56 protein-coding genes (1 of these 56 only partly in view) are annotated in these 54267 nt (G+C 70.0%); 29 read left to right on the top strand and 27 right to left on the bottom strand.

The annotated features are described in order from the left end of the window. The first annotated feature begins 199 nt into the window (after positions 1 to 199). Positions 200 to 376: a hypothetical protein gene (locus MKL11_RS09520; RefSeq protein WP_243942526.1), complete on the top strand. Its 177-nt coding sequence runs from the start codon at positions 200 to 202 to the stop codon at positions 374 to 376. Positions 377 to 407: 31 nt separating this feature from the next. Here the strand turns inward: MKL11_RS09520 and MKL11_RS09515 are convergent, their stop codons facing one another. Next, positions 408 to 1733: an O-antigen ligase family protein gene (locus MKL11_RS09515; protein WP_243942524.1), complete on the bottom strand. Its 1326-nt coding sequence runs from the start codon at positions 1731 to 1733 to the stop codon at positions 408 to 410. A gap of 434 nt (positions 1734 to 2167) precedes the next feature. On the opposite strand from MKL11_RS09515, the gene MKL11_RS09510 reads away from it, so the two are divergent. Both MKL11_RS09510 and MKL11_RS09505 read left to right on the top strand, forming a co-directional pair. Then, complete coding sequence (locus MKL11_RS09510) at positions 2168 to 3187, top strand: zinc-dependent alcohol dehydrogenase family protein (protein WP_243942522.1); 1020 nt, start codon at positions 2168 to 2170, stop codon at positions 3185 to 3187. Between the two features lie 53 nt (positions 3188 to 3240). Beyond that, positions 3241 to 3861 (top strand): GNAT family N-acetyltransferase, encoded by a 621-nt coding sequence (locus MKL11_RS09505; RefSeq protein ID WP_243942520.1) that lies wholly within the window; start codon positions 3241 to 3243, stop codon positions 3859 to 3861. 22 nt (positions 3862 to 3883) lie between these two features. Here the strand turns inward: MKL11_RS09505 and MKL11_RS09500 are convergent, their stop codons facing one another. Both MKL11_RS09500 and MKL11_RS09495 read right to left on the bottom strand, forming a co-directional pair. Continuing rightward, a complete protein-coding gene (locus tag MKL11_RS09500) occupies positions 3884 to 4786 on the bottom strand; it encodes an alpha/beta hydrolase (protein ID WP_243942518.1) in 903 nt (300 codons plus the stop codon). Positions 4787 to 4869: 83 nt separating this feature from the next. Continuing rightward, positions 4870 to 5766, bottom strand: coding sequence for a lytic transglycosylase domain-containing protein (locus MKL11_RS09495; protein ID WP_243942517.1), 897 nt, complete (start codon positions 5764 to 5766; stop codon positions 4870 to 4872). A 423-nt stretch (positions 5767 to 6189) separates the two neighbouring features. On the opposite strand from MKL11_RS09495, the gene MKL11_RS09490 reads away from it, so the two are divergent. The 5 genes from MKL11_RS09490 (at position 6190) to MKL11_RS09470 (ending at position 11958) form a co-directional block, all read left to right on the top strand. Then, entirely contained in the window at positions 6190 to 7785 is a 1596-nt protein-coding gene (locus MKL11_RS09490) for a flavin monoamine oxidase family protein (protein WP_243942515.1), read from the top strand. Next, positions 7782 to 8207: a c-type cytochrome gene (locus MKL11_RS09485; protein WP_243942513.1), complete on the top strand. Its 426-nt coding sequence runs from the start codon at positions 7782 to 7784 to the stop codon at positions 8205 to 8207. Before MKL11_RS09490 ends, MKL11_RS09485 begins: the two co-directional genes overlap by 4 nt. Next, positions 8204 to 8701, top strand: coding sequence for a RidA family protein (locus MKL11_RS09480; protein ID WP_243942511.1), 498 nt, complete (start codon positions 8204 to 8206; stop codon positions 8699 to 8701). Before MKL11_RS09485 ends, MKL11_RS09480 begins: the two co-directional genes overlap by 4 nt. 460 nt (positions 8702 to 9161) lie before the next feature. Further along, positions 9162 to 9968, top strand: a complete 807-nt coding sequence (locus MKL11_RS09475; RefSeq protein ID WP_243942509.1) for an alpha/beta fold hydrolase — start codon at positions 9162 to 9164, stop codon at positions 9966 to 9968. A 28-nt stretch (positions 9969 to 9996) separates the two neighbouring features. Beyond that, positions 9997 to 11958 carry an ATP-binding protein gene (locus MKL11_RS09470; RefSeq protein WP_243942507.1) on the top strand — a complete coding sequence of 654 codons (1962 nt, stop codon included), beginning with the start codon at positions 9997 to 9999 and terminating at the stop codon, positions 11956 to 11958. A gap of 165 nt (positions 11959 to 12123) precedes the next feature. Here MKL11_RS09470 and MKL11_RS09465 read toward each other — a convergent pair whose 3' ends face one another. Next, the gene (locus tag MKL11_RS09465; RefSeq protein WP_243942505.1) at positions 12124 to 13509 is read right to left on the bottom strand and encodes a CoA transferase; all 1386 of its coding nucleotides are present in this window, start codon (positions 13507 to 13509) and stop codon (positions 12124 to 12126) included. Positions 13510 to 13595: 86 nt separating this feature from the next. Between MKL11_RS09465 and MKL11_RS09460 the strand changes: the two genes are divergently transcribed. From MKL11_RS09460 to MKL11_RS09440, 5 genes are all read left to right on the top strand, one after another. Next, positions 13596 to 15233 (top strand): ABC transporter ATP-binding protein, encoded by a 1638-nt coding sequence (locus MKL11_RS09460; RefSeq protein WP_243942503.1) that lies wholly within the window; start codon positions 13596 to 13598, stop codon positions 15231 to 15233. Between the two features lies 1 nt (position 15234). Further along, entirely contained in the window at positions 15235 to 16455 is a 1221-nt protein-coding gene (locus tag MKL11_RS09455) for a phosphopentomutase (protein WP_243942501.1), read from the top strand. A gap of 11 nt (positions 16456 to 16466) precedes the next feature. Next, positions 16467 to 16658, top strand: coding sequence for a DUF1192 domain-containing protein (locus MKL11_RS09450; RefSeq protein ID WP_243942499.1), 192 nt, complete (start codon positions 16467 to 16469; stop codon positions 16656 to 16658). Positions 16659 to 16662: 4 nt separating this feature from the next. Continuing rightward, the gene (locus MKL11_RS09445) at positions 16663 to 17955 is read left to right on the top strand and encodes a leucine-rich repeat-containing protein kinase family protein (protein ID WP_243942496.1); all 1293 of its coding nucleotides are present in this window, start codon (positions 16663 to 16665) and stop codon (positions 17953 to 17955) included. Positions 17956 to 18208: 253 nt separating this feature from the next. Further along, on the top strand, positions 18209 to 19372 hold the full coding sequence (locus MKL11_RS09440) for an acyltransferase family protein (protein ID WP_243942494.1): 1164 nt from the start codon (positions 18209 to 18211) through the stop codon (positions 19370 to 19372). A gap of 140 nt (positions 19373 to 19512) precedes the next feature. Here MKL11_RS09440 and MKL11_RS09435 read toward each other — a convergent pair whose 3' ends face one another. From MKL11_RS09435 to fliL, 4 genes are read right to left on the bottom strand one after another with little or no spacing between them, the layout of a single operon-like run. Continuing rightward, positions 19513 to 20367: a MotE family protein gene (locus MKL11_RS09435; protein ID WP_243942492.1), complete on the bottom strand. Its 855-nt coding sequence runs from the start codon at positions 20365 to 20367 to the stop codon at positions 19513 to 19515. Further along, positions 20364 to 20861 (bottom strand): DUF6468 domain-containing protein, encoded by a 498-nt coding sequence (locus MKL11_RS09430; protein ID WP_243942490.1) that lies wholly within the window; start codon positions 20859 to 20861, stop codon positions 20364 to 20366. The genes MKL11_RS09435 and MKL11_RS09430 overlap by 4 nt, the downstream gene beginning before the upstream one ends. A 19-nt stretch (positions 20862 to 20880) precedes the next feature. Beyond that, on the bottom strand, positions 20881 to 22095 hold the full coding sequence (gene fliM, locus MKL11_RS09425) for a flagellar motor switch protein FliM (RefSeq protein WP_409565835.1): 1215 nt from the start codon (positions 22093 to 22095) through the stop codon (positions 20881 to 20883). Positions 22096 to 22150: 55 nt separating this feature from the next. Continuing rightward, positions 22151 to 22705 (bottom strand): flagellar basal body-associated protein FliL, encoded by a 555-nt coding sequence (fliL, locus tag MKL11_RS09420; protein WP_243942487.1) that lies wholly within the window; start codon positions 22703 to 22705, stop codon positions 22151 to 22153. 257 nt (positions 22706 to 22962) lie between these two features. Here fliL and flgF point away from each other — a divergent pair, with 257 nt between their 5' ends. The 4 genes from flgF to flgH are packed head-to-tail and all read left to right on the top strand — an operon-like array spanning position 22963 to position 26482. Next, complete coding sequence (gene flgF / locus MKL11_RS09415) at positions 22963 to 23703, top strand: flagellar basal-body rod protein FlgF (protein WP_243942485.1); 741 nt, start codon at positions 22963 to 22965, stop codon at positions 23701 to 23703. Between the two features lie 13 nt (positions 23704 to 23716). Next, complete coding sequence (gene flgG, locus MKL11_RS09410) at positions 23717 to 24508, top strand: flagellar basal-body rod protein FlgG (RefSeq protein ID WP_243942483.1); 792 nt, start codon at positions 23717 to 23719, stop codon at positions 24506 to 24508. A 34-nt stretch (positions 24509 to 24542) separates the two neighbouring features. Next, positions 24543 to 25700 (top strand): flagellar basal body P-ring formation chaperone FlgA, encoded by a 1158-nt coding sequence (gene flgA / locus MKL11_RS09405; RefSeq protein ID WP_243942482.1) that lies wholly within the window; start codon positions 24543 to 24545, stop codon positions 25698 to 25700. 32 nt (positions 25701 to 25732) lie between these two features. Next, positions 25733 to 26482: a flagellar basal body L-ring protein FlgH gene (flgH, locus tag MKL11_RS09400; RefSeq protein WP_243942480.1), complete on the top strand. Its 750-nt coding sequence runs from the start codon at positions 25733 to 25735 to the stop codon at positions 26480 to 26482. Positions 26483 to 26488: 6 nt separating this feature from the next. Here the strand turns inward: flgH and MKL11_RS09395 are convergent, their stop codons facing one another. The 5 genes from MKL11_RS09395 to MKL11_RS09375 form a co-directional block, all read right to left on the bottom strand. After that, a complete protein-coding gene (locus MKL11_RS09395) occupies positions 26489 to 27787 on the bottom strand; it encodes a Gfo/Idh/MocA family protein (RefSeq protein WP_243942477.1) in 1299 nt (432 codons plus the stop codon). Between the two features lie 83 nt (positions 27788 to 27870). Then, a complete protein-coding gene (locus tag MKL11_RS09390) occupies positions 27871 to 28239 on the bottom strand; it encodes a PilZ domain-containing protein (RefSeq protein ID WP_243942475.1) in 369 nt (122 codons plus the stop codon). A 100-nt stretch (positions 28240 to 28339) separates the two neighbouring features. Next, the gene (locus tag MKL11_RS09385; protein WP_243942473.1) at positions 28340 to 29098 is read right to left on the bottom strand and encodes a phosphatase PAP2 family protein; all 759 of its coding nucleotides are present in this window, start codon (positions 29096 to 29098) and stop codon (positions 28340 to 28342) included. Between the two features lie 31 nt (positions 29099 to 29129). After that, positions 29130 to 29648 (bottom strand): 2'-5' RNA ligase family protein, encoded by a 519-nt coding sequence (locus MKL11_RS09380; RefSeq protein ID WP_243942624.1) that lies wholly within the window; start codon positions 29646 to 29648, stop codon positions 29130 to 29132. Between the two features lie 27 nt (positions 29649 to 29675). After that, positions 29676 to 30779, bottom strand: a complete 1104-nt coding sequence (locus tag MKL11_RS09375; RefSeq protein WP_243942622.1) for an SPL family radical SAM protein — start codon at positions 30777 to 30779, stop codon at positions 29676 to 29678. Between the two features lie 195 nt (positions 30780 to 30974). On the opposite strand from MKL11_RS09375, the gene MKL11_RS09370 reads away from it, so the two are divergent. After that, positions 30975 to 31916: an alginate O-acetyltransferase AlgX-related protein gene (locus MKL11_RS09370; protein WP_243942472.1), complete on the top strand. Its 942-nt coding sequence runs from the start codon at positions 30975 to 30977 to the stop codon at positions 31914 to 31916. Here MKL11_RS09370 and MKL11_RS09365 read toward each other — a convergent pair. Next, positions 31910 to 32134, bottom strand: a complete 225-nt coding sequence (locus MKL11_RS09365; RefSeq protein WP_243942471.1) for a hypothetical protein — start codon at positions 32132 to 32134, stop codon at positions 31910 to 31912. The two genes, MKL11_RS09370 and MKL11_RS09365, sit on opposite strands and share 7 nt — an antisense overlap. 238 nt (positions 32135 to 32372) lie before the next feature. Here MKL11_RS09365 and MKL11_RS09360 point away from each other — a divergent pair, with 238 nt between their 5' ends. The 6 genes from MKL11_RS09360 (at position 32373) to MKL11_RS09335 (ending at position 36814) form a co-directional block, all read left to right on the top strand. After that, positions 32373 to 33347, top strand: coding sequence for a glutathione S-transferase family protein (locus MKL11_RS09360; protein ID WP_243942470.1), 975 nt, complete (start codon positions 32373 to 32375; stop codon positions 33345 to 33347). A 90-nt stretch (positions 33348 to 33437) separates the two neighbouring features. Continuing rightward, positions 33438 to 33905, top strand: coding sequence for a hypothetical protein (locus MKL11_RS09355; protein ID WP_243942469.1), 468 nt, complete (start codon positions 33438 to 33440; stop codon positions 33903 to 33905). A gap of 72 nt (positions 33906 to 33977) precedes the next feature. Next, entirely contained in the window at positions 33978 to 34892 is a 915-nt protein-coding gene (gene trxA, locus MKL11_RS09350) for a thioredoxin (RefSeq protein WP_243942468.1), read from the top strand. A gap of 58 nt (positions 34893 to 34950) precedes the next feature. Further along, positions 34951 to 35616 (top strand): LON peptidase substrate-binding domain-containing protein, encoded by a 666-nt coding sequence (locus MKL11_RS09345; RefSeq protein WP_243942467.1) that lies wholly within the window; start codon positions 34951 to 34953, stop codon positions 35614 to 35616. A gap of 12 nt (positions 35617 to 35628) precedes the next feature. Then, complete coding sequence (locus MKL11_RS09340) at positions 35629 to 35835, top strand: Trm112 family protein (protein ID WP_243942466.1); 207 nt, start codon at positions 35629 to 35631, stop codon at positions 35833 to 35835. 589 nt (positions 35836 to 36424) lie between these two features. Next, entirely contained in the window at positions 36425 to 36814 is a 390-nt protein-coding gene (locus MKL11_RS09335) for a hypothetical protein (RefSeq protein WP_243942465.1), read from the top strand. Positions 36815 to 36820: 6 nt separating this feature from the next. Here MKL11_RS09335 and MKL11_RS09330 read toward each other — a convergent pair whose 3' ends face one another. The 7 genes from MKL11_RS09330 to MKL11_RS09300 all read right to left on the bottom strand — a co-directional run bounded on the left by MKL11_RS09330 (position 36821) and on the right by MKL11_RS09300 (position 44237). Further along, positions 36821 to 37183, bottom strand: a complete 363-nt coding sequence (locus tag MKL11_RS09330; RefSeq protein WP_058193000.1) for an STAS/SEC14 domain-containing protein — start codon at positions 37181 to 37183, stop codon at positions 36821 to 36823. 77 nt (positions 37184 to 37260) lie between these two features. After that, complete coding sequence (locus MKL11_RS09325; RefSeq protein WP_243942464.1) at positions 37261 to 39447, bottom strand: primosomal protein N'; 2187 nt, start codon at positions 39445 to 39447, stop codon at positions 37261 to 37263. Between the two features lie 65 nt (positions 39448 to 39512). Beyond that, positions 39513 to 40679 carry an MFS transporter gene (locus MKL11_RS09320; RefSeq protein ID WP_243942463.1) on the bottom strand — a complete coding sequence of 389 codons (1167 nt, stop codon included), beginning with the start codon at positions 40677 to 40679 and terminating at the stop codon, positions 39513 to 39515. A gap of 55 nt (positions 40680 to 40734) precedes the next feature. Continuing rightward, a complete protein-coding gene (locus MKL11_RS09315; RefSeq protein WP_243942462.1) occupies positions 40735 to 40992 on the bottom strand; it encodes a hypothetical protein in 258 nt (85 codons plus the stop codon). 151 nt (positions 40993 to 41143) lie between these two features. Further along, complete coding sequence (locus tag MKL11_RS09310) at positions 41144 to 42244, bottom strand: alpha/beta hydrolase (RefSeq protein WP_243942461.1); 1101 nt, start codon at positions 42242 to 42244, stop codon at positions 41144 to 41146. Between the two features lie 274 nt (positions 42245 to 42518). Beyond that, positions 42519 to 43814, bottom strand: a complete 1296-nt coding sequence (locus MKL11_RS09305; protein ID WP_243942460.1) for an App1 family protein — start codon at positions 43812 to 43814, stop codon at positions 42519 to 42521. Positions 43815 to 43838: 24 nt separating this feature from the next. Further along, positions 43839 to 44237 (bottom strand): DUF3775 domain-containing protein, encoded by a 399-nt coding sequence (locus tag MKL11_RS09300; protein ID WP_243942459.1) that lies wholly within the window; start codon positions 44235 to 44237, stop codon positions 43839 to 43841. A gap of 218 nt (positions 44238 to 44455) precedes the next feature. Here MKL11_RS09300 and MKL11_RS09295 point away from each other — a divergent pair, with 218 nt between their 5' ends. Both MKL11_RS09295 and MKL11_RS09290 read left to right on the top strand, forming a co-directional pair. Next, a complete protein-coding gene (locus tag MKL11_RS09295; protein ID WP_243942620.1) occupies positions 44456 to 45991 on the top strand; it encodes a hypothetical protein in 1536 nt (511 codons plus the stop codon). A 60-nt stretch (positions 45992 to 46051) separates the two neighbouring features. Further along, positions 46052 to 47347, top strand: coding sequence for an HlyC/CorC family transporter (locus MKL11_RS09290; protein ID WP_243942458.1), 1296 nt, complete (start codon positions 46052 to 46054; stop codon positions 47345 to 47347). 48 nt (positions 47348 to 47395) lie between these two features. On the opposite strand, the gene MKL11_RS09285 is transcribed toward MKL11_RS09290, so the two are convergent. Continuing rightward, positions 47396 to 48784, bottom strand: a complete 1389-nt coding sequence (locus MKL11_RS09285) for an aminotransferase (protein WP_243942457.1) — start codon at positions 48782 to 48784, stop codon at positions 47396 to 47398. Between the two features lie 133 nt (positions 48785 to 48917). Here MKL11_RS09285 and MKL11_RS09280 point away from each other — a divergent pair, with 133 nt between their 5' ends. Together MKL11_RS09280 and MKL11_RS09275 are read left to right on the top strand one after the other, a co-directional pair. Then, positions 48918 to 49454 carry a hypothetical protein gene (locus tag MKL11_RS09280; protein WP_243942456.1) on the top strand — a complete coding sequence of 179 codons (537 nt, stop codon included), beginning with the start codon at positions 48918 to 48920 and terminating at the stop codon, positions 49452 to 49454. A gap of 40 nt (positions 49455 to 49494) precedes the next feature. Continuing rightward, complete coding sequence (locus MKL11_RS09275; RefSeq protein ID WP_243942455.1) at positions 49495 to 49989, top strand: glutathione peroxidase; 495 nt, start codon at positions 49495 to 49497, stop codon at positions 49987 to 49989. Between the two features lie 126 nt (positions 49990 to 50115). Here the strand turns inward: MKL11_RS09275 and MKL11_RS09270 are convergent, their stop codons facing one another. The 4 genes from MKL11_RS09270 to MKL11_RS09255 form a co-directional block, all read right to left on the bottom strand. After that, positions 50116 to 50415, bottom strand: coding sequence for a hypothetical protein (locus MKL11_RS09270; protein ID WP_243942454.1), 300 nt, complete (start codon positions 50413 to 50415; stop codon positions 50116 to 50118). Between the two features lie 131 nt (positions 50416 to 50546). Further along, entirely contained in the window at positions 50547 to 51338 is a 792-nt protein-coding gene (locus MKL11_RS09265; protein WP_243942618.1) for an ATP12 family chaperone protein, read from the bottom strand. A gap of 201 nt (positions 51339 to 51539) precedes the next feature. Further along, positions 51540 to 52211 (bottom strand): HAD-IA family hydrolase, encoded by a 672-nt coding sequence (locus MKL11_RS09260; protein WP_243942453.1) that lies wholly within the window; start codon positions 52209 to 52211, stop codon positions 51540 to 51542. Positions 52212 to 52242: 31 nt separating this feature from the next. Continuing rightward, positions 52243 to 52629: a hypothetical protein gene (locus tag MKL11_RS09255; protein WP_243942452.1), complete on the bottom strand. Its 387-nt coding sequence runs from the start codon at positions 52627 to 52629 to the stop codon at positions 52243 to 52245. A gap of 176 nt (positions 52630 to 52805) precedes the next feature. Here MKL11_RS09255 and MKL11_RS09250 point away from each other — a divergent pair, with 176 nt between their 5' ends. Further along, positions 52806 to 53519, top strand: coding sequence for an alpha/beta fold hydrolase (locus tag MKL11_RS09250; protein ID WP_243942451.1), 714 nt, complete (start codon positions 52806 to 52808; stop codon positions 53517 to 53519). On the opposite strand, the gene MKL11_RS09245 is transcribed toward MKL11_RS09250, so the two are convergent. Continuing rightward, on the bottom strand, positions 53486 to 54267 hold the 3' portion of the coding sequence (locus MKL11_RS09245) for an RluA family pseudouridine synthase (protein WP_243942450.1). 655 nt of this gene lie beyond the right edge of the window; the window shows 782 of its 1437 coding nt (coding positions 656-1437); its start codon lies off the right edge, out of view — the gene reads right to left on this strand; its stop codon occupies positions 53486 to 53488. The two genes, MKL11_RS09250 and MKL11_RS09245, sit on opposite strands and share 34 nt — an antisense overlap.

Raw genomic sequence — 54267 nt, 5'->3', positions numbered from 1 at the left:
ATCCAGATTTTACTGCAGGACGACAGTTCCAGCATTCGCATTTAGCGAAAACTGGGATCGACTTGTATTTATTTTCATGAAGTGGTATTCCTCAATTACTCGATAAATATGTTGCCGGCAATTACATTCGCAGCTCGAGAACGTCGGCCGATGCATTTGCCTCGCATCCGATCATATTATGGACGAGGTAAGTCAGGCCATGCCCGACGAAGACCCGCTCACGCACAACGAAAATCCACTCTGGTATGACGGCGTCGAACTCAGTGACGCTGTACTTTTAAAGATCCTGATCGGCATCGCCATAGTCGGGCTGCTGATATGTGCTGCCATCGTGGTGATCGTGATGTACTGGCTCCCAAGCCTGCTTCCGACATGAGCGGTTGGCGGAAAGCGGGATCCGATCCGCCTCACCCCCGCGCGATCGCGTAGCGCGTCCGCAACCGCAGGCCGAACACCGCCATCATGAACATGCAGCAGGTGGCGTTGTTGCCGTTGTACAGCACGGTCTCGAACGAGGCCGAGACCAGGCCGAGGAACCACAGGCGCAGGAACAGCAGCGTCTCGGCGTCGAGGCCACGGCCGCCGGCGACGCGCTGCAGGTCGCGCACCGGGGCCAGCACGAAGGCGACCACGGTGAGCGCCAGGAGCGGGAAGCCACCGATCAGCGCCGTGTCGAGATAGGCGTTGTGCGCGTGATCGACGGTGTTGACCCAGGTCACCTCCTCGGAGCCGCCATACATGGTCCGCTCGGTCATCCAGAAGGCGCCGATGCCCCAGCCCCGCCAGGGTCGGACCAGGATGTTGTCGAGGGCAAATTGCCAGATCTCGCTGCGCCCCGTGAAGGTCGCGTCGGTCAGAAGCGCGCCGACCGCGTCCTGGATCGCCGGGATCAGGACCGAGCCGATCGAGACCAGCGAGAACCCGGCGATCGGCCCGAGCAGCAGCAGCGCCCGCAGGGCTCCGCCGGTCAGGATCCGGCACAGGCCGGTGATCGCCAGGATCACCGGCAGCAGCAGGATCGCGGTCTTGGAGCCGCTCGCCACCAGCAGGCCGAGGGCCAGGAGCACGATGCCCCAGCCGAGCCAGCGGCTCGCAGCGGCGGCGACGTAGAGCCCGACGATCACCAGGATCACCATGGCGGCCCCGGCCTCGTTCTTCTGCGGGAAGATGCCCCGCCACAGGCCCGGATGGCTCGGATCGGAATTCACATCGAAGGCCGAGTGGATCGCCAGATCCGGCACCAGGGCCACCGCGAGGTAGGATGACACCAGGATCACCAGGGCCGACCCGGCCAGGGTCAGGGCGAGCTGCCGCGGCGACCGGGCGACCAGCAGCACGCCCGCCGAGAGCATCGCGGCGATGCCGAACAGGGTGAGCCGCCGCAGCGACAGGCTCGGCTCCACCGACAGGAGCGCGGTCAGCCCCAGCCAGGCGCCGCACAGCATCAGCGGCCAGGTCGCGAGCGGGCGCAGATGGCGGAATCCGATCCGGTGGAGCGCCGCCGCCATGCCGAGTCCCGCCGCAGCGAACAGCACCTGGGTCAGCAGGCTGCCGTCCTCGGAGGCCGCCAGCGACGACCGGTCGGACAGGTCCTTGAGCCAGACGTGGTTCCACAGCAGGACGAACACTGCCCCGTTCAGGAGCACGCGCAGGACATCCGGCACGTCGCGGCCGGCCGCGCCGTTCTGGGCCCTCCCGGCCGGGATCCCGATCGCCGCGTCCGCCGAAGCCATGCCGTTCCTCCGCAGAGGCCGCGCGATGCGGCACAGCTCATTGTAGCGGCTGCGGTCGCCGGGGCGATGGGGCGACCGGCGGTTGCACCGGGGGATTTGGCGATAACCTTAGCGGGCTGGGCGGATTGGGGCATGCGGTGCACGCCGCAGGTTTGGGCGCTGTGGCGGAGGCCGACCTTTTCGTTCCGTCATCGCGAGCGCAGCGAAGCAACCCAGGGCAACGTCCGTTCTCAAACCGTAGCGTATCCCTAGGTTGCTTCGCTGCGCTCGCAATGACGACGAGTCCCCGGCCTTCCTGCAACCATCACGGCGGCGTCGCGTCTACAGACGGCGCCTGCCGGCAGCGGATGCAGGCTGTCTTTGTCGCAGCCCTTGACGGCCGCGCTCGCGAAACTCCGGGGCATACCCGTTCCCGCGCAAAACACAGGTGCACCATGACTCAATCGGCATCCCGGGCGGTCATCGTCCAGCCCGGCGGCGGCTTCGATACGGTAGGGTTCGGCGAGCGGGCGGTCCCGGCGCCGGGGCCCGGCGCGATCACCGTGCGGCTGCGGGCGAGCTCGCTCAACTATCACGACTACGCCGTGGTCAGCGGCCTGTGGGGACCGAGCCAGCCGCGCGTGCCGATGTCCGATGGCGCCGGAGAAGTCGAGGCCTTGGGCGAGGGGGTGGACGAATTCGCGATCGGTGACCGGGTGGTCAGCACGTTCTTCCCGACCTGGCTCGACGGCGCGCCGCTGGTCGAGGGTTTCTCCACCGTGCCGGGGGACGGGATCGACGGCTATGCCCGCGAGCGGGTCACGGCACCGGCCACCGCCTTCACCCACGCGCCCCGGGGCTGGGACCATGCCGAGGCCGCGACCCTGACCACCGCCGCCTTGACCGCGTGGCGGGCGCTCCACGCCGATGCCGGGCTGAAGAGCGGCGACGTGGTGCTGGTGCAGGGCACCGGCGGCGTATCGCTGTTCGCCCTGCAATTCGCCAAGGCGGCGGGCGCGACGGTGATCGCGACCTCGTCGAGCGACGCGAAGCTCGAGCGCCTGCGCGGCCTCGGGGCCGATCACCTGATCAACTACCGCGCCGATCCGGCCTGGGGCGCGACCGCAAAGCGGCTGACGGATGGGCGCGGCGTCGACCACGTGCTCGATGTCGGCGGCCCGGGCACCCTGGAACAGTCGATGGAGGCCGTGCGCGTCGCCGGCCACATCTCGGTGATCGGCATCCTCACCGGCGTGGCCGGGCCGCTGCCGCTGGTCCCGGCGCTGATCCGCCAGATCCGGCTCCAGGGCGTCCTGGTCGGCAGCCGCCGCCACCAGATCGCGATGATCCGCGGCATCGAGGCCTGCGGGCTGCGGCCGATCGTGGACAGCGTCTACCCGCTGGACGAGCTCGTGGCGGCGTTCCGGCACCAGGAGAGCAACCGCCATTTCGGCAAGATCTGCATCCAGATCTGACGCTCGATTCCGGGTAGGCTGGCGGCCTTCGCGGTCGCCACGGTTCCGAGCCGATGTTCTCAAACCCGCCCGCCCCGGTGCTGGCTCCCGGCTTCTCGGCGGTCCCGCCGGGCCACATCGCCGCCATCGTCACCAGCCTCGAAATGTTCGAGCCGCCGGCCCCGCGTGCGGCCAAACACGTCCCCGCCGGGACGGCATTGCACCACCTCGTCCGGCCGGAATGCGAGACCTATCGCGGGCTGTACCGGGCGGTCGGCGCCGACTGGCTGTGGTTCTCGCGCCTGACGCTGTCGGACCCGGAGCTGACGGCGATCCTCGACGATCCGCGGGTGGAAATCCGGGCGCTCCGCCGCGACGGCACGGATCTCGGCCTGCTGGAGCTGGACTTTCGCCAGCCGGACACCTGCGAGCTGGCCTTCCTCGGCCTCGTCCCGGAGGCGGTCGGGCAGGGGCTCGGCCGCACCCTGATCGATGCGGCGATCGAAAGAGCCTGGTCACGGCCGATCCGGCGGTTCTGGGTGCATACCTGCACGTTCGACCATCCCGGCGCGCTCGGTCTCTACCGGCGCTCCGGCTTCACGCCCTGCGCCGTCGCGGTCGAGGTGGCGCCAGACCCGCGGCTCACCGGCATCCTGCCCCGGGATTGCGCGCCGCACGTGCCGCTGCTGGCGTGACCGCCGCGCGGCGGGCCGTGCCTTACCGCCGCATCGTGTACTGCGACCGCCCGGCCGCCTGGCGCATCAGGAACGAGGCCATCTCGGCGAGTTCCGGCGCCTTGGAGCGGAAGGTCACCGAAAGGGCGAGCAGCGTGTCCTTGTGGTCGAGCCCGGGATAGACCCGCTCCTGCACCGGCACGTGGGCCGCGCGCAGCTTGGCGGCGAGGCTCACCGTGTTCCTGGGCTTCACCACCGTGTCGGCCTCGCCGGTGGCCAGGAAGGTCGGCGGCGAGAGCGGGCCCGCGAAGGTCATCGGCTGGGTCAGCGGCAGGTCCGGCGCCTGGCCGAACACCTTGACCGTGGTGTCCTGATCGAGCGGCAGGAAGTCGTAGGGGCCGGACAGGCCGGCCACCGCCTTGATCACCTTGGGATCGACCCCGGCCGCATTGAGGTAGCGCGGATCGAGCCCGAGCATCACGGCGTTGTAGGCCCCGGCCGAGTGGCCGGCGAGCACGATGCGGTGCGGGTCGCCGCCATAGGCCGCGATGTTGTCGCGCACCCAGGCGACCGCCGCGGCGCCGTCCTCGAGGAAGCCCGGGAAGGCCGTCTCCGGGTAGAGCCGGTAATCCGGCAGCACGGTCACGAAGCCCTGGGCGGCGAGCGCGTGGCCGACGAAGGCGTAATCGTCCTTCGAGCCGCTCTGCCAGGAGCCGCCGTAGAAGAACACCAGCACCGGCGCCCGCTCGGCCGTCACCGTGGGGACGTAGACGTCGAGCCGCCGCCGCTTCCCTTCGCCAAAAACCTGGTCCCGGGCCGCCAGGCGGCCGCCGGCATCGCGCGGGCCGATCGCGTCGAACAGGGTCAGCGGCGAGGCGGCGCTGAAGCCGTAGGCCGCGAGCCCGAGGCCCAGAAGGCTGGCAAACGCGATGAGGAGCCGTGTCATATCCCGTCCGGTTGCCCTGATCGGCCCATTCAGGGCTTCGCTCGGGGCGGATTGATGACGGAAGCGGGGCGACAGGTAAAAAATCAGGTCCGCAGCACGATGCAGGCGCCCCCGACCTTGCGGATCCGGCCGCACAGGTCGTCGGCGGCCTGCCGGCTCTGGGCCGGGAGGCGGATCCGGTAGAACGCCCGGGTGCCGCGGTTGCGCAGGCGGGTGCCGATGATCATCGGCCGCGCCTCGCCGATCACCCCGGCATAGGCGTTGCGGGCGCGGTTGAAGCTCTGGAGGGCCAGCGCCTTGGAAAAGTTGCCGGCGAGTTGGATGCCCCAGGGCGCCGCCGGCCCTTCGTTGGGCCCGATCGCGAAGCGGTCGCCGCGGGACGGGATGCGCAGGCTGGCGGTGACCTGCAGGCAGGTGACCGGCGCCTCCGGCTTGGCGTCCTTCTTCTCGGGCGCCCCGCCCTCCGGATCGGTGATCGCGGCGCCGCCGCGCCAATCCTCGGCCGGCGCCCCCGTGATGGCGGCGACGTAGGCCCGGGTCTCGGCGGGCAGGCCGCCCTCGCCGGAGAGCCATTTGCTCACCCGGGCGGCACCGCCGTTATAGGCGGCGGCCGCGAGCCCGAGATTGCCGAACTGGCTCTTCAGGTCCGCCAGCAGGTGGGCGGCGTGCGGGATCGCCTGCTCGGGATCGAACGGGTCGAGCAGCCCGCGCTCGCGCGCCGTGCCCGGCATGAACTGCGCCACCCCCTGCGCCCCGGCCGAGCTCACGACGCCCACGCGAAAGCTGCTCTCGCGCCAGATCAGCCGGGTCAGGAACGGTATCGGCAGCCCGCGCGCCTTGGCGGAGTCGTCGATGAGGCGGCAGAGCGCCTGCTCGACGGTCTCGGTCGCGCCCTCGGACGGGGCCGACGCGGCGGGGCCGGCGAGGAGGAGCGGGAGGAGGGCGAGGAGCGCGCCAAGGCGCAGGCGGGGGGCGATCACGCAACCGCTTGTAGCGGCGCGCACCGGGGGATCAATCCGTACGGTTGGGGGGTGACGACGCGGCGCAAGTCTTTCGGAGATCCCACCCACGGCCTCAACCTCAGGGGCGAGCGAAGGAGGCTTCCGGTCGGCCCCGCGATCCCGCAAGGGCTCCTTCGCGGGCGCCGCTCCGCATCGCCGCCGCAGGATGATGGCGCAGTTGGGCAAGACTAGTTCTGACCGGTCTCGCGTGATCCGAAGCAAGACCACCGGCAGTGATGATCTTTTCGCGTCTCCTGTCCGTTTAAGTTGCGAAATCGAGAGCGCATTCCCTCGCTTCGACGCGGCGACGCGAGCGCTTCATTTGCATGAGCCCAAACTTGGCCCCTGGCTTGCTTGGCCCGCACCGTCCTGGACGCATCGAGATCGGGAGACGGGCACGAGATGGCAGAAGCATCGGGGTTCAGTCGGCGCAAGCTGATCGCCATGGTCGGCGCCGCGGCCGGGAGCGCGCCGGCCTATCAGGTCATGACCAGCCTCGGCTTCGCCGAGGACTCGCCCTATCGCGGGCCGATCCGGCTCGACGGCGATCCTAAGGGCGCCTCGGTGCTGGTCCTCGGAGCCGGGCTCGCCGGCATGACCGCGGCGCTGGAGCTGCATCGGGCCGGCTACACGGTCCAGATCCTCGAATACAACACCCGCGCCGGCGGCCGGAACTGGTCGCTGCGCGGCGGCGACACCTACACGGAACTGGGCGGCGCCACGCAAAGCTGCGCGTTCGACGCCGGCCTCTACCTCAATCCCGGCCCCTGGCGGATCCCCTACCACCACCACGGCGTGCTCGATTACTGCCGCCGCCTCGGCGTGGCCCTGGAGCCGTTCATCCAGCTCAACCACAACGCCTTCGTGCACAGCACCGCGGGCTTCGGCGGCACGCCGCAGCGGATCCGCACGGTCAAGACCGATTTCGACGGCGCCACCGCCGAGCTCCTGGCCAAGGCCACCCGCAAGGGCGCGCTGGACGCGCAGGTCTCCAAGGAGGACCAGGAGATCCTGATCGAGGCGCTGCGGTCGCTGGGCGGCCTCGACAAGGACCTCGCCTACCGCGCCGGCCCGGACTCCTCGGAGTTCCGCGGCTACGCCCACGATCCCGGCGGCGGCCTCGCGGCGCGCCCGATGGACGGCGAGCCGATGGCGCTGCACGACATCCTGACCTCGCGGCTCTGGCGCGGCCTGCAGAACTTCCTGCTGTACGAGTTCCAGACCACCATGTTCCAGCCGGTCGGCGGCATGGGCCGGATCGGTGAGGCCTTCGCCCGCGCCCTGCCGCCCGATACGATCCGGTACGGCGCCAAGGTCACGCAGATCGCCCAGGATGGCCACGGCGTCACGGTGACCTACCAGGATCTCGGCCAGGGCGGCGCGGTGCGGCAGGCCCAGGCGGATTGGTGCGTGTGCGCCCTGCCGCTGACGGTGCTGAGCCAGATCCCCACCCAGGTCGGCTCCAAGATGAAGGCCGCCATCGACGCGGTGCCCTACGCCTCCTCGGTGAAGGTCGGCCTGCAGTTCAAGCGCCGCTTCTGGGAGGAGGACGAGCACATCTTCGGCGGCATCTCCTACACCGACCTGCCGATCCGCCAGATCTCGTATCCGTCGACCGGCTACAATGCGGGCGGCAAGGGCGTGCTGCTCGGCGCCTATACCTGGAACGGGCCGAATTCCTACGAATTCACCGCGCTCAGCCCCGCCGAGCGGGTGCGCCGGGCGGTGGCCTATGGCAGCCAGATCCACCCGCAATACCGCACCGAGTTCGAGACCGGGATCGCGGTGGCCTGGCACCGGGTGCCGTTCACGCTGGGCTGCGCCGGCGACTGGACCGACGAGGCAAGGGCCGAGCACTACGACAATCTCTGCGCGCTCGACGGGCGGATCATGCTGGCCGGCGAGCACGCCTCGTACATCCCCGCCTGGCAGGAGGGCGCGATCCTCTCGGCGCTCGACGCGGTCACGCGGCTTCACAAGAGGGTCCTGGCAGCATGAGCGTGTTTTCGATGTTCCGAACCCTGGCACTGCTCCTCGCTACCGGCGCCGGCGCCGCCGCGCAGGAGCACGCCACCCATGCGGCGATCCCGTCGGCCGGCCCCGCGATGAGCGAGGGCAAGAGCTTCGCCGAGGGCGGGGGCGAGGCGCTCTACGCCCAGGTCTGCGCCGCCTGCCATCAGGCCGGGGGGGAGGGCGCGGTCGGCGCGGCCGCCTATCCGGCCCTCCGGCACAACCCAAAGCTCGCCAGCGCCGGCTATCCCGTCACGGTGCTGCTGTACGGCCTGCGCGGTATGCCCCCGCTCGGGAGCATGATGACCGACACCCAGGTCGCGGAGGTGGTGAACTACGTCCGCAGCCATTTCGACAACCCGTACGGCGACGCGGTCGCCCCCGAGGATGTGAAGGCGGCACGGCCATGAGCGAACGGACCCTGATTCCGGTATCCCTGGCGCTGGCCCTGTGGGCCGGGCCGGCGCTGGCCGAGGACATCACCCGCCACCCGATCCCGGGCTCGGACTTCCCGATCTCGGAGGCGGTGGAGGTGCCGGCCGGGCACGCGACCGTCTATCTCAGCGGCTTCGGGCCTTCGGTGACCAACCCCAACGCCGAGAAGAATTCCGTCGCCGCCGTCGGGGATACCCGCGCCCAGACCGCCTCGACCCTGGCCTCGATCGAGGCGGCCCTGAAGCGCCGGAACCTGTCCCTGCGCGACGTGGTGAAGATGACGGTGTTTCTGGTCGGCGACCCGGCCAAGGGCGGCCGGATGGATTTCGCCGGTCTGATGGAGGCCTACCGCGAGCAGTTCGGCACGGCGGCCCAGCCGAACCTGCCGACCCGCTCGGCCGTCCAGGTCGCGGCGCTCGCCAATCCCGGCTGGCTGGTGGAGATCGAGGTCACCGCCGTGCGGCCGTGATCGGGCGGATCACCCTCCGCATGGGCACCCCGTCATACCGTAGCCGCGACGCGGCCCCGGGATTTGCCCGCCGACGGATCAAGGGCTCGCACCGAGGGTGGCACCATCGGTTCCCGGGTCCGATGGTCCGCGCTCGGAGCGCGCGCCTGCCGCCGTGCGCCGAGTGACGGTCACGACATCCCTGCGGCACCGTCGCGTGCGGAGGATACATCCCGATGACCGGGCATTGTGTGAGGGAGTCTGAACCGTGAAAGCCGGTCGCGAGACCATCGCGACTCATCTTCGATAGGGATAGGTCGAACCGTAAGCCCGTATGACCGCGCGGCCTGCGGTCGGGCGACGGCCGCGTCTCCGTTGCCCCCCCGGCGCGTCGGCATGCTCGTCCGCCGGGAGCCTGACAGGCTGGGCAAGCGTGGCCCGAAGATGCATGCTAGACCATTGGCTTCCAGGGAGTATCGGCTTGTCCGTCGTTCGGCGACACAATGTGAAGCAGGGCGGCACCAGCGGGACCGCCATGGTCTTCGCGCACGGGTTCGGCTGCGACCAGAACATGTGGCGCTTCGTGGCGCCGGCCTTCGAGGACCGCTACCGCACGATCCTGTTCGACCATATCGGAGCCGGCGGATCGGATCTGGCCGCCTATGACGTCGAGAGGTACGCCACGCTCGACGGCTATGCCGACGACGTGGTCGAGCTCTGCCGCGGCCTGTCGGTGACCGGCGGCGTGTTCGTGGGCCATTCGGTCAGCGCCATGATCGGCGTGCTCGCCGCGAAGAAGGCCCCGGAGCTGTTCGCGAGCCTCGTCCTGGTCTGTCCCTCGCCGCGCTATCTCGACGACGACGGCTATGTCGGCGGCTTCACGCGCCCGCAGGTGGAGGAGCTGCTCGAATTCCTCGACACTAACCACATGGGGTGGTCCCAGGCGATGGCGCCGACCATCATGGGAAACGCGGACCGTCCGGAGCTCAGCGAGGAGTTGACCAACAGCTTCTGCCGCATGGACCCGGACATCGCCAAGCGCTTCGCCCGCGCGACCTTCCTCGCCGACAATCGTGCCGACCTCGCGGATGTGAAGGCCCGCTGCCTCGTCATCCAGAGCTCGGAGGACGTGATCGCACCGCAGGAAGTCGGCGCGTACGTGCACCGCCACTTGGCCGACAGCGCGTTCGCGCTGCTCGACGCGACCGGCCATTGCCCGAACCTGAGCGCGCCTGCGGAGACGATCGCGGCCATCGCCGAATTCCTTCGGGAACCGAGCGGTGGGTGACACGTCCGGCGCCCCGTGAACGCCGGACGTGGAGGATCTGGAGGACCTGTTCGAGAACGCACCCTGCGGCTACGCCTCGGCCCTGCCGAACGGACGCATCTCCAAGGTCAACCACACCCTCGCGACCTGGCTGGATTACCCGGCCGGACAGATCGTCGGGCGCCGCTTCCTCGACCTGCTCAACATCGCCGGCAAAGTCTATTACGAGACCCATTTCGCGCCACTGCTGAGGATGCAGGGCTTCTTCTACGAAGTCGCTCTCGACCTGGTGCGCGCGGACGGCACGACCCTGCCGGTCCTGGTCAACGCCGTCGTGCGCAAGGACGCGACGGGCGGCGTGCGCTTCATCCGCATCACCATCTTCAACGCCTCGGACCGCAGGCGCTACGAGCACGAGATGCTGGAGGCACGCCGGATCGCGGAGGCGGCCACGGTCGCCCTGCGGGATCTCAACCTGAACCTCGAAGCCCGGGTCGCCGACCGTGCGCGTGCCCTGGAGCGGGCCTGGCGGCTTTCCCCGGACCTCCTCGCCATCGCCGATGCGCAGGGGACGCTCCTGGCGGTGAACGGGGCCTGGACGGATCTGCTCGGCTGGCAGGCGTCCGACCTCGTCGGGCAAAGCCTTGCCGGGTTTACCCACCCGGATGACCTGGAGCCGACGCGGACCGCCCTGAGCTGCATCACGACGGAGCCGTTGATCGAGCCCTCCGAATACCGGCTCCGGCACGCGGACGGGAGCTTTCGCCGGTTCGCCTGGACCGGCGCGTTCGAGGAGGGCCAGATCTACGTGACCGGCCGGCATACGACCGTCGAACACGAGCAGGCCGCCGCGCTGGCTCGGGCCGAGGAGGCGTTGCGCCAATCGCAGAAGCTGGAGGCCGTCGGGCAATTGACCGGCGGCGTCGCGCACGACTTCAACAACCTGCTGACCATCATCCGCTCCTCGGTCGACTTCCTGCGCCGGCCGGACCTGCCCGAGGATCGCCGGGTCCGCTACATGGACGCGGTCTCCGACACGGTCGACCGGGCCGCCAAGCTCACGGGCCAGCTCCTCGCCTTCGCGCGTCGCCAGGTCCTGAAGCCGACGGTGTTCAATGTCGGCGACCGGCTTCGCGGGGTCGCCGACATGCTCGACACCGTCACCGGCGCTCGGATCCACGTGGTGAGCGAGATCCCGGACGAGCCCTGCTTCGTGATGGCCGACGTGAGCCAGTTCGAGACCGCGCTGGTCAACATGGCGGTGAACGCCCGGGACGCCATGAACGGCGCGGGCACGCTGACCCTGCGCCTGGATAACGCCGGCAACCTGCCGGCCATCCGCGGGCATTCCGCCGCCCCCGGACGGTTCGCGTGCGTCTCCCTCACCGACACCGGAAGCGGGATCGCGCCGGACCAGGTCTCCCGCATCTTCGAGCCGTTCTTCACGACCAAGGAAGTCGGCAAGGGGACCGGCCTTGGCCTCAGCCAGGTCTTCGGCTTCGCCAAGCAATCGGGCGGCGATGTCGAGGTCGAGAGCGAGCCCGGCCGGGGCACCACCTTCACGCTCTACCTGCCGATGATCGATGGCGAGGCATCCGAGCTACCGGCAACCACACGCGACTCGGAGGGCTTCCCGACCGGCGAGGGGCAATGCGTGCTCATCGTCGAGGACAACCTCGAGGTCGGCCGGTTCGCCACCCAGATCCTGGAAGATATCGGCTACCGGACGACCTGGGCCGCCAACGCCGAGGAGGCACTGGAGAAGCTTGGAGCCGATGGCGCCGGCTTCGACGTGGTGTTCTCCGACGTGGTCATGCCCGGCATGGGCGGCCTCGCGCTGGCCAAGATCCTGCAACGCCGGATGCCGGACCTGCCGGTCCTGTTGGCGTCGGGCTACAGCCACGTGCTGGCGCAGGACGGGCAGCACGATTTCGAGCTGGTGCACAAGCCGTACTCGGCCCATCAGCTCGGGCGCATCCTCGGCCGGATGGTGCCGCGGCGGCGGACGTGAGCGCCCGTCGGCCGAGGCGGACAGGGGCGCGGTGCCAGCGCGCAGGCGGCGGGACGAACGTCCGCTGACAGGCCCGGTGTGGAGCGGTCTTTCGGCGGCGACGTCCGGTCGCAACGACACCCAAGACGGCGTTCGCCCGATCGCGCCGCGTGGCAAACCCGCCTCCTACCGCCCCGCCGCCCCCGGTTCCGCCGCCCAGGCCGGCGCATCGTCCCCCAGCCGGCGCGCAGCCCGGTCCCAGCGCATCGCCGTGCCCGCCACCGTGAGCGGCGGGCGCAGGCGGCGGGCCGGGCCCCAGGAGGTCGCCTCGATCTCCGGGGCGAGATCCTCCGGCGTCTCGGGGGCGAGCGCCGGTTCCGGTTCGGCCGGGCCGGCCGCGATCAGGAGCGCCGCGGTCCGGGCCAGCGACAGCCGGGCCTGGCCGCCGGTGCCGTCCTGGAGCCGCTCGGCCAGCAGCCGGAGCACGGCCGCCGCCATGAGGTAACCGGTGGCGTGGTCGAGGGCCTGGACCGGGAGCGGCACCGGTGTCTCGGCCTGCCGCCAGACCTGCCCGGCCTCGGCGAGGCCGCAGCTCATCTGCACCAGGCTGTCGAAGCCGCGCCGTCCGGCCCAGGGGCCGGTCCAGCCATAGGCGTCGAGCGACACGTCGATCAGGCCCGGGGCCAGGGCGCGCCGTGCCTCCGGGCCGTAGCCGAGCCCGTCGAGGGCGCCGGGGCGGTAGCCGTGGACCAGCACGTCCGCCCCCGCCAGCAGCGCCTCGAAGGTTGCCCGGTCGGCCGCCCGGCGCAGGTCGAGGCGGGAACAGGTTTTTCCGAGGGTCACCTCGGGCTCGATCGCCGGCTCGGTCCAATCGGGCGCATCGATCCGCAGCACGTCCGCCCCGAACCCGGCCAGGAACCGGGTCGCTACCGGGCCTGCCAGCACCCGGGTCAGGTCGAGCACCCGAAGCCCCGCCAGCGGCCGCTCCGGCCGGGGCCGCCAGCGCGATGCGGTCCGATCGGAAGTCGGGGTGAACGCCACCAGGGGTTCGGCCGCCACCGCGAGTCCCTGGGGATGGGCCGCCCAGGCGTCGAGCCCGCGCATCTCGGCCGCGCAGCCGCCGTCTTCCAAAACTGCCGCCTCCAGCTCGGCCTTGGCCCAGCCGGAAACCGCCCGTTCCATGCCGGCCCGATCGGCTTGCGCGCCGAGCACTCGCTCGGCCGCCGCCCGGTGGTGCGGGGCGTTGGTGTGGAGCCGGATCCAGCCGTCCCGGGCCCGGTAGTCGCCGGCCACCGGGTCCCAGGGCGCCGGCACCCGCCAGCCGACCGGCCGCAGCGAGGTCGCGAACCAGAACGACGCGAGGCGCCGGTCGACCGTGACGGGTCCGGCGAGGCCCGCAACCTCCGCGAGTGCTAAGCCAGCCGCCGCAACCGAGGCCGCGGCGAGGTCGGTGGCCCGGAACGCGGAGGACAGGGCGCCGGTGCCGGTGATGCGAAGGGACTGCAAACCCCGCGAAGAGCCCGCGCAGGATTGCCAGATCCGCGCGGTCAATTCTTCGACGCGTTCCGGCATGGCGCACTCTCCCGCTGCGGGCTGTGCGCATCATCGCGCATCCCGGGCCGGGTAGGCTAGGGTCCCGGCCGCGCTATAAGGGACCCATGTCCGAGGCCGAAACCCCGCCGCTCCTGTCCGTCGAGGGCCTGTCCGTCGCCTTCCGCTCCAGGGAGGGCGAGACGGCGGCGGTCGATTCGATCGGCTTCACCATCCGTCGGGGCGAGACCGTGGCGCTGGTCGGCGAATCGGGCTCCGGCAAGTCGGTGACTGCCCTGGCGATCCTGCGATTGCTCGACGGCTCGGCCCGCCAGAGCGGGAAAATCCTGTTCCAGGGCAGGGACTTGATGAGCCTGCCGGAGCGCCAGATGCGCGACGTGCGCGGCGCCGACATCACCATGGTGTTCCAGGAGCCGATGACCTCGCTCAACCCGCTCCACACGATCGAGCGGCAGATCGGCGAGGTGCTGGGCCTGCATCGCGGCCTGTCCGGAAAACCCGCCCGGGCGCGAATCCTCGAGCTTCTGGAACTGGTTGGCCTGCGCGACGCCGAGCGCCGGATCGGTGCCTACCCGCACGAACTGTCCGGCGGCCAGCGCCAGCGGGTGATGATCGCCATGGCGCTCGCCTGCGAACCGGACCTGCTGGTCGCCGACGAGCCGACGACCGCGCTCGACGTCACCGTGCAGGCTCAGATCCTGGCGCTGCTCGCCGACCTGCAGAAGCGCCTCGGCATGGCGCTGCTGTTCATCACCCACGATCTCGGCATCGTCGAGCGCATCGCGGACCGGGTCTGCGTGATGCTGAAGGGCAAGATCGTCGAGACCGGCGATACCAAGGCGGTCTTCGCCGACCCGCAGCACGCGTATACCCGCCGCCTGATCGCCTCGGAGCCGAAGGGCCGCGCCAACCCGGTCCCGGCCGATGCGCCGACGCTGGTGGAGGCCGGGCCACTCAAGGTCTGGTTTCCGCTAAAATCGGGGGCGTTCCGGCGCGTCACCGGCCACGTCAAGGCGGTGGACGGGGTCTCGCTCAAGGTCCGGACCGGCGAAACCGTTGGCGTCGTTGGCGAATCCGGTTCGGGCAAGACCACGCTCGGCCTCGCGCTGCTGCGGCTCACCGGCTCGGAGGGACCGATCGTGTTCCTGGGCCAAGCCATCGACGGCTTCACCGTGGCGCAGATGCGCCCACTCCGGAAAGACATGCAGGTGGTCTTCCAGGACCCCTACGGCTCGCTCTCGCCGCGCATGTCGGTGGCCGACATCGTCGCCGAAGGGCTGATCGTGCAGGGCGCGGCGCGCTCCCGGGCTGAGCGCCGGGCGGTGGTCTCGAAGGCGCTCACCGATGTCGGCCTCGACCCGGCCGCCATGGACCGCTACCCGCACGAATTCTCCGGCGGCCAGCGCCAGCGCATCGCCATCGCCCGGGCCATGGTGCTCAACCCCCGCTTCGTCGTGCTCGACGAGCCGACCTCGGCGCTGGACCGGTCGGTGCAGGCGCAGATCGTCACGCTGCTGCGCGACCTGCAGCGGGAACGCGGGCTGGCCTACCTGTTCATCAGCCACGACCTGAAGGTGGTCCGGGCGCTCGCGAACTACGTGGTGGTGATGCAGAACGGCCGCGTGGTCGAGGAAGGCCCCGCCGAGACGATCTTCTCCGCCCCGCAGACGCCCTATACCCAGGCGCTGTTCAAGGCCGCCTTCGCCCTCGACAGCGATGTCGCGGCCGAGCTGGAGCCCGCCTGACGTGGCCCGCGCCCTCCTCATCGTCCTCGATTCCGTCGGCATCGGCGGCGCCCCGGATGCCGCCGCCTACGGCGATGCCGGGTCCGACACGCTCGGGCACATCGCCGAGGCCTGCGCGATCGGGCGCGGCGACCGGGCCGGCCTGCGCGCCGGTCCGCTGCGTCTGCCCCATCTCGCCGGCCTCGGGCTCGGCCTCGCCGCCGCCGGGGCCTCCGGCCGGATCCCGCCGAACTTGGCCCCAGCCGGGAATCCGCGCGGTGCCTACGGCCACGCCGTGGAGGCGGCCGCCGGCAAGGACACGCCCTCAGGCCATTGGGAGATCACCGGCCTGCCGCTGCCCGCGCCCTGGGGCCATTTCCCGGACACGCGGCCGGCCTTCCCGCCCGCTCTGGTCGAGGCCCTGATCGCCGAGGGCGGCCTGCCCGGCATCCTGGGGGATCGGCACGCGCCCGGCGTCGCCATCATCGACGAACTCGGCGCCGAGCACGTCCGAACTGGCAAGCCGATCTGCTACACCTCGGCCGACAGCGTTTTCCAGATCGCCGCCCACGAGGAGGCGTTCGGGCTGGAACGCCTCTACGCGCTGTGTCGCGTGGCGCGCCGCCTGTGCGATCCCTACCGGGTCTGCCGGGTCATCGCCCGGCCGTTCGTGGGCTCGGCGGAGGCGGCCTTCCGCCGCACCGGCAACCGCAAGGATTTTGCGGTGGCGCCCCCCGGCCGCACCCTGCTCGACCGGGCCGAGGCCGAGGGACGGGCGGTGGTCAGCGTCGGCAAGATCGGCGACATCTTCGCCCATCGCGCCACCGGCCGCGAGATCAAGCCGGGCGGCAACGCGGCCTGCCTCACAGCCGGGCTCGACGCCCTGGCCGACCTGCCCGAGGGCGGCCTGGTCTTCGTCAACCTCGTGGATTTCGACACGGAGCACGGCCATCGCCGGGACGTGCCGGGCTACGCCGCCGAGCTGGAGGCGTTCGACGTCCGCGTCCCCGCGATCCTGGCGGCGCTCAAGCCCGGCGACCTCGCGGTGATCACCGCCGACCACGGCAACGACCCGACTTGGACCGGGACCGACCACACCCGCGAGCAGGTGCCGGTCCTGGCCTTCGGCCCCAGTGTCGCCCCCGGGGCGATCGGCCGGCGGGACACGTTCGCCGATATCGGCGCCACCCTGGCGGGTCATCTCGGGCTCCCCTGGGACGGCGCCGGCCGCGTATTCCTGTAAGGAGCCGCGCCATGCGAGACGACGACGACAGGCCGCGCAAGGCCGTCGCCCACGAGATCGGGCAACCCCTCGATACGCTGTCGCTCTCCGACCTCGACGCGCGCATCGCGCTGCTGCGGGAAGAGATCGCCCGCATCGAGGCGGCGCGCGCGGCCAAGCAAGCGGCCCAAGGCGCGGCCGACGCCTTCTTCAAGCGGGGCTGACACCTTGGACCGAACCGAAACCCTCGCCGCCCTGCAGCGCGGCGATCTGGCAGGCGCGCGGGGGCTGCGGTTGCCCGACGGGCTCGCTGAATTTCCCCGCGAGATTTTTGGCTTGGCCGACACCCTGGAGGTGTTGGATCTCGGGCGGGGCAGCTTCACCGACCTGCCGGACGATCTCGGCCGGCTGCACCGCCTGCGTGTGCTGTTTTGCTCCGGCAATCCCTTCGAGCGCCTGCCGTCGGTGCTGGGCGATTGCCCGACGCTGAGCCAGCTCGGCTTCCGCGGCTGCGGCATCCGGGCGGTGCCGGCGGGGTCGCTGCCGCGCGACCTGCGCTGGCTCACCCTCACCGACAACCGGATCGAGAACCTGCCGGATGCCCTCGGCGAACGCCCGCTGCTGCAGAAGCTGATGCTGGCGGGCAACCGCATCGCGCGCCTGCCCGAGGGCCTCGCCGATGCGAACAATCTTGAGCTGATCCGCCTGTCCTGCAACCAACTCGACGCCCTGCCGCCCTGGGTGGCGCGCCTGCCGCGCCTCGCTTGGATCTCCTATGCGGGCAATCCCGCCGAGCCCGTCACGGAGCCCACCCCGTCGACGCCCGTGCCATGGTCGGCGCTCGAGGTCGGCGACTTGCTCGGGGAGGGGGCCTCGGGCCGGGTTCACCGGGCGCTCTGGCGCGGACCGTCCGGCCCGCAGGACGTGGCGCTCAAGCTGTTCAAGGGCGCGATGACCAGCGACGGCCTGCCGGAGCGCGAGATGGAGGCCTGCCTCGCCGCCGGCACCCATCCGGCCCTCACCGGCGCCCTCGGCCGGCTCGTCGACCATCCCGACGGTGCGCAGGGGCTGCTTCTCCGGCTGCTGCCGGCGCAGTGGCGCGTGCTGGCCGGCCCGCCGAGCCTCGCGACTTGCAGCCGCGACATCTACGATCCAGCCCTGCGGCTCGACACCAGAAAAGCCCTGCGGATCGCCCGTGCCGTGGTGGACGCCGTCGCCCATCTGCACGGCTGCGGCCTGCTGCACGGCGACGTCTACGGCCACAACACGCTCTGGGATATCGAGACCGGCGCGGCCGTGCTTAGCGATTTCGGCGCCGCTTCAGCGCTGCCCGCCGGGGAAGCGGGTTTAGCGCTGGCGCGGATCGAAGTACGGGCGGTGGGTGTTTTGCTCGGCGAGCTGCTCGACCTTTGCGATGCGGCACCGAACGGGCTGCGGGTTTTGGCCGAGGCCTGCACGAAGTCCGATCCCGAGAGGCGGCCAGGCTTGGGGGAAGTGGCGATCGGGATCGGGCGGACGTGAGATTGCGTGGGGAGAGATCTGAAAGCGTTTCACAAAGCACCCCGCACCGAAAAATTCTTTTCCGCCCACAACAATTTACAGGAACTTTTATGAGATTTTTCAAACCTAACGAGTACGTAGACTGTGCGATAACATAAAGTCAAATCTATCTCAAACCTATTAACGAATTAAATGATAATACATAAAGTTCAGACAAATCTAACATTGTTTCTAGAAAATTTATGCCTCAATATCACTCTTGTAAGCTAACCTAATGGCGCGAGTTGAGAATACTCTATTGATATCAAGACTTGTGCAACTAGATGGTCTACGTGGTGTAGCGGCAATCAGTGTCGTCTTCCATCACATTCTATCGGCCTTGAGACCGGATCTGGTCGTAGAACTGCAACAAAACACTGCTTGGATCGCGTACACGCCCCTCTCCGTCTTCTGGAACGGGACGTTCGCTGTCTCAATTTTCTTCGTCTTGAGCGCGTTCGTGGTGACGCAAGCCACGTTGCGAAAAGCCGATCCCTTCTGGATCGACGCCGCCATCCGGTATTTGCGGCTTGCGATTCCGATGACGGTCAGCGTGCTCATTGCCTGGTTGCTGCTCAGCCTGTACCCAACTTCGGCTACGAAAGCATCGTCCCTCGTCATGAGTCCCTGGCTGCATTGGACATATCAGGACGTCATTCCAGGGCCGACCTCCGCCATCTACGATGGCTTGCTTGGAGCCTTTTTGTCCGGAGGCTCATTCTTCAACAACGTCCTCTGGACCATGCGGCCGGAATTGCTCGGCTCGTTCGTCTGCTTCTGGATATGCCAGTCAAAAAACGCTTGTGTGAGACTATGTTTCACGCTTGTCTTTGCTGTTGCCGTAATACTTGTCGGTAAATACGAATATTTATGTTTTACCCTCGGAATCGTGCTGCGCGAAGCTTCGGTTTCTGGCCGCCTCCCGACTGCGTTCCCGATTCCCGCACTGATCGTGGGACTGATCCTCGGCTCGCAGAGCATCGAGTCGATGAGAATGCTTGGCCTCGACTCGCTACCGGCCGCCTTCACCCCTGAATTCCGAGGAGGTCTGCTCTATCCGATTGCGGCTTTGCTTGTCGTGTATAGCTGCATGCGTTCAAGTCTGATTGCCTCCGCCCTTTCTGGACAGATCGGTAGATTTCTCGGCGCGATCTCGTTCCCGCTGTATCTCATTCATGTGCCAGTTATATACACTGTCGTTGCCAATCTTTTCCTTACCTTGCATGGAAGGCCAGTTTTGTTTTTCTTCGCATTTATCTTGATCAATATACTCATGGTTATTCTGGCCTATGCCATTGAAAGGTGGCTGGAGCGGCCGTTCTTAAGACTTTTGAACGATCTGAGATTGGTCCTTCGAGTGAAGAGCCGACATAAGGCTGGGCTGAGCACATCCGCATAGTCCGGAACAACCCCCGAACAGGCGTTTCGAGCGAATGCCGCTCCAAGCCTTAATCGGGTGCTCGTTCGCTCGTGGAGAAGACTTGTCTTGCTGTGCCGTTCGCTCGGCGACTGGTCGAATCGTCCCAACGCGCCGGGCAATTACCGCCCCGCCGGCCCCGGATCGATCGCCGGCAACTCGTTCGCCGGCAGGCTCGCGCCGGCCTGCGCCTGGGCGCCGCCGACGCCGCGGGCGCGGTTGGCGAGCGTCACGGTCAGACGTTCGGCCGTATCGGGCTGCATTACGGCCAGAATCTCGGACATCTTGCGCGGATTCATGGCCAGGACGATCGGCACAAGCACGTCTTGGCCGAGGCGGTCGAACACTCGGGCGGCGTCCTTCGGCTTCATCGCCTCGTACATCGTGACGATGTTCTTGAGGCCCTGCTTCTCGGCCTCCTCGCGGGCCTTGGCGGCTGAATCGACCTTCTCTTCCGCCTGCTTGAGGTCGCCCAGACCGGTCTCGAGCTTGCGCTCGGCCTCGTTGAGCATCTTCTCGCGCAACTCCAGCTCGTCGTTCTTCTGGCGCAGCGCATCGCGCCGGGCGCCGAGCTTTTCCAGAAGCGCGCGCTCGGTGAGGGAACCGGACGCCGCCTTGGCCGGCTCGGAGGCAGGCATCTCCGGCGGTTTCTCAGCCGGCGCCGCGGGCGTCTCCTCCTTGGCCCCGACCGAGCCGGTGGTGACGGGGTCCGGCGGCTCGTAGCCGGTGCGCGCCCGGGCCACCGCCCGGCCGTATTCGGGCAGGGTTCCGGCCCCAGGCAGGCCGACCTGCGCCAAGGTGAGCAGTTTGAGCAGCAACAGGCCGCCGGCCGCGATCGCCACGGCATCGATCAGGCGCAGCCGCACCGGCCGCACGGGCTTAAGGCGCGAGCGGCGCAGGGCCGTGGCGCCCTTGGGCGGCGGCTTCGGGACCGGCTTGGCCGCGGGCGGAATTTTCGGGGCCGGGACGCCGGTCACGCGGCGCGCGCCCGCACGCGGGCTAGTGCACGCTCGCTCATCGCTAGGGCGGCTGCGGCCGCGGCACCGAGACGCTCGCCATTTGGACTCTTGGGATCGGTGCGGAGCACTTCAGGCTCGGGCTCCGGTCGCGGAGCGGGCGGCGGATCGGCCCGGGCCGGGACGGCGCGCATCTGCGCGACGATCGCGCCGATGCGCATCACCACGGTCTCACCGGCCACGATCTGCGCGGCCAGCTCGGCGGAGCGGGCGGTAGCGGCCTCGATCCGCGTGGTGAGGGTCCGGTCGCCGTCGTCGATCGCCGAGCGCAGCCCGGCGATGGCGCGCTCGGCCGTGCCGGTGGCCACCATCAGGTCACCGATGGTCTGGCGCAATGCCGCTTCGTCACCCTTGAGCTGGCTGATCCGGCGCGACAGGCGCAGGCAGGTGACGATCGTGGCCGCAAGCAGGACCGCGACCAAGATGTCCGCGGCGAGCGCGACAAAGAGACTCATGATCCGGACCTATCGCACGCTAGACGTCGGAATGGCTGTTCATCGAGGCCTCGTAGGCCTGGATGGTCGTGCGCGAGCGGCGCAGGGGCCGCGTGACCTGAACGGCGATGTTGCCATCGACCTGGCCGATCCGGCCCTGGGTCAGAGCCCAGTCGCCGCAGCGCACCGCGATCAGGTCGGACGGCTTGGCATCGAACATCAGAGTGTCGCCGACCTTGAGGCGCATCACCTGCTTGAGCGGCAGCATCATCTCGTGCAGCACCGCCTGCATGGTCACGTCGGCTTGCCAGATCTCGGTGGCGAGATGCCCCTCCCAGACGTGGTCGCGGCCGAGCTTCTCGCCCATGAAGCTCTGGGTGAGAAGCTCCCGGATCGGCTCGATGGTCGCGTACGGGAACAGGATCTGCAGCATGCCGCCACGCCCGTCGACGTCGAGGCGCAGGCTGATCAGGATCGCGGCGTTGCCGGGCCGGGTGATAGTGGCGAAGCGCGGGTTGGTCTCGATCCGGTCGATGCCGAAGGTCACCGGCGAGAGCGGCTGGAATGACTGCTCCAGGTCACCCAGGATGATCTCCACGAGCCGGCGCACCAGCGTCATCTCGATCGACGTGAAGGGCCGTCCGTCGAGGCGGCTCGACGACCCGCCGCGCTTACCGCCGAGCAGGAGGTCGAAGGTCGCGTAGGCGAGATTCGAATCGACCGTGACGAGGCCGGAATTCTCCCATTGCTCGGCCCGAAACACGCCCAGCAGGGTCGGCAGCGGGATCGCGTTGAGATAGTCGCCGAAGCGCACCGAGGTGATGTTGTCCAGCGTCACCTCAACGTTGTCTTGGAACAGGTTGCGCAGGGAGGTCGATAGCAACCGGATCATCCGGTCGAAGACGATCTCCAGCATCGGCAGGCGTTCGTACTGGACAACGCCCGAATCGACGATGGCCTGAACGCCCCCGGCCCCTGAGGCCGAGAGCTCGCGCATGGAGAAGCCGAGGACGCCGTCGATCTCGTCCTGGTTCAGCACCCGGTCGTTGCCCGCGAGCTCGGGGAGGTTGTCGCTCTCCCCGTCCTCGATCATCGTCGCCCATTCGGCGGCGACGTCTCCGGCGTTGCGCGTGGTGCCCTGCTCGGCGAGGGCCGCGCCCCATTCCTCGGCGAGCGACGTGTCGCCGCCTTCGGCGCCCTGCTCCAGAAGGGCGGCCGACCAATCGTCTTCGGGAAGTTCGTCCTCGGGTTCCATCAGGCGCGTCCGCTCAAGGCCTGGCTCTCGGGGACCGTCAGGGTCGTCGGGTGGCTCACTGGACGATCACGTCCTTGAACAGCACCGCCTCGACCTTGGCGGGGTAGACAGCGACGTTGACGCGCCGCAGCAGCTCCTCGCGCAGCCGGTAGAGGCCGACAGAGCCGGTGAGGTCGCTCACGCGCAGCTCGCGCATGTAGACCTGGAGTGTGTCCTCGATGCGCGGCATTAGGGGCTTCACCTCGTCCTCGACCCCGGAATCCTTGAGCTCGAGGGCGAGCCGCAGCTTGGCGTACTTGGCCTTCTCCTGCGGCATGTCAGGGCTGAGGTTCAGCAGCATCTCACGCAGCTCGACGAACACGATCGGCTTCTTGCCGTCCGGGCCGACGCCCTTGGCGCCTTCCCCGTGCCCGCTGCCGTGTCCGCCACCCCCGGCGGCCTCCTGGCCCTCGGCACTCCCGCCATGGCCCATCATCATGAAGGCGCCACCACCGCCAAAGACCAGCAGCAGCGCGACGGCCCCTATGATGATGAGCTTCTTCTTGCCCTTGGGGGCGGCGTCGGCGCCGGCCTCGCCGTCTTCGGCGGCTTTCTTGGGCTTCTTGGCCATGGGAATTAATGCTCTATCGCGGATATCCGCGTGCCGGGTACCATCGGATATCGAAGCATTACGGTTAACGTGTCGTTAAGCGGGCAAATCCTGCCGGGCCAGGATTGCCGCCGCGCAGGCCCGACCCATCGGTAGCGTTACCGATCGCCGGCGTAAATCATTACAATTGCAATCAAAAATGGAACCCGAGGTGTTGGCACAGCGGATGCTGAATCGATCGTTGCCGCCACCGCGGCACGCGAGTGTCAGAGTCCACGATGCAGAATGCCCTCTTCGTCGGCGTGTCGAGCCAAATGGCGCTCCAGCGCGAGCTGGACGTGATCTCCAACAACATGGCGAACGTGTCGACCACCGGCTTCAAGGGCCGGAGCACGCGCTTCCAAGAATACCTGATGCCGGTGGCGAGCGCGGATTCCTTCGCCCGGCCCGACCGGCGGCTCTCCTACGTCATCGACCAGGGCACCACCCTGGATCTGGGGCAGGGTCCGATCGAGCAGACCGGCAACCCGCTCAACGTCGCCGTCAAGGGCTCGGCCTTCATCGCGGTCCAGTCGCCGCAGGGCGAGCGCTACACCCGCAACGGCGCGTTCGAGATCGACCCGACGGGCGCGCTCGTGACCAGCGACGGCTACAAGGTGGCGGGCGATGGCGGGCCGATCACCATCAACCCGCAGGAGACCGGGCTGGCGATCGGCACCGACGGCACCGTCTCGACCAATCTCGGCATCCGCGGCAAGGTCAAGCTCGTCACCTTCGCCAACCCGCAGCGGCTCACCAACGAGGGCGGCAACCTCTACGCCTCGCCCGAGCCCGCGCGCCCGGCCGGGCTCGAGGGGCGCCTGGAATCCGGCGCGCTCGAACGCTCGAACGTGCGGCCCGTCATCGAGATGACCCGGCTGATGGACGTGAACCGGTCCTACGCCATGGTGTCGAGCATGATCACCCGCCTCGACGATCTGCGGGGCACGGCGATCCGCCGCCTCGCCGACGTCGCGTAAGGGGGTCTGACCGATGCGCGCCCTCTACTCCGCCGCCACCGGCATGGCGGCCCAGGAACTCAACGTCCAGGTCATCTCCAACAACATCGCGAACCTGCGCACCACCGGCTACAAGCGCCAGCAGGTCCACTTCCAGGATCTACTCTACCAGAACCTGCGCCGGGCCGGTTCCTCGACCTCCGAGCAGAATACCCAGCTTCCCGCCGGCCTCGCGCTCGGCTCGGGCGTGAAGACGACCTCGACCGCCCGCGTCATGTCGCAGGGAACGCTGAGCTCGACCGAAAAGGATTACGACGTCGCGATCCGCGGCGAGGGCTTCTTCCGGGTGACGATGCCGGACGGCCGCACCGCCTATTCCCGCGACGGCTCCTTCGACCTGTCGGCCACCGGTCAGCTTGTGACCCGCGACGGGTACCTGCTCGATCCGGCGATCACCGTGCCGCAGACGGCGACGGCCGTGACGATCAGCGCCACCGGCGCTGTCCAGGCGACGTTGCCCGGGCAGACCGCGCCGCAGGCGGTGGGCCAGTTCCAGCTGTCGCGCTTCGTCAACAAGGTCGGCCTCGAATCGATCGGCGACAACCTGTTCGTCGAGTCCGCCGCCTCGGGACCGGCGATCAGCGGCCTGCCAGGGGCGGAAGGATTTGGAAACCTTCAGCAGAGCTATTTGGAAGAAGCGAACGTGAACGCCGTCACTGAGATCTCGTCGCTGATCGCCGCGCAGCGCGCCTACGAGATGAACTCGAAGGTCGTCACCGCCGCCGATCAGATGCTCTCCACCACCTCGCAGATGTTCCGCAGCTGACCGCGCGTCCTGCCATCACTTCAGGTCTCCGCTCATGTATGCCGGCTTCCATCCCAACACGGTTCTCGCCGACCTGCCCCTCGTCAGCACGGCAGCGGACGAGAGCGACCTCAGCCCGATCGTCCGCCGGGCCCGCCCGCGGGTGGCGCCCCCCGGCGCCGCGGTGCTGCTGCGCGCGGCGCTCGCCTTCCTGACCTTCGCGGCCATCGGCGCTCTGGCGATCCCGGCCATGGCCGAGCCCGGGATGCAGCAGGGCGAGACGCAGAAGACCCAGCCGCGGTTGCGCGGCGACGTGACAGCGCGAGGCGACGTCTTGGCGCTCGCCGACCTCGTCGAGGGCGCGCCGGACGCGCTCGCGGCGCGCCCGCTGTTCCGCTCGCCTGCGCTGGGCGCCACCGGGACGATCCAGACCCGCCGTATCGTCGAGGCCGCCGCCGCCCTGGGCATCACCGGCCTGGAGACCGGCGGCCGGATGCAGATCGCCGTGCAGCGCGCCGCTCGGCGCCTCGGGCCGCCGGATATTGAAGCGGCGCTCAAGCGCGGCCTGGAATCGGGCTACGGCCTCGATCCGCGCAGTGTCGCGGTCCGCTTCGACGGCGACGGCCCGACCCTACTGGCGCCGGTGGACCTTGCCGGTCAGGCCGCCGCCCTCGATCTGACCTACGACCCACGCTCGCGCCGGGTCTCGGGACTCGTCAGCCTGGGCGAGCGGCAGGCCTCGCTGCGGGTCTCGGGCGTCGTGATCGAGCTGCGCGAGGTCGCGGTGTTGACGCGGGCGCTCAACCGCGGCGATCCGGTGCGGGAGGGCGACCTCGTCCTGGAGCGCCGCCCCCGCGAAGCCGTCGCGACGGACGCGCAGGCCAATGGCACCGCCATCGTCGGCGAAGTGGCCCAGCACCCGCTCCCCGCCGGCACGGTTCTGCGGGTCTCCGACACCGCGCTCCCCGAACTCGTGGCGCGGGGTGAGAGCGTGACCATCGTGTACGAGACCGCCAGCGTCAGCCTGTCGATGCGCGGCCTCGCCAACGACGCAGGCCGCATGGGCGCGGTGGTCAACGTCGTGAACGTCGCCTCGAAGAAAGTGCTCCAGGCCACCGTGATCGGCCCCGGTCGGGTCTCGGTCGGTCCCGGCCCGGTGGCCCAGCAGAGCGTCGGCACCCAGCCAATCCAGGCGACGGCGTCCCTGCGCTGATCGCCCTTTCGATGCGTCAACGAGTTCCCCCGATGGCCAGCCGCCTTGTCCTGAACCCGCTCGCCGCCGCGCTGATCGCCGGCGCGCTCGGCGCCTGCAACACCGCCGACCGGCTGTCCCAGGTCGGCGCCACGCCGGCCCTCTCGGCGATCGAGGATCCAACGACCCAGCCCGGCTACAAGCCGGTGCGGATGCCGATGCCCGACGTGCAGCCGGTCTCCTACGCGCCGAACTCGCTGTGGCGTACCGGCTCCCGGGCGTTCTTCAAGGACCAGCGCGCGGCCCGGCTCGGCGATCTGCTGACCGTGAAGGTCAACGTCACCGATCAGGCCAACATCAGCAACGAGACCAAGCGGTCCCGGGCCAACACCGAGAGCTTCGGCCTGCCGAACGCCCTGGGGCTGGAGAACAACGCCGTCGGCAAGGCCTTCGGTGTCGGCGCCACAGCGCTCCTGTCGGCCACCTCGGCCACCGCCAATGACGGCGCCGGCTCGGTCCAGCGCGCCGAGACCGTGACGACGAACGTCGCTGCGGTGGTCACCCAGATCTTGCCCAACGGCAACCTCGTGGTCGAGGGCAAGCAGGAGATCCGGGTGAACTTCGAGGTCCGCGAGATGGTGGTGGCCGGCGTGGTCCGGCCGGAGGATATCGAATCCGACAACACCATCGACTCGACCAAGATCGCCCAGGCCCGGATCGCCTACGGCGGCCGCGGCCAGATCACCGACGTGCAGCAACCCCGTTACGGCCAGCAGATCGTGGATATCCTGCTGCCGTTCTGAAAGCCCTCAGCTCGGCTCCTCAGGCTCCGGCCCGCGGGTCACGTCGAGACCCGTGCCGGCGCCGGGGGGCGGGCCGACCTTGACCGGGGCGCCGGTGCGGGCGGATTCGTAGATCGCTTCCATCAAGACTTGGTCCTGCAGCCCCTCCTCGCCGGGGGTGCGAGGGCGCAGGTTCTCCTGAATGCACCGGGAGAAGTGGTCCATCTCCAGGGCGAACTGGTTCTTAGGGCTCAGCACCTTCTCGTCGCGGGCACCGGCTTTGCCGTCGCGGTGGGACACGAACAGGCGCTGGCCCTCGTACGCGAAGGCGTTCTGCAGATCGATCGCGGCGTTGCCGGTGTGGAGCGTCAGGCTGCGCGCCTCGTAGACGCCGTAGCTCGACGCGCATTGCGCGATCACGCCGGACGGGAAGTGCATCGTGAAGCTCACGGTCTCTTCGACCTCGCGGAACTTCGGATCGTCCGGCGGCGATTGGATCTGGGCCTGGATCAGGTCCGGCTCCTCGCCGAGCACTGCCCGGGTGGTGTTAAGGCAGTAGAGCCCGATATCCGGCAGCGAGCCGCCGCCCGCGAGCGCCTTCTTGAGCCGCCACTGCTCCGGCTGCCCGGTGGTCTGGCCGTTGAACGCCTGGATCATCCGCGGGCGCCCGAACTCGCCGGAGCGCGCGAGCTTGATCACCGCACGGTTATGCAACTCGTACTGGCAGCGATAGGCGATCATCAGCTTGACGTTGGCCTGGTTGCAGGCCGCGATCATGTCGCGGCATTCCTGCGACGCCACCGCCATCGGCTTCTCGCACAGCACCTGTTTGCCGGCCGCCGCCGCGGCCAGGACGTTGTCCCGGTGCACGCCGTTGGGCGTCACGATGTAGACTGCCTGGATCGCGGGATTGGCTTTGAGCCGGTCCCACTCGTCGTAGCCGTAGACGGCATCCTCGGGCAGCCCGTATTGCCGGGCGACGAGCTTGGCCTTGTCGGGACTGCCCGACATCACCGCGGCCAGCCGCGAGCGCTTCGCCGCCCCGAAGGCCGGGAGGATCTCGTCGAGGCTCAGACGCCCGAGGCCGACCACGCAATAGCCGACGCGCTGGCCCGGGGGCTGGGGGGCCGGGCTTGGCGCCGGCGGGCGGTCGGCCTGGCCGCGCCAGTTCGGAAACATCACGCGCCCGCCCTGGACCGCGCCGGTATCGGCCGGGACCGCCGGGCCGGGCTGCGCCGCCTGGGCCGCACCGCCGAGGCTGGCGCCGGCCAGGGCGCTCCCCGCGGCCAGGAGGGTGCGTCGTGAGAGCCGGGTGTCGTCCGCCATGAGCCTCGCCGTTTCGCTGAATTGGGGTCACGGCCCCGAATCGCCGCGACAGGGGTCGAGCATCCGCGATCGGCACTGTCCCGTCAGTGAACGCCGGCTGGCGCTAGGTCGTTTCCGCCGAGCAGCGCGGCGCGCAGACGCGTGACCTCGGCCTCGCTGTCGGCGAGGCGACGGGCCAGCGCCGCCGGCTCGGACGCCGCCCGCGTCTCGGCAAAGCCGATGCCGATCGTGGCGCCCGTGCGCCAGGTCACGAAGGCCCGCCGGGTCTCGTTCCGGCATGGGATGAACAGGTCGAAACAATCCGTTAGCGTGGCCTCCACCGGGACGCCGATCCTGGCACCGCCGAGGGATACGTCGCGCACGACGCAGTCGATCTCGGGCAGGAAGGCAGCAATCCGAATGCGTCCGCCCAGGCAGACGCGGCGGCGGGCGGTTTGGCGACGCTCGATCACGATCGCTGTCCTCAGGCTGTCGGTCGTTCCGACAACCTCAATCGAGCCCAGATGGCACCCTGAGGTCCACCTTAACCCCCGGTTTACCTTAACGGCCCGGTCAGGCCGGGGGCGGCGGGTCCGGCGCCTCGACCTCGCCCCGCCGCTGCAGCTGAAGGGCGACGAACCAGCACAGGCAGGCCCAGGCCGCGCCGATGCACCAGCCGGCCAGTACGTCGCTCGGCCAGTGGACGCCGAGATAGATCCGGCTGAGCCCGACGAGCAGCGTCAGCCCGACGCCGAGCCCGAGCACCAGGGCCTTCGCGCTCCGGTTGCGGTCGACCCTCGCGACCAGGGTCGCCAGCGTCAGGTAGGCGATGGCCGACATGGTGGCGTGGCCGCTCGGGAAGCTCGCCGTGAACACCTCCATGCCGTGGGGCACGAGATCCGGCCGCGAACGCTGGTAGAACAGCTTCAGCACCGTCGAGACCAGCTCGCCGCCGCCGACCGCGGCGAGCATGAACACACCGATCCGGCGCCGCCCGGAGACCGCCAGATAGGCCGCCACCGCACAGGTCAGGAACAGCACCGTGAAGACGCTGCCGAGCCCGGTGATGTCGCGCATCGTCTCTTCGAGCCAGGGCGGGCCGATCGGGTCGGACAGGTCGGCCGGGTTGCGCAGGGCGAGCAGGATCTTGCGGTCGAGCGCCGCGGTCGAGCCCTCGCCGACCTCGTGGGCCAGGTAGAAGAACCCGTAGCCGAGGATGCTGACGCCCAGCAGGGCGACCAGCGGGCCGACCTCGTTCAATCGCAGGCGCAGCCAGACCGCCATCGCCCGCCCGGTGAGCGGGTTGTGATGCAGACCGCTCGGCGCCCTCATGGCGCGCTCCCTGCGTCGCGCGTGCCGACCATCAGGCATTTTCTCCGAAGGCCAGCACGGCGACGGCCTCCCAGGGACCGCCGAGATAGCGCCACAGCCGGGTCGCGGGCGCCGTGAAATGGAATGGCGCGAACCCGGCCGCCAGGTCGACGTGGAGAGCGCGTGCCTTGTCCGGTGCGACCTTGTTCTGCACGGTCACGTGCGGGCGCCAGCCCTGCCGGTCCTGTGCGGTGAGGTGGGGCTCAAAGGTCTTGGCGAGCCGGGCCCGGAAGTTCGAGAGCGATTCGGATTCGAGCACGTAGGCCACGCCCCGCCCAGTGAAGCGGAGGCCCGTGACGGCGACCTCCGGGGCCGGGACCGTGCGGGCCAGCGTCGAGATGGCCTCGATCACGCCGCGCTCTTTGTCCCCCGGCAGGTGGTGGAACAGCGTTGCGTGGGCGGGGATGAGGTTCAGGGCCTCGGGGAAATTGCGCCGCCGCTCGCCGTCGAAGCGCGCGAAGGTCGGCTCGTCGAAAGCGAGGGTCAGGATCAGGGGGGCGGCGTCATGCATGCGGGGCGACATGGCGCCTGAATCCGCTCAGGTCCAGTACAGCACCCGCGCGGCCGGCAGGTCCCGGGCCAGACACGCCGTGAGATGCGCCCGCATCGCCTGCATCAGCGGCTTCGGGAAGACGTGCTTCACCGTGCCGAACTTGGTGCGCTTCTCCACCCGGTCAGCCTCGTCGAGGGGCAGGTCCGAGCCCGGATACCAGCCGCGCAGAACCGCCTTCGAGATCGGCGTGAACCGGTGGGTGATCAGTTCTGCGGTTAGGTCGAGATCGGGGATGCCGGCCAGCGCGTCGGCGGCGTCGCGGATCAGCCCGGCATAGGCCGCCTCCCAGCCTTCCACCGGGATGATCGGCGCGATGGTCAGGCCGACGGGATAGCCGGCTCGCGCCATCGCGGCTATCGCGGCTAGCCTCGCGTCGAGCGGGTCGGTGCCGCCCTCATAACGTGCGGCAATCCGGGCATTGACCGAGAAGCGGATGCGCGTGCGCCGGTTGTGCGGCAGGTCGAGGAGCGGCGCGACGGCGGCGAACTTCGTGGTGACGCGCAGCTGCACCGGCGCGTCCCAGGCGCCGAAATGCCGGATCGCCGCCGAGAGCGAGCCAGTGAGGTGTTCGATGCCGAGCGGATCGGTGTAGCAGGAGGCCTCGAAGGTGGTGCCCTCATGCGCCCGCTCGGCGGAGGCCGATGTCACGGCGCCCTGGCCGGCATAGGCCGCGAGGTTGCCCAGGATCGCGTCGAGATTGGCGTAGGCGCGGGTCACCGGCGGGCCCTGCAGCGAGCCGGCGAGGTAGCAATACTGGCAATGGGCCGGGCAGCCCTCCGCCAGGTCGAAGCGCCAGTCGGCCGAGGGCGGGATCGGCTGGAGCCGCAGCTTGGTCGGCGGCGCCACCGTGATCGCCAGGGTCGCCTTGGCCGAAATGTAGGCCTTGCGCGGATCGGCGTCGCGCAGGCCGATGAGGCGGTTGGCGGCGAGCCGTTCCACCGGCAGACCCATCGCCTCGGCCCGCTCCACCATGGCCCGACCATGGGCGAAATCCAGCGCCGCTGGGGTCACCAGGACCCGGCGCGGGTGCCAGAGCCGGGCCGGACGGGGGCGGGCCGGATCGGCGTGCGCGGCCGGCGAAGCGGGCATCAGGGCAGGTGACGAGGACATCTCTATCGAATGCGCGCCCTCAGCGCAGGGTCCGGCCCCGATGCCTGGGCGCAGTGCGGCCGATCCGCTCGCGAGGGACGCAGAAACCGGTTCGGCACCGGCAAATCGAGGTCGACGGAAACTCGGAGCCGTTCCCGATTGCAAGCCGATCGGGAACGGCTCTAAAGCACGGCCATGGCTTCAGGCAGGGAGAGCGTGCATGTCGGCCGCGACGGATGGCTGTTCCTCATCGGTGGCAGCAACCGCGTCCTAGACCGGTACCGGGGCGGCCTGCGGCACTGGCTGCTGCTGCGCGGCTGGGCGCGGCTGATCGAAGCCCGAGCCCGGCGCGCCGAAAGCCTCGGGATCCGCTGCCTGCACGTCATCGTGCCGGAGAAGCTGTCGGTCTACGACGACAAGGTCGAGGGGTTGCGCTACGCCCCGGCCAAGGCCTCGACCCGGCGCCTAGCCCGGCGTTTGGCCCGGCACCCGGCCTATCTCGATCTGCTGGCCCCGCTCCGGGCGGGCCGCGACGGCCCGGTGCCGCTGTATCTGCGTACCGACACGCATTGGACCATCCAAGGCTGCCTGCTCGCCTATCGGGAAATCATGCGCGCGCTCGGGGCGATCCCGCCGGCCGATATCGCGGGGCGGCCTCAGATCATCTCGGAGGAGGTCATGGATCTCGGCGAGAAGCTGCGCGAGCGCCCCCGGGAGCGGCTGGACCGCGTCATGCTGCAGCGCGACGCCAAACGGGTCGAGGTCGGCCCGCTGCTCAGCGCCTACGAGGCGCAGGGGCGGGACCGGGAGGCCCATGTCGGCGCGCACGTCGTCTACCGGAACGAGACGGACGGCGCCGATCCGCGCCGCCTCGTCCTGTTCGGCGACTCCTGCGCGCATTTCGACCCGTTCCTGCTGACCGGGCTGCTGGCCGAGAGCTTTCGCGAGGTCCACTTCGTCTGGTCGGCGAGCCTGGACTGGCCCTACATCGAGCGCGTGCGCCCGGACATCCTGCTGTTCGAGCTAGCCGAGCGCTTCCTGGCCCGGCTCCCGAAGGACGATTTCGACGTGACGGTCTCGGGCCAGCGCGGGACCGGCGGCCGCCTCGCGCAGATGAAAGCCGCCCCGGCTCAGTAGATCGCAGGATCCAGGCGGGCGAACTCGGTGATGCTGGCCGCCTGGTACTGGGCGAAGGATTCCGGCGCGCAGGCGATGCCGATCATCAGGACAAGGAGGGTCGCCACGCAGGCGAGCGTCGCCGTGACGAGGTCCGCGTGCCGCCGGAGGGTGTGGATGATCAGGCACCCCAGGGTGAACAGGACCGCCTCTGCGATGGGCACCAGCGCGAACGACATCTCTTAAGCTCCATCCAGTCTCCCGCCGGACCAGGGCCGCGGCGGGCACGCAGCGGCGGACGGGTGTCGCGAAGATGATCGATTATGCTGCACCGCAACAGAAGCGTGGGCGCAAGCCAGCGTTGCACGCCGCTCTTGAGCGGATCGCAGCCGGAACGGGTCGCCCGGCGCATGCCCCTTTCCGCCCGGCGCCCGGCGCCCATCTCGCCTCGATCGCTTCTTGGAACGGGACATCACCATGGGCCTCCTCGTCGACGGCGTCTGGCGCGACCAATGGTACGACACCGCCTCCACCGGTGGCCGGTTCGAGCGGAAGGCCTCGTCCTTCCGGAACTGGGTGACCGCGGACGGTGCGCCTGGCCCCTCAGGGGAGGGCGGATTCAAGGCGGAGCCCGGGCGCTACCACCTCTACGTCTCGCTGGCCTGCCCGTGGGCCCACCGCACCCTGATCGGGCGCGCCCTGAAGGGCCTGGAGGACGCGATCACCGTCTCGGTGGTCGACCCGCATATGGGCGCCGAGGGCTGGGTGTTCGGCGACACGCCGGGGGCGACGCCGGACCCGATCCACCAGGCGACCCGCCTCTACGAGGTCTACCGGGCGGCGGACTCGATCTATACCGGCCGCGTCACGGTGCCAGTGCTGTGGGACCGGCAGCGGGGCACCATCGTGTCGAACGAATCCGCTGAAATCCTGCGGATGCTCGACGCTGCCTTCGGGGGGACCGGACCGGACCTGTACCCGGAGGACATGCGCGCCGCAATCGACGCGATCAACGCGCGGGTCTACGACCGGGTGAACAACGGCGTCTACAAGGCCGGTTTCGCCACCGCACAGGACGCCTACGCGGCCGCCTTCGAGGCCCTGTTCGCCGAGCTCGACGCCCTGGAGGCGCGCCTCGACCGGAGCCGCTACCTGTGCGGCGACCGCCTGACCGAGGCGGATATCCGTCTGTTCACCACGCTGGTGCGGTTCGATGCGGTCTATGTCGGCCACTTCAAGTGCAACCGCCGCCGGATCGCCGATTATCCGAACCTGTCGAACTACCTGCGCGACCTCTACACGCTCCCCGGCGTGGCCCCGACCGTGAACCTCACCCACATCAAGCGCCACTATTACGAGAGCCACCCGACCATCAACCCGACCGGGATTGTGCCGCTCGGTCCGGACCTCGACTTTTCAGCACCGAACGACCGGGCCCTGCGCTACGGCTAGACCGACCTCGACCCGGCGAATGGGCGCGCCAGCCTCGACAGGACGCCGCCCACACCTAATTCGACGGCAAACGGAGGAAACCCGGCCCCCATGACCACACGCCTGCGCCTCGCGCTGCTCTGCGCCCTATTCACAGTTCCGAGTGCGGCGAATGCCCAGGCGGCGCTCCGGCTGGAGGGGGCCTGCGAGAAGCTGGTCGTCGACGGGCGCGATCTCAGTGCGTCCTGCGGCAACGTGCTGATGAACGCGGTGAGCCGCAACCGCACCAGTTTCGACTTCACCGCGTCGGACGGCCAAGCGTTGAGCTTCAGCGGCAACGGCGCCCAACAGGAGGCCACCGAGGAAACCGATCCGCTGCAGCCGATCAACCTCGTGATGGTGGGCAAGACCGGCGCGCCGACGCTCGCGATCGGCGCCTGTCGATTCTCCACCCCGGAGCCGGGACGCACCGCGATTACCTGCGAGGCGAGCACCGCGGACGGCCACGCCTATGCGGGGACCTTCGTGACCGCCGCCAAAGCTGCGGAGAAGGCGCCCACCGGGACGCCCGCCCGGTGAGTTTGGGCTGGTCAGAGCCGGTCAGAAGCCCCATCTAAGGCGCTCCACGAAAAAAGTTCCGAAGCCAGGCCAATGCTGAATGACATCCTCGCCGGCGGCGCCGCCCCGGCCGGCGATACCGATGCCCTGATCAAGGACACGACCACCGCGGGCTTCCGGCAGGATGTCATCGCCGAGTCGATGCAGCGGCCGGTCCTCGTCGACTTCTGGGCGCCGTGGTGCGGCCCCTGCAAGCAGCTTACGCCGGTTCTGGAGAAGGTGGTCAAGGCGGCCAAGGGCGCGGTCGCCCTGGTCAAGATGAACATCGACGACCATCCGTCGATCGCTGGCCAACTCGGCATCCAGTCGATCCCGGCAGTGATTGTCTTCCAGAAGGGCCAGCCCGTCGACGGCTTCATGGGCGCGGTGCCCGAGAGCCAGATCAAGGAGCTGATCGACCGCGTTGCCGGCCCCGCCCAGGATCCGGTCGAGATGGCGCTCGCCGACGCCGCCGCCCTGATCGAGGAGGGCGACCTCGCGGGCGCGTCCGAGATCTACGCGGCCGTGCTGGAGCAGCAGCCCGACAACGTGACGGCGCTCGCCGGCCTGGCGAAGATGCAGCTTGACGCCGGCGAGATCGAGAACGCTAAGCGGGTCCTGGCCATGGTCCCGGAGGCGAAAGCCTCCGACCCGGCACTCACCGGCATTCGCGCTGCTCTTGAACTCGCCGAGCAGGCCGCCTCGCTGGGCGACCTGGCGGGCCTGCAGCGGGAGGTCGAGGCCAAGCCGGACGCCCACCAGGCGCGGTTCGACCTCGCCCTTGGGCTCGCCGCCGCGGGCGAGCGCGGCCAGGCGGTCGATCATCTGATCGAGTTGCGCAAGCGCGACAAGGACTGGAACGAGGATGCTGCGCGCAAGCAGCTCCTGCAGTTCTTCGAAGCGTGGGGCGTGATGGATCCCGACACGATCCGGGGACGCCGCAAACTTTCGGCGCTCCTGTTCTCGTGACGCATCGACGCGCGCTGGGGCGGACCGTCCGACCCAGCTGGCCCAACCGGGAGGCGCCATGAGCACTCATGCGAGCTACAAGGGCCCGGCGGATTGCCCCGCCGTCATCCCGGTCTTCCCGCTGCCCGGCGCGTTGCTGCTGCCGCGCGGACAGATGCCTCTGAACATCTTCGAGCCGCGCTATCTATCGATGATCGACGATGCGATGCGCACGGACCGGGTCATCGGCATGATCCAGCCCGATCCCGAGGGCTCGGGCGCCGCGAACCCCAAGCTCTACCGGGTCGGCTGCGCCGGACGGATCACGCAATACGCCGAGACGGGTGACGGCCGCTATCTGGTTTCGCTAACCGGCATCAGCCGGTTCCGGGTGGAGAGCGAGTTGGCCTCCACCAGCACCTACCGCCGCTGCCACGTCTCCTACGACGATTTCGCGGTGGACTTCGAGCCGCGCGCAGGTGAGGAACAGGTCGACCGCGACGGCGTCCTCAAGGCGCTGCGCGACTTCGTGGAGTCGAACGACCTGAAGGTGGATTGGGCCGGGATCGACGAGGCGCCCGACGAGGCCCTGGTCAACGCCCTTTGCATGATGAGCCCGTTCGGCGTCCGCGAGAAGCAAGCGATGCTGGAGGCCTCCGACCTCAAGACCCGGGCGGAGATCCTGATCGCGGTGACGCAGATGGAACTGGTTCGCGGCTCCGGCCCCGAACCGACGATGCAATAGGCTGCCCGATCGATGACCAACGACCTCACGACCACCATTGAGGCGACGCGCGTGGATCCCAAGCTTCTCGAAATCCTGGTCTGCCCGCTGACCAAGGGCACCCTGGAATACGATTCCGCCCGCCAGGAGCTCATCAGCCGCTCCGCCAAGCTCGCCTACCCGATCCGCGACGGCATCCCGATCATGCTGCCGGAAGAGGCGCGGCCGCTGACGGATTGAGGATCGGACTTAGGACCACACAGCCGGATCAGTTTGGCCGCACTGCGCTTGAAGCATCGTCCTCCCGTTCGGGATACGACCTCCTGGGGTTTTGAAGCAAAGGCGCTTTTGCAGATCACGACGCGCCCCCTCTCCCGTGCGGGAGAGGGTGGGGGTGAGGGACCCGCTTTATCCGAAAAGACCTGCGCCTCACCCTGTCCCTCTCCCGCACGGGAGAGGGGATCTGCGACGCGTCCTGAGATGCGTAAGCCCGGCAACCCCGGGTGTTGGTACGTCGGCGCCTCAACTGCCCTTATCCAACGGCGATCTGAACTCTGAGAGTTGGCCCGGCCGACCGTGGCCTCAGATCAGAATGCGCACCGCTCACGTTACGATGTTTGCACGAACGCCCGCCAATACCGCCAAGCAATCGCAAAACGCAGCGTGGCTATTCCCGCCCCATCCGACCGCGGATCCTGATCTTACCCCCAAAAACGTGCGGTCATACTCTCGCCGCTTCTCTCATTCAGCATAGGGTCATCCTCCATCAACGAGTGTGACCCGGCGCGCCATGACGGGCGGCGCGCGCTTTGCTGAAAGAATTTCCTGCATGATCAAGCTGGTTGCCACCGTAGTTTTCGCCGCCGGCCTGTCCTCCGCCGTGTCGCTGCCGGCTTCGGCCGAGTCGGGCGCGAACAACGGGACGTGGGCGGTTGAGCTGGTGACGGAGAGCGGCCTGTGCAGCGCCCGCTATTCCTACGCGCTGGCGATCCGGGAGGATCAGGTGCAACTGGTCTCGGGCGGGGCAGGGGCGCGGGTGAGCGGCCATGTCGGCGCCGATGGCAGCATCGGGCTCGCCGTCACCAACGGGACGGCGAGCGGCACCGGGACCGGGCGGCTCCAGGCCGGCACCGGCTCGGGCACCTGGAAGGTCGCCTCCCTGTGCTCCGGCCGCTGGACCGCGCGGCGCCGGGACGACCGCACCGCGCAGGCCGACTGATCTCGGTCAGGCGGCGCCAGCCAGCCAGGTGCGGGCCTCGGCGAGGCGAGCGCGCTCGAATACCTTGATCTGCGTCGGCGAGACGAAGTTGAAGGTCTCGGCCAGGGCCTTCAACCAGGGCGCATCCGTCACCAGAGCGACGTGGCTGACGCTCTTCATCATCGAGATGCCGAAGCGGGGATCCTTGAAGAAGGCCGCCGGCTCCATGCCTTCGAAGGCGCGGATATCCTCGAGCAGCTTGAGCTTGCCGCCCTTGTCGAGATCCGCCTTCATGGCATTCATCGCGGTGTTCATCTCCTCGTCGGAGATCTTGCCGTCGACCACGATCTCGGCGACGTTCGAATCCGGCGTCTTGGTGTAGGTCAGCACTGATCGCTCCTCCGGGAACCGCACGCGTCCCGCCCCCGGCATCCGGAAGCGGGTCCGCTGCCCGTGCCGGCAGTGTCTTACAAAAAGCTCTGCGGGTCGACATCGATCGCGACCTTGACGTTGCCGCGCACCTTCGGGCCGCGGGCGATCCAGGCGCGCAGATAGGCCTGCATGTCGACGTTGCGCTCGGTCTTCACCAGAAGCCGGAAGCGGTAGCGGCCCCGGATCAGGGCGAGCGGCGCCTCCGCGGGCCCGAGCACCATCACGCCCTCGGGCGGATCGGCGGCGCGGGCGAGCGCCTGGCCGTGGGCCTCCGCGACCTCGCGCTCGGCGGCCGAGACGATCAGCGCGGCGAGCCGCCCGAACGGCGGCAGGCCCGCTGCCTCCCGGGCCTGGATCTCCTCCTGGTAGAAGCGCTCGGCATCCCCGGACAGCAGCGAGGCGATCACCGGGTGCTCGGGCTGGTAGGTCTGGACCAGCGCCCGCCCCGGCTTGTCGCCGCGCCCGGCCCGGCCGGTGACCTGCTGGAGCAGCTGGAAGGTACGCTCCGCCGCCCGGGGATCGCCCGAGGTCAGGCCGATATCGGCGTCCAGCACCCCGACCAGGGTCAGGCCCGGGAAGTTGTGGCCCTTGGCCACCAGCTGCGTGCCGATCACGAGGTCGCATTCCCCGGCCGCCACCGCCTCCAGCTCCTGCCGCAGCCGGTCGGCGCCGCCGGGAAAGTCGCTCGACAGGACGACGATGCGGCGATCGGGGAACAGCTCGGCGGCCTCCTCGGCGATCCGCTCGACCCCGGGGCCGCAGGCCGTGAGATTGTCGAAGGTGCCGCACTCGGTGCAGGCGTCGGGCCGCCGCTCGGTATAGCCGCATTGGTGGCAGACGAGCGCCCGCCGGAACCGGTGCTCCACGAGCCAGGTCGAGCAGTTCTTGCACTGATAGCGATGCCCGCAGGCCCGGCACAGGGTCAGCGGCGCGTAGCCCCGGCGGTTGAGGAACAGCAGCGCCTGCTCGCCGCGCTCCAGGGTGGCCTTCACGGCGTTGACCAGCGGCGGGCTGACGAAGCGGCCGCGCTCAGGCTGGTCCTTGCGCATGTCGATGGCGGCGATATCGGGCAGGCGTCGGCCGCCGAAGCGCTCCGGCAGCAGCACGTGCCTGTAGCGCCCCCGCGCCGCGTTCACCCGGGTCTCGATCGAGGGCGTCGCCGAGGCCAGCACCACCGGGCAGCCCTCCAGGCGGCCGCGCACCACCGCCATGTCGCGGGCGTGGTAATGGACGCCGTCCTCCTGCTTGTAGGCGGCCTCGTGCTCCTCATCGACCACGATCAGGCCGAGGCGGACGAAGGGCAGGAACAGCGCCGAGCGGGCGCCGACCACCACCAAGGCCTCGCCGGCCGCCACAGCCGCTCGCAGGCGCTCCCGCCGCTTGCCGCCGATACCGGAATGCCAGGCCGCCGGCCGGACCCCGAAGCGCTGGGCGAAGCGGTCGAGGAACTGCGCCGTCAGGGCGATCTCGGGCATCAGGATCAACGCCTGCCGCCCGGCCCGGATGCAGGCGGCCACGGCCTCGAAATAGACCTCGGTCTTGCCCGAACCGGTGACGCCTTCGAGCAGGACCGGCCGGTTGTCGGCCGCGTCCGACTCCGGATGCCGCCACGGGAACGGTTCGACCAGCTCCGTCACCGCCTCGGCCTGGGCGGGGGAGAGCGGCGTCCGCGGGAAGTCGGGATCCGGCCGCGGCGCGACCGGTTCCGGCTCCACCGCGACGGTCTCTAGGACGCCGTCGTCGATCAGCCCGTCCACCACCGAAAGCGAGACCCCGGCCTCCTTGGCGAGCGCGCTCTTGCCGCGCAGTTCCCGGTCCGCCGCCACCGCCAGGACCTTGGCCCGGGCCGCGGTCGGCCGGGTCGGCGGCTTGTCGGTGAGGCGCACCGCCACCCGGGCGGTCTCGGCGGCGGCGGCCTCGTCGGGCAGGCGCAGCACCATGGCGAGTGCCGAGCCCTTCGGCGCCAGGGTGTAGCGGGCGATCCAGTCGACCAGGCTGCGCAGGGGCTCTGAGAGCGGCGCGTAGGGCAGGCGGCCGGTGACCGGGCGCAGGTTCGAGCCGCCGGCGGTCTCGGCCAGGCCCCAGACCACGCCCACGATCTCCCGGGGGCCGAGCGGCACCTGCACCACGTCGCCGACCGACAGGTCGAGGGGGCCGGGCACGGCGTAGCTGTAGGGCGCATCGAGCGCCAGCGGGATCAGGATCTCGGCGACAAAGGGCATGCGGGGCGTATCGGGCGGGTCCGTTCCGGGTCCGTACCATACGGCCGGGAAAAGAACCCGCGGCTTCAGCGGTCGCGCAGGCCCGGCACCAGCGGCAGCGCGGCGAGGCTGAGCGCCGCCATCGCCCAGAAGGCCGAAGCCCCGAATGCCCCGTAGAGTGCGCCGGAGGCCAGGGTCGCGAGCACGCCGGACAGGCCGAGCGCCACGCACCCGTAGAGCGCCAGCGCGGTGGCACGGAGGCCCGGGGGCGTGGTGACCTCGATCAGTCCAAGGCAGGCGAGGTGCAGGAGGGCGAAGCTCAACCCGTGCAGGGCCTCGGCGGCGGCCAGCAACGGGATCGCTGTGGTGGAGGCAAGCACCGCCCAGCGCAACCCTCCGGCGCAGGCCGCGACCGCGATTCCGGCGGCTGGCCCGATCCGCGCCAGCAGCCAGGGACCGGCCAGGAGGAAGACCAGCACCTCGGCCGCGACCGATCCGGACCAGAGCAGCCCGGCAGTGCCGGCTCCGATCCCGGCGCCGCGCCACAGGATCATGGCGAAGGCGTCGTGAAGCGAATGGGCGCCGATCACCAGCGAGCCCGCGAATACCACGCGCGGGAAGCGCGGCAGCCTCAGCAACCCCGCGACGTTGTTCGACGCCAATTCGCGTTTCTTCGCCGCGTCGTCATGCGCCGGAATCGCCAGGGCCGCCCCGGCCGCCGCGATGAACAGGAGGCCGCTCGCCACCAAGGCGGCGGCCAGACCGGATGTTCCGATCAGCCATCCGGCGGCGCCGGTGGCGGCGATGAAGGCGGCCGAGCCGGCGGCCCGGACCCAGCCGTACTGGAAGACGGTTCCGCGCCGGGCAGCGGCGAGGGCCAGAGCGTCGGCCAGCGGCGCCGGCGCGGCGGTTCCGGCCGCGTAGAGGAGGGCCGGCCCGAGGAGTTGCCAGAAGCCGGCTCCGGGCAGGTGCGCCAGCACGGCGACACCGGCGAGGGCGACGCTCGCAGCCAGGACAGCGCGGCCGGCCCGGCGCCGATCGGCGAAGGCGCCGGCCAGGGGGCCGACCACCAGCCGGACGGCGCCGGCGGAGGCCAGGAGAATGCCGATCGCACCCGGGGTCAGGCCCCGGGCCGCCAGGAAAGCGGGCAGGATCGGCGAGAGGAGGCCGTAGGCGCCGAAGAGCGCAGCGTACAGGACGAGGAAGCGGCCCAGACCGCCCCGCCATCCTTCGCTGATCGCGCCGTCTCCCATGGAGGGCGCATAGCATCGGCCGGCGCCCCTGTATCAGGGGCGCAGGGACAAGGCCTCAGGAGTGGCGGCGCACCGCGTAGCGGTAGCGGCGGCCCTGTTCGTCGAGGAGCTCGCTATCGGAGCCTTCCTGCCAGACGACCTCGTCCTTGGGCCCCTTGGCGTTGGTCAGGGTCGCGCCGCGGACGATGTCGAGGCTGAGGCCGAAGCCGTAATTGGTGGCTGTGGCGTCCGTGATCGCGGCCGAGATGTCGGCCTCGTCGGGCAGGCAGGCGAACAGGACGCCGTCGGCGATCGCGAGGGTATAGGTCTGCACGGTTGGGCTCCGGAGATCGGGACGAGTGGGGGCCGGCACACGAGCGCCCCAAGCTAGGAGGCCCATTCGGGACGAGAAGCGCGTTCTCCGAAATGCTGCATTGCAACATGGGGAGAGCGCGCTCCATCACAAGGTGTCGAGCCCCGGCGCCTCAGCGGGCCAGATGCGCGTCCAGGAACCGCGCCATCTCGCCGAACACCGCCTTGGTCTCCGGCGCGTTCGGAGCGGCGAGGTACTGCGCGTGCGACATGCCCTCGAACACCTGGAGATCGGCTTCGATCCCCGCAGCGCGCAACTTGCGGTGCGTGCGCACCGTGTTCGACAGGAACAGGTCGCGGGTGCCGCTGATCAGGATCGCCGGGGGCAGGCCGGAAAAGTCGCCGTAGATCGGCGAGAGCTGCGGATCCTTCAGGTCGCGCCCGGCGGCGTAGAGCTTGGCAGCGGGCGTCAGGTAGCCGGAATAGCTCACCAGCACGTTGTCGAGCCACTCGTTGGTCCGGTAGCTGTCGCCGGTCTCGGTCATGTCCGACCACGGCGTGCCGAGCCCGATCGCGGCCGGCAGGGCGAGGCCCTCCTGCTTGGCCCGCAGCATCAGCGCCAGGGTCATGCCGCCGCCCGTGGAGGTGCCGAACACGCCCATGGTCTGCGGCTTCTGCATGGCCAGCATCGCCTTCCAGACCGCGGTCGCATCGTCCATGGCGGCGGGGTAGGGGGCGTCGGGCGGCATGCGGTAATCGACCGAGATGACCTTGTAGCCGCCGAGCCCGGCCATCAGGATCGCCTCCAGGGTGCCGGCCTCGCCCGGGTTGTAGACGTAGCCGCCGCCATGGATGTGCAGCAGCAGCCGGTTGCGGTTGGCCTCGGGGATCGTCCTGGGCTGGACCACGAACACCTTCACGCCGCCGATCATCGCGGCCTCGCTGGTGACGCCGAGCGTTTCACGGAGCGCCGGCAGGGTGGCGGCGCCGGCCGCCGCCAGCCGGTCGACCAAAACCTTCCAGCCGGCGGCGTCCGGCGGATTGGCGTTCCAGGCCGGCACCCGGTAGGGCGCCGCGACGGCGTTGCGGAAATCCGGGCTGACGGTGTCGGGCACGGGGATCACCCGGCCCGGCACCGTACGAGGGCCGGGCGCGGCATTGGCCGAGCCCATCTCGGCTTCCAGGCCTTTGAAATCGGCCACGGGCGCCGCCTGCCCGAAGGCGGCATGCGTGCCGAGTGCGATCATCAGCATAGCGGGCAGGCTCAGGCGCATCGGGTTTCCTCCGGCGAACAGCCCGTCGCGATGGCCCGTCTCGTTGCGGGCAGGGGCGTTCGGCCGAGAGGGATACAGGGGTGCGGGCAGAATGGGACCTGTTTTTCGTCCTAGGGTTCGGGCGTTGCGCGAACCTTTGAACACAGTACCGTCATTGCGAGCGCAGCGAAGCAACCCAGTGATGCGCAACGTTGTGAGATCGCGCGCTACCATGGGTTGCTTCGCTGCGCTCGCAATGATGGATTGAGGGACGGCTCGCCCCCCCCAAAAAGAATCACCCCCCCACCCGGGGCAGGGCGGCCGGGTGTTCGGGCTCGACGACGACGGTGGCGGGCACGGTTCCGTCGCCGACCAGGGCATCCGCCACGGCATCGGGCGAGATCGCGGCTTCGGCTGCGGTCTCGCCGGGCTCGGCGGTGATCCGGGCGGTCTCGCGGCGGGGCGGCGTGTCGGCGCCGGCATGCTCGTCGGCGACGCGGGGCACGGCCTCGGCAGCGATCAGCCCGATCCCGGCAGCGTGCTCGGCCATGGCGACGCTGTCGGCGGCGAGGACCAGGCTGGAGCCCGAGCGGGCCACGGCGCCGGCGAGCCGGACGATCTCTTCCACCCGGGCGGCGTCGTTGGAGACGTTGCGGATGTAGACGGCGAGCACCCGGCCGGGATGTTCCTCGACGATCTGCGCGTAGACCTCGGGGTCGTGCTGGCCGCTGTCGCCGATCAGCACGAAGGGCAGGTCGCGGTAGAGGGACAGCATGTGGCGGATCAGCGCCTGCTTGTGGTCGGTGGCCCGGCGCGGCAGCGGGTGCGTCCAGGACAGGCCCCATTCCCGCAGGAACAGCACCGGCCCCACCGGGATCCCGTGCCGCTGGAAGAACTCGGACAGCATCTCGTAGAGCCCCCAGGGGGCGCGGGAGACGTAGAGCATCGGGTTACCCTCGGCCCCGCCGGCGCCTGCGTGGAGAGCCCGGTACAGGGCGGCGACGCCAGGAAACGCGACCCGGCTGTCGGCATCCTCGACGAACAGCCGCCACAGCATCTTCAGCTTGTTGGCGACGCCGGTCCGCATCACCGTGTCGTCGATATCGCTGATCACCACGCAGCGGCAGCCGGCGGGCGGGATGAACACCGCGCCCTCGGCTCGGATCGGCGTGTCGTCCTCAAGGACGAGATCCACCTTCTGCCAGGTGCCCGGGCGCCCGGGCAGTTCACGCGGATGCAGGTGCAGGCGGAAATAGCCGTCCCGGTCGGTCGCGACGCTGGCTTCGTCCCCACCGAACCGGGCCGTGATCGCCGCCCCCGCCACCGTCCGCCGGGCGATGCGGCGGCGCAGGTCGCGCCACTGCGCCCGCAGGGAATCGGGATCCTCCCCGGGGATGCCCGGGGATTGCCGGAACACCCGGCCGATCAGAAAGATCTCGTCGCGGGAGCCGTAGCCGCGATAGGGCTCGACCACGAGCCCGCCGGGCCCGGTGCCACCATGCCCCGTCCCGCCATGCCCCTGGGCACGGCGGACCGGGCGAGTGAGGACCCGCAGCGCCTTGGTGGCGCCTCGGCGTACCCGGGAAGCCATGCCGCCGCTCTCCTGTCTTGAGGTTCAAGCCTGCGGCAGTTCGGGGCTGAGCCCCATCGCGTCGAGGCCTTCCTCCAGCAGGTCGCCGGCATCCGGCGCGCCGAGCAATTCCTTCACGGCACCCTCGCCGACGGATTCGCGCTCGCGGGCGAAGCGGACCGCGTCGCCCCATTCCTCCGGCTCCATGTCGCCGCGGCCGATATAGAACAGGGCCAGGAGCTCGGCCCTCGCATCATCGTCGAGCCCGGCGATGGCGCCCCGAACCTCGGATTCGGTGGCGTCGTCGGTGCCCGAGATCAGGACGTCGGTGGAGCCGTCGTCGATCGGGTTCGAGCCCGAATCCGGATCGGTGTTGCCTTCCTTCACCTCGATGGCGCGCAGCCGCAGAACGATGTCGGTGACGGTGTCGACGGCGATATCCATGCGCTGATCTCCGGTGGCTGACGACGTGGGGCGCCCGCGCCCTCAAGCCGCGACAACGGGCGAGGGCGCGCCGAGTTCGCCACGCCGGGCGGCTCCGGCCGGGTTTGCGTGGTTCGCGCCACTTCCCGGCCGCAGGACCGTAGGCTAGAGCCTGCCAGACCTTCCGAACAACCGGATCGACAGCGGCGATAGACGTGACATCTTTGAACGCCGCCGGGATGAATCCTGCCGATACCGTCGATCACGCTGTTAATAGCGCCGACAAGCCCCGGCACACGAGGGCGCGAGCCGTGGCGCTGCTGGTTGCCTCCACCCTCGCGGCGGCCCTCGTCGCGGCGGCGACGCTTCCGGTCCAGGCCCGAGCCGCGGGCACCGAAGCCAGCGCGCCGAGCTGCTACGTCACCGGCGGCGGCGGCCTCGAGATCTGCCGCGACGGGGCCGAGGCCGAGGGCGTTCTGATCGCGCCGGCGCCCTGCGCGTTCGTGCGCGGCGTCCAGATCCTCCGGCTCCCGCGGGCCGAGGCACCCGGCCCGTTGCAGACGATCTTCCAGGGCCAGAGCCCGGTGGCGTCGCGCCGCAGGGACGAGCCGTGCCCGGAGCGGCGCGCCACCGACAGCCGCGACGGCGGCTCGCTGCGCACAGGCCGCAGCCCGGAGGCGCTCGCCACGACGCTGCCACCCTCGGCCGACCGGTTCTGGGTCGATCTCCCGGAGGAGCGCGCGGCCAAGCGCGGCGCGACGGAACCGGCTTCCGAGGGCATCGGCCCCCGCGACCCGATCGCGGTCTCGGGCCGCGACTGGGCCGGGGAAGCCTACAGCTACGTGTTTCTGCTCGGGCAGGAGCGGGTCGGCGGCGAGCCGGATGACGACGCCCCGACCCGGCGGCGCGGCCGCAGGGCCGGGCCGGACGAGCCCGCGGCGCAGCCGGCCGACATCAGGCGCCGGGTGCAGATCGCGGCCCGGACCGTCGATTTCCAGACCTTCGAGATTCGCACCCGGAGCCCGGACGGCTACGGGCTCGCCTGGACGCCGTTCACCCCCGGCGGGCGCGGCACGCCGCCCAATCCCGCCCCGGTGGCCGACGAATCCGGCAAGCCGATCGCCTCTGCCTGCCCGGCCCCAGCCTTCGAGACTCACGGCTTGGCCGGCTCGATCAGCATCGTCGACCGGACCTACCACTACGTCTACACCGACGTCCTGCCCGAGGATTGCGGGCTCGCCCCGGAGAAGCGCCGCACCGCCCTCTACCTGCGCACGTCGAAGGACCTGTCGGCCGCAAAAGTCTGGTCGGCGGCGAAAAAACTCGCCGGGCCGCTGCCGCCCGGCAGCCTGGTCCGGGTGGCGCGGGCCAAGGGCATGCCGCGCTGGGCCGTGTCCTATACCTGCCAGCGGCCGGCCAATGCGCCGGGCGGCCCGGTGGCCGATATCTGCCTGCAATACACCCCCGACCTGAACCTCGACGGGATCGGCGCGCTGACCCTCTACGCAGACCCGGTGGAGGCCGGCCGCTCGCCGGCCTATCTCGGGCTGCGCTCGGGCGGCGACGGCAGCGGTCGCTTCGATCGGAGCGCGCATTTCTGGATGACCGATGCGCAGGGCAATCTCGACACGCCGGCGGTCTATGCGGGCAAGGCCGGGTTCCTGACCTGGCTCGACCGGCTCGCCCCGACGGCCTCCGGGCGCGACGCCTCGAGCCTCTACGGCCGGCCGGTCTACTGGGCGACGTGGACGGTGCGTCGGATCGGCGCGCAATAACCCGCGCGAGGCGCTATATGGGCGGCCTTCCCGCCGCACGAGTCGTGCCTCTTGGAACCGATGGACACCCATATCGACCTGTGGTTCGCCGCGAGCATCGTGGTGATCTCACTGCTGCTCTCGGCCTTCTTCGCGGGCGCCGAGACCGCCTTCACCGCCGCGTCCCGGGCGCGGATGCACGCCCTCGAACAGGCGGGCGACCCGCGGGCGGCGATCGTCAACCGCATCCTGGCGATCCGCGAGCGCTTCATCGGCGCGATGCTGATCGGCTACAACATCGTGGCGATCGGCGCCTCGGCCTTCACCACCAGCGTGCTCACCGCGCTGTTCGGCAAGAACGGCGTCATCTACGCGACGGTGGGCATGTCGGTGCTGGTCATCGTCTTCGCCGAGGTGCTGCCGAAGACGCTGGCCATTTCCAAGCCCGACAAGGCCGCGCTGCTGACCGCCCGGCCGGTGGCCTTCGCGGTCGCCATCATGGGTCCAGCCGCGATCGCCATCGAGCATCTCGTGCGGCTGATGCTGAAGCCCTTCGGCGTCACCATCGGCGAGCACCAGTCGATCCTCACCGCCTCCGAGGAGCTGCGCGGGCAGGTGGCGCTGATGCATCGGGAGGGCGGCGTCGCCAAGGCCGAGCGCGACATGCTCGGCGGCCTGCTCGACCTGTCGAACCTGTCGGTCTCCGACGTGATGGTCCACCGCACCAAGATGCGGGCGATCGACGCCGACCAGCCCTCCGAGGACATCGTCCGGGCGGTGCTGGCCTCGCCCTATACCCGCATGCCGCTGTGGCGCAGGACGCCCGAGAACATCGTCGGCGTGCTCCACGCCAAGGACCTGCTGCGGGCGCTGGACGCCGCCGGCGGCGACGCCTCGGGGCTCAAGGTCGAGGCCCTGGCGCTGGAGACCTGGTTCGTGCCCGGGACCACGTCCCTGCGCGCCCAGCTCAAGGCCTTCCTGACCAAGAAGACCCACTTCGCCCTGGTGGTCGACGAGTACGGCGAGGTGATGGGCCTCGTGACCCTGGAGGACATCCTGGAGGAGATCGTCGGCGAGATCGCCGACGAGCACGACGTCACGGTGTCCGGCGTGCGCCCGCAGGGCGACGGCTCGGTCCATGTCGACGGCGGCGTCCCGATCCGCGACCTCAACCGCGCCATGGACTGGAACCTGCCCGACGACGAGGCCACCACCATCGCGGGCCTGGTCATCCACGAGGCCCGGACCATCCCCGACCAGGGCACCGCCTTCAACTTCCACGGCTTCCGCTTCCAGGTGATCCGGAAGGCCAAGAACCGGATCACCACCCTGCGGATCACGCCGCTGACCCCCACGGGGGTCCAGACCATCGCGTAGGCGGAGGCGCAGCGCGACCCGGTGTGACCCGGGCCGCGCCGGTTCCCGTCAGGCCGGCATCGCCTCCAACCCCTCGGCGCGGATCCAGTCGCGGGTGCGGTCGAGCGCCCGGCCCAGCCGGTCGAACAGCGCGTCGATCTCGTCGGGGGTGATGATCAGCGGCGGGCAGACGGCGACCCGGTCGCCGGTCAGCGACCGCACGATCAGGCCCTCGCCCTGCGCGAAGGCGACGCAGCGGGCGGCCACGCCCGCCTTCGGGTCGTACTGGCGCTTGCTCCCCTTGTCGGCGACGATCTCCAGGCCGCCGATCAGGCCGATGCCGCCGGCCTCGCCGACGATGGCGTGGTCGGCGAGTGCGGAGAGCCGGCGCTGGAAGTGCGGCGCCTTCTCGGCCGCGCCCTCGATCACCCGGTCGCGCCGGTAGATCTCGATCGCCTTCAGCGCCACCGCGGCCGCCACCGGGTGGCCGGAATAGGTGGTGCCGTGCCCGAAGGTGCCGAGCTTCTCGCTCTGGCCGATCATCGCCTGGTAGAGGGGCTCGTCGATGCTGACGCCGCCGAGCGGCATGTAGGCCGAGGTCAGGGCTTTGGCGAAGGAGATCGAATCGGGCCGGATCCCGAGGGCCTCGCTGCCGAACCAGGTGCCGAGCCGGCCGAAACCGCAGATCACCTCGTCGGCGATCATCCGCACGTCGTACTTGGCCAGCACCGCCTGGATCGCGGGGAAATAGCCCCGCGGCGGCACGATCGCCCCGCCGGCGCCCATCACCGGCTCGGCGATGAAGGCGGCCACCGTCTCCGGCCCCTCGCGCAGGATCGTCGCTTCCAGCTCGGCGGCGAGGCGGGCCGAATAGGCCTCCTCGGTCTCGCCCGGCTCGGCGCCGCGATAGAAATGCGGGCAGGCGACATGCAGGAAACCCGGCAGCGGCAGGTCCCAGTCGGCATGGTTCGCGGTCAGGCCGGTCATCGAGGCGCTGGCCACCGTGACGCCGTGATAGCCCTTCTGCCGGGCGATGATCTTTTTCTTCCGCGGCCGGCCCAGCGCGTTGTTGTAGTACCAGGTGAGCTTGACCTGGGTGTCGTTGGCCTCGGACCCGGACGACGTGAAGAAGATCTTCGAGGTCGGGACCGGCATCAGCTCCTTGAGCGTCTCGGCCAGCTCGATCCCGGGATCGTGGCTGCGGCCGGAGAACAGGTGGGTGAACGGCAGCCGGCCCATCTGGACCCGGGCGGCCTCGACCAGTTCCGCGTTCGAGTAGCCGAGCGCCGTGCACCACAGGCCCGACATACCCTCGATGTAGGACCGGCCCTCCGTGTCGTAGACGTGGACGCCCTCGCCGCGCTCCAGCACCAGCGGGCCGGTGTGCCGGTGGGTCGACAGGTTGGTGTAGGGGTGGAGCAGGGTTTCGACGTCGCGGGTCGCGAGATTCGAGAGCATCGTTCGCACCGTCCTCATCCCAGGGAAGCCGCCACACTACCGACCCGATGCCCGTGCAGGTAGCCCCGCGGGCCCCGTGCCCGGCTGGTGCCGGATGCATGCCCCCGTGTTTGACCCGCGCGACGCACGATCCATGCTGAATCCCGAAACCTTGGTGGCGCAACCAGCCCCCGGGCGCGCCTGCGGCGCCTGCACCCTGTGCTGCAAGGTCTACGACGTGCCGGCGGTGGAGAGCGTCGCGGGCCAATGGTGCCGCCACACCAAGGCCGGCCAGGGCTGCGCGATCCACGCGACGCGCCCCGATCATTGCCGGGCGTTCCACTGCCTCTGGATGACCGAGAGCTGGCTCGGGCCGGAATGGAAGCCCGACCGCGCCAAGCTGGTGCTCACGCTGGACCCGCTCTCGCGCAACATGAACGTCCAGGTCGATCCCGGCCAAGCGAATGCCTGGCGCCGGGAGCCCTATTACGGCCAGCTCAAGCGCTGGGCGGTGGCCTCGGTGCCGCTGCGCCGCCACGTGCTGGTGCACGTCAACAAGACCACCACGGTGGTCCTGCCCGACCGCGACGTCAGCCTCGGCGTGGTCGGGCCGGACGAGCGGATCGTCTCGCATGACCGGATGACCCCGCAGGGCCCGAGCTTCGACGTGCAGAAGGTCAAGGCCGCGTAAGGCCCTTGCGGCACCCGCGGGTTTGCCCGACTGATCGGGCATGACGACGATCCACGATTTCACCGTTCCCGCGGCGGACGGGAGCCCTTACCCCCTCGCGCAGCATCGCGGCGCGGTGCTGCTCATCGTCAACACCGCCTCGCGCTGCGGCTTCACCCCGCAATATGCCGGGCTGGAGCAGCTGTGGCGGGCGCATCGCGCCGAGGGCCTGACGGTGCTGGGCTTCCCCTGCAACCAGTTCGGCGCCCAGGAGCCGGGGGACGCCGCCGAGATCGCGAGCTTCTGTTCGCTGACCTACGACGTCAGCTTCCCGGTGCTCGGCAAGGTCGCGGTGAACGGGCCCGAGGCCGAGCCGCTGTTCGACCACCTGAAGCAGGCCCGCTCAGGGCTCTTCGGCACCAAGGCGATCAAGTGGAACTTCACCAAGTTTCTGGTCGGCCGGAACGGCCAGGTGATCGCCCGGTTCGCGCCTTCGGCCAAGCCGGCCTCGCTGGAAGGGAAGGTGCGTGCCGCACTGGCCCAGCCGGTGGGGTGAGCCACCTCGACCATCATCGCGAGCGCAGCGAATCAACCCAGTGAAACGCGCGATCTCCAACCATGGCGTTTCCCTATGTCATTTCGCTGCGCTCGCAACGACGTCGGTGAGAGGTCGGGCGGCGACTCAGGCCGGATCGGCCTCCGCGAGACGGTGCGTCTGCGCCGTCAGCCGCAGAAGGCTCCGCAGCGGCGCGATCCGCGACGGGCGCATCGCGTCGCGCAGAATGCCCACCAGGAACCGCGCCTCGGCGATCTTCCGAAGGGTCGGGTCCGCAGCGCCGCCGATCAATGCCTGTCGTTCCAGCCGCGATAGCGCCGCGAACAGCGCCCCGCGCGCCGCTTCATCGTCGGACGATTGCTTGCTACCGAGCAGCGCAGCCAATTCATCTTCGAAACGATCATGACGACAAGGATCGGCGCGCATTGATGATCCGATGACTGGAATAGTCCGACCCTAAGTCAATCCTCGCGGGATGTCAGCCGGCTTCGCTGCAGCACGGCAGCGAAGCCGGGATTGTTGCGCAACTGCATCTGCGCAATCCACCGAGAGCGGGTTCAGACGCTGGCGATGAGTTCGGCCGCGGCCTCGAATTCCGCCCGGCGGATTGCCAGCCGCGCCTCGGCCTCGGCATCGCCGCCCCAGACGGCCGCCTGATAGGTCTCGTCGACATGGGCCGCGTCCCAGGCCTCTGCCGGGGTGAGCCGGCCCCGCAGCACCGCGAGCGCGATCAGCAGCGAGCCGGTGAGCGTCGTCAACGTGTGCAGGCCGGCCAGCCGGAACGGGCTGTCCACCGCGGCCACCGCCTCGGACAGCGCCCGCACGGTGTCGGACGGTTGGGTGACATGCATCACGCCCTCGCTGAGGATCACCCGGGCGCCGAACGCCTCCCGGGCCCAGTCGAGGATCGGGTCCCAGGCGGCGGCCTGGGCCGAGACCAGCCGCTCCGGATCCCCGGCCCGATAGGCGACGAGGTCGGTGCCCGCATAGGCGCAGAGATCCTCGACCACGGCCGCGTGCCGGGGCGCGACACCGTCGATGCTGGTATTCGCAAGTCGGGTCAGCGGCATCTTGGCCGGGTCGATCACGATGGCCTGGGCGGCCCATTCGGCCGCGACCTTTTCGGCCAGAGCCCGGGTCGGCAGGCTCAGCGGATTGCGCGCCGGCGTGTTGGCCGGGCGCCCGTCGAGGGTCAGCCGGAACCCGTCCGGGCCCTCGGCGAAGCCGGCCTCCTGGTAGAACCGGCGGGGGAGGGCGGGCTTGGCATGGCCCCGGGCCGACCGCATCGGATCGGGCCGTTCTCCCCCGTCGCCCGGTTCGCCGAGCCACTCGTTCGTCACATCGCTCATGGATGCGAGATAGGGGGTTTCGGGTTCGTCGGCGAGCCTGTTTGGCACGACCCCGCGTGTCCCACCCGCGTCCTCATTTTGAGGTGCGAGCGCAGCGAGCCTCGAAGGAGCCCTCCAGCCGGCCGCGCGACCCCTGGAGGGCTTCTTCGAGGCCTCCGCTTCGCTCCGGCACCTCAGGATGAGGAGGAGGGTAGGAATAGCCTAACCTGCACCGGCAGGCGGCTCCCCCCCGGAAAACAACCACTCCAGCGCGCCGGCGCTCGACACCACCGTGACCGCCCCGGCCCCGTAGAGGGCGCCGGCCGGGTGGTAGCCCCAGCCGACCCCCACGGAGACGGCCCCGGCCGACACGCCCATGGCGATGTCGAAGGTCGTGTCGCCGACCATCACGGTGGTGTCGGGGCTGCAGCCGGCCTCCGCGATCGCTTGGAGCAGCATGGTCGGGTCGGGCTTGGAGGGGGCGTCGTCCGCGCTCTGGGTGGTGGCGAACCAGTCGGCCCAGCCGTGATGCTCGATCAGCCGGTCGACGCCGCGGCGCGATTTGCCGGTGGCGAGGCCGATCAGCACGTCCTCGCGGGCATGCAGCCGGGCCAGCAGCTCGCCCATCCCGGGGAACAGCGGTTCCTCGTAGGCGGGATCGACGCGCAGGCGGTTATAGGCCTGCTTGTAGCTCTCGGAGAGTTCCGCGATCGGCCCGTCCTCGCCGACCAGGCGCCGGAACGCCTGCGGCAGCGACAGACCGACCACCGAGAGCGCCTCGCGCCGGCCCGGGGCCGGCAGGCCGTTCTCCGCGAAGGCGAGCCCCTGCGCGGCGACGATCAGGTGCTGGCTGTCGACCAGGGTGCCGTCGACGTCGAAGACGATGAGCTTCATCGCCCGACCATGCCGGGCACGGGGCCGCCCGTCACGGCTTGCGGCCGGGCTGGACCGGCGGGGCGGCACTCGGCTGCGCCGGCTGGGTGTGGGTGCGCTCGTAGCCGAGCCGGCAGCGGATCAGGAACCGGCGCCGCTTGCCGCCGCGCAGGCCGCGCTGGTGGGAAGCGCGGTTGCAGGCCGCGTAGGACCGCCGCCGCCGCTCGGCCCGGCCGCTCGACGCCGAACGGGGGGCGGCCTGCGGCGCGGCCGCGGACGCGGCGGGGGCCGCAGCAGTGGGTGCGGCCGGCGGCGGCGCCTCGGCCGGCGGTGCGGCGCTCGCCGGTGCGGCCGGCTTGGCCGTCTCGCCCGGTGCGGCGTAGGCGACCGGCCCGACAAGGCAGAGGGCGGCGAGGCAGGCCAGCGTCGCGAGCTTCATGCGTCAGGGTCTCGAACCGCGGGAAATCGGCCCCGCGGCGGAACGGCGGGTCGCGGATCAGCATATGAGGCGAGGCCGCCGATTGCCAAGGCATGCCGGACGCGAGACCGTCGGGTCACGGTCCGCGCTCCACCGGCGATATCGGGCCGCCGAGGAGCGATACCCGTGACTGCCCGATGAGCCTCGTCCTGCTGCCCGGCTTCATGACCGATCCCGACCTCTGGGCGGACATAGGCCCGCTTCTCGCGCCGCTCGGCCCGATCCTGCACGGCGACCTGAGCCGGGACACCGCCATCGACGCCATGGCCGGGCGGGTCGCCGCTGAGGCGCCGGACCGATTCGCGCTGGTCGGCTTCTCCATGGGCGGCTACGTCGCCCGGGAGATCGCCCGGCTCGCGCCGGATCGGGTCCAAGCGCTCGTGCTGATCGCCACCTCGGCCCGCGCCGACACCCCGGCCCAGGCGCGCCGGAAGGCGGCGGCGGTCGAGAATGTCCGCCGCCAGGGATTCTCCGGGCTCAGCCGGGCCGCGATTCTCGGATCGATCCATCCGGACCGGGCCGGCGACGCGGCCCTGATCGCCCGCATCCGGCAGATGGGCGACCGCCTCGGCGGTGAGGTGTTCCTGCGTCAGGCGGGGCAGGCGCGCGCGAGCGACCGCGACCGGCTCGGCTCCATCGCCTGCCCGACCCTGGTGGTGGCCGCCGCCCAGGACGGCCTGCGCAGCCTCGACGAGGCGCGGGAGCTGCAGGCCGGCATCCCCGGCGCCGTCCTGACGGTGATCGACGGCTCCGGCCACATGCTGCCGATGGAGGCCCCCGACGCCCTGGCGGAGGCGATCGTGCCGTGGCTGCAGGCTCAGCTCTCCGGCGCCTCGACGATCGGGTCGTAGCGGGAGGCGTCGAAGCCCAGGAGGTTCCAGCTCTGGGCCATGTGCGGCGGCAGCGGTGCGCTCACATCCACCGGCCGGCCCGTGCGCGGATGCGGGATCACGATCCGGCGGGCGAGCAGGTGCAGGCGGTTCTGGATGCCGCCGGGCAGCTCCCAGTTCTCCACGGAAAAGTATTTCGGGTCGCCGACGATCGGATGGCCGATATGGGCGGCATGGGCGCGCAGCTGGTGGGTGCGGCCGGTGACCGGCTTGAACGACAGCCAGGACAGTTTCTGGGCGGCCTGATCGACCATCGCGTAATAGGTCAGCGCATGGCTCGCGCCCTCGTCGCCGTGCTTGGCGACCCGCATGCGGGCATCGGCATCGGTCGGCTCGTCCTTGGCGAGGTAGGTCGAGACCCGCCCCTGGCGCACCCGCGGCACGCCCGCCGTGAGCGCCCAGTAGATTTTTCGCGCGGCCCGCGAGCGGAAACTCTTCGCGAGCGTGGCTGCCGCCAGCCGGGTCTTGGCGATGATCAGGCAGCCGGCCGTATCCTTGTCGAGCCGGTGGACGAGGCGCGGCTTCTGCCCGTCCGCCCCGGTCAGCGCCGCGAGCAGCCCGTCGACGTGGCGGACCGTGCCCGACCCGCCCTGGACCGCGAGGCCGAAGGGCTTGTTCAGCACCATCATGTCCGCGTCCTCGTAGAGGATCAGCGAGCGCAGGAACTCGGCATCGTCCTGCTCCCGGGCGGCGCTGCGCGGGCGCTCGG

Source organism: Methylobacterium sp. J-077 (genome assembly GCF_022829365.1).
Lineage (GTDB): Bacteria > Pseudomonadota > Alphaproteobacteria > Rhizobiales > Beijerinckiaceae > Methylobacterium.
The sequence above is the reverse complement of the archived record's forward strand: the minus strand, read 5'-3'. Positions and strand labels throughout refer to the sequence as shown.

What these genes read in the sequence shown, in the direction of transcription:
- MKL11_RS09265 (WP_243942618.1), bottom strand. Translation starts at nt 51,338, where the DNA reads ATGAGCGATGTGACGAACGAGTGGCTCGGCGAACCGGGCGACGGGGGA.
- MKL11_RS09370 (WP_243942472.1), top strand. Translation starts at nt 30,975, where the DNA reads ATGGCTTCAGGCAGGGAGAGCGTGCATGTCGGCCGCGACGGATGGCTG.
- MKL11_RS09280 (WP_243942456.1), top strand. Translation starts at nt 48,918, where the DNA reads ATGCTGAATCCCGAAACCTTGGTGGCGCAACCAGCCCCCGGGCGCGCC.
- MKL11_RS09380 (WP_243942624.1), bottom strand. Translation starts at nt 29,648, where the DNA reads ATGCATGACGCCGCCCCCCTGATCCTGACCCTCGCTTTCGACGAGCCG.
- MKL11_RS09255 (WP_243942452.1), bottom strand. Translation starts at nt 52,629, where the DNA reads ATGAAGCTCGCGACGCTGGCCTGCCTCGCCGCCCTCTGCCTTGTCGGG.
- MKL11_RS09260 (WP_243942453.1), bottom strand. Translation starts at nt 52,211, where the DNA reads ATGAAGCTCATCGTCTTCGACGTCGACGGCACCCTGGTCGACAGCCAG.
- MKL11_RS09515 (WP_243942524.1), bottom strand. Translation starts at nt 1,733, where the DNA reads ATGGCTTCGGCGGACGCGGCGATCGGGATCCCGGCCGGGAGGGCCCAG.
- MKL11_RS09300 (WP_243942459.1), bottom strand. Translation starts at nt 44,237, where the DNA reads ATGGATATCGCCGTCGACACCGTCACCGACATCGTTCTGCGGCTGCGC.
- MKL11_RS09520 (WP_243942526.1), top strand. Translation starts at nt 200, where the DNA reads ATGCCCGACGAAGACCCGCTCACGCACAACGAAAATCCACTCTGGTAT.
- MKL11_RS09450 (WP_243942499.1), top strand. Translation starts at nt 16,467, where the DNA reads ATGCGAGACGACGACGACAGGCCGCGCAAGGCCGTCGCCCACGAGATC.
- MKL11_RS09340 (WP_243942466.1), top strand. Translation starts at nt 35,629, where the DNA reads ATGACCAACGACCTCACGACCACCATTGAGGCGACGCGCGTGGATCCC.
- MKL11_RS09500 (WP_243942518.1), bottom strand. Translation starts at nt 4,786, where the DNA reads ATGACACGGCTCCTCATCGCGTTTGCCAGCCTTCTGGGCCTCGGGCTC.
- MKL11_RS09480 (WP_243942511.1), top strand. Translation starts at nt 8,204, where the DNA reads ATGAGCGAACGGACCCTGATTCCGGTATCCCTGGCGCTGGCCCTGTGG.
- MKL11_RS09355 (WP_243942469.1), top strand. Translation starts at nt 33,438, where the DNA reads ATGACCACACGCCTGCGCCTCGCGCTGCTCTGCGCCCTATTCACAGTT.
- MKL11_RS09345 (WP_243942467.1), top strand. Translation starts at nt 34,951, where the DNA reads ATGAGCACTCATGCGAGCTACAAGGGCCCGGCGGATTGCCCCGCCGTC.
- MKL11_RS09305 (WP_243942460.1), bottom strand. Translation starts at nt 43,814, where the DNA reads ATGGCTTCCCGGGTACGCCGAGGCGCCACCAAGGCGCTGCGGGTCCTC.
- fliM (WP_409565835.1), bottom strand. Translation starts at nt 22,095, where the DNA reads ATGGAACCCGAGGACGAACTTCCCGAAGACGATTGGTCGGCCGCCCTT.
- MKL11_RS09510 (WP_243942522.1), top strand. Translation starts at nt 2,168, where the DNA reads ATGACTCAATCGGCATCCCGGGCGGTCATCGTCCAGCCCGGCGGCGGC.
- MKL11_RS09430 (WP_243942490.1), bottom strand. Translation starts at nt 20,861, where the DNA reads ATGAGTCTCTTTGTCGCGCTCGCCGCGGACATCTTGGTCGCGGTCCTG.
- MKL11_RS09365 (WP_243942471.1), bottom strand. Translation starts at nt 32,134, where the DNA reads ATGTCGTTCGCGCTGGTGCCCATCGCAGAGGCGGTCCTGTTCACCCTG.
- MKL11_RS09270 (WP_243942454.1), bottom strand. Translation starts at nt 50,415, where the DNA reads ATGCGCGCCGATCCTTGTCGTCATGATCGTTTCGAAGATGAATTGGCT.
- MKL11_RS09485 (WP_243942513.1), top strand. Translation starts at nt 7,782, where the DNA reads ATGAGCGTGTTTTCGATGTTCCGAACCCTGGCACTGCTCCTCGCTACC.
- MKL11_RS09360 (WP_243942470.1), top strand. Translation starts at nt 32,373, where the DNA reads ATGGGCCTCCTCGTCGACGGCGTCTGGCGCGACCAATGGTACGACACC.
- trxA (WP_243942468.1), top strand. Translation starts at nt 33,978, where the DNA reads ATGCTGAATGACATCCTCGCCGGCGGCGCCGCCCCGGCCGGCGATACC.
- MKL11_RS09395 (WP_243942477.1), bottom strand. Translation starts at nt 27,787, where the DNA reads ATGGCGGACGACACCCGGCTCTCACGACGCACCCTCCTGGCCGCGGGG.
- MKL11_RS09320 (WP_243942463.1), bottom strand. Translation starts at nt 40,679, where the DNA reads ATGGGAGACGGCGCGATCAGCGAAGGATGGCGGGGCGGTCTGGGCCGC.
- MKL11_RS09285 (WP_243942457.1), bottom strand. Translation starts at nt 48,784, where the DNA reads ATGCTCTCGAATCTCGCGACCCGCGACGTCGAAACCCTGCTCCACCCC.
- MKL11_RS09505 (WP_243942520.1), top strand. Translation starts at nt 3,241, where the DNA reads ATGTTCTCAAACCCGCCCGCCCCGGTGCTGGCTCCCGGCTTCTCGGCG.
- MKL11_RS09250 (WP_243942451.1), top strand. Translation starts at nt 52,806, where the DNA reads ATGAGCCTCGTCCTGCTGCCCGGCTTCATGACCGATCCCGACCTCTGG.
- MKL11_RS09440 (WP_243942494.1), top strand. Translation starts at nt 18,209, where the DNA reads ATGGCGCGAGTTGAGAATACTCTATTGATATCAAGACTTGTGCAACTA.
- MKL11_RS09490 (WP_243942515.1), top strand. Translation starts at nt 6,190, where the DNA reads ATGGCAGAAGCATCGGGGTTCAGTCGGCGCAAGCTGATCGCCATGGTC.
- flgG (WP_243942483.1), top strand. Translation starts at nt 23,717, where the DNA reads ATGCGCGCCCTCTACTCCGCCGCCACCGGCATGGCGGCCCAGGAACTC.
- MKL11_RS09375 (WP_243942622.1), bottom strand. Translation starts at nt 30,779, where the DNA reads ATGCCCGCTTCGCCGGCCGCGCACGCCGATCCGGCCCGCCCCCGTCCG.
- fliL (WP_243942487.1), bottom strand. Translation starts at nt 22,705, where the DNA reads ATGGCCAAGAAGCCCAAGAAAGCCGCCGAAGACGGCGAGGCCGGCGCC.
- MKL11_RS09335 (WP_243942465.1), top strand. Translation starts at nt 36,425, where the DNA reads ATGATCAAGCTGGTTGCCACCGTAGTTTTCGCCGCCGGCCTGTCCTCC.
- MKL11_RS09325 (WP_243942464.1), bottom strand. Translation starts at nt 39,447, where the DNA reads ATGCCCTTTGTCGCCGAGATCCTGATCCCGCTGGCGCTCGATGCGCCC.
- MKL11_RS09290 (WP_243942458.1), top strand. Translation starts at nt 46,052, where the DNA reads ATGGACACCCATATCGACCTGTGGTTCGCCGCGAGCATCGTGGTGATC.
- MKL11_RS09275 (WP_243942455.1), top strand. Translation starts at nt 49,495, where the DNA reads ATGACGACGATCCACGATTTCACCGTTCCCGCGGCGGACGGGAGCCCT.
- flgH (WP_243942480.1), top strand. Translation starts at nt 25,733, where the DNA reads ATGGCCAGCCGCCTTGTCCTGAACCCGCTCGCCGCCGCGCTGATCGCC.
- flgA (WP_243942482.1), top strand. Translation starts at nt 24,543, where the DNA reads ATGTATGCCGGCTTCCATCCCAACACGGTTCTCGCCGACCTGCCCCTC.
- MKL11_RS09310 (WP_243942461.1), bottom strand. Translation starts at nt 42,244, where the DNA reads ATGCGCCTGAGCCTGCCCGCTATGCTGATGATCGCACTCGGCACGCAT.
- MKL11_RS09385 (WP_243942473.1), bottom strand. Translation starts at nt 29,098, where the DNA reads ATGAGGGCGCCGAGCGGTCTGCATCACAACCCGCTCACCGGGCGGGCG.
- MKL11_RS09460 (WP_243942503.1), top strand. Translation starts at nt 13,596, where the DNA reads ATGTCCGAGGCCGAAACCCCGCCGCTCCTGTCCGTCGAGGGCCTGTCC.
- flgF (WP_243942485.1), top strand. Translation starts at nt 22,963, where the DNA reads ATGCAGAATGCCCTCTTCGTCGGCGTGTCGAGCCAAATGGCGCTCCAG.
- MKL11_RS09295 (WP_243942620.1), top strand. Translation starts at nt 44,456, where the DNA reads ATGAATCCTGCCGATACCGTCGATCACGCTGTTAATAGCGCCGACAAG.
- MKL11_RS09465 (WP_243942505.1), bottom strand. Translation starts at nt 13,509, where the DNA reads ATGCCGGAACGCGTCGAAGAATTGACCGCGCGGATCTGGCAATCCTGC.